The following is a 55,257-nucleotide window of genomic DNA, read 5'->3' on the forward strand; positions in this document are numbered from 1 at the left end:
CACCACCAAGGCTTTTCTCGATCATTTCAACTTGAAGAACCTCGACGACTTGCCGCCGCTGGCCGAATTGCGTGAGCTGGAACCCGAGCCGATGCTGGAATTCGACGATGCTCCAGTGCCCCAGGGCCTGCAGGAATTGGCCGATGCCAGTGCCGAGCCGGAGGAACCGAAGGAAGAGACCAGTTTCCATTCGTTGCTCCTGGAACTGGACAGCATGGAGGAGGGCCTTAAGACCGACTTCGACGACCTGCTGCGTGAAGGTCCGGCCCCTGAGGAGGAGACGGATGAACCGACGCCGCTGTTGAGTGAAACCGAGCACGCGCCGCAGCCAGAGCCCCAAGGGGACATTCTCGGCGTTGCCGAGGCCCGGGAAAAACTGCTGGCCGCCGTCGCCGCCCTTGCGCCGCCGGAACCCGAACTGAGCGAGGAGGAGGCCGAAGCCCGCGCCCTGGCTGAAGCGATCGAAAACGAACGGCGTCAGTTTGAGGATTGAATCTATCGACTGACACACCGCTGTCCCCTTGTGGGAGCGATGAAACTCCACCAACCTGCGCACCACCGATCAGCGGAAAAAACGCTACGTGCATTCAGATCAGCTAGTCTCTGATGCGCAATCACCTCAACGAGCGTATGATTCGCGACCCTTTGGCGATCCCTTCGCCGAACGACCTGTTTTCAAGTGCCAGGCCAAGCCTGGCTCGACCACACCGGGAGGTGCCCAGAAATGAACGACCAAGACCAGAACGACAGCCAGGAAATCGGCCCAGCAGGCGAAAAGCTGCAGAAGGTCCTTGCCCGCATCGGCGTCGGTTCGCGCCGTGACGTGGAAGCGTGGATCACCCAGGGCCGCATCAAGGTCAATGGCAAAGACGCCACCTTGGGCCTGCGCGTCGACATGCACGACGCCATCACCATCGATGGCAAGGTGATCAAGCGTGAAGAGGCCGCCGAAACGGTGCGCCGCGTGATCATGTACAACAAACCCGACGGCGAAATCTGCACCCGTGACGACCCGGAAGGCCGTCCGACCGTGTTCGACAAGATGCCGCGCCCCAAAGAAGGCCGCTGGATCAACATCGGCCGCCTGGACATCAACACCACCGGTTTGCTGATGTTCACTACTGACGGTGAGCTGGCGAACCGTCTGATGCACCCTTCCTACGAAATGGACCGCGAATACGCCGTGCGTGTGCGTGGCGAAGTCGACGACGAGATGATCGAGCGCCTCAAGGCCGGCGTCGTGCTGGAAGACGGTCCCGCGCGTTTCACCGACATCAAGCAGGCGCCGGGCGGTGAAGGTTTCAACCATTGGTACCACTGCGTGGTGATGGAAGGTCGCAACCGTGAGGTGCGGCGGCTGTGGGAATCCCAGGGACTGGTGGTCAGCCGCCTGAAGCGCGTGCGTTTCGGCCCGGTGTTCCTCAACTCCGACCTGCCGATGGGTCGCTGGCGTGAAATGACCCAACAGGAAGTCGACATCCTGGCGGCCGAAGTGGGGCTCAAGCCTGTGGCGATGCCGCAGATGACCGCCAAGAGCAAGGATAAGCTGGAGCGGATGCAGCGCAAATCCTCGCGTCCGATGGGCAAGACCGAGCGCGTGCGTACGCTGCGCCCGGCGGCCGACGGCGTAGCGACCGGCCCGCGTCCTTCCCGCGAGCCGCAGATCGAAGGCGAGCGCCCGGCGCGCAAGCCAGCACCTCGCCAGGACGGCGAGCGTGGTCCTCGCGCACCGCGTCCGGCCAACGGTCGTACCGAGCGTGGCGAAGGCCGCGCCCCGGCTGGCCGTGGTACGCCCGTCGCGGATCGCCCGGCCGACACCAAGCGTCCGGCCAAGCCTGCGCCGAAAAAGCGTCCGGGCATCATCCTGGCCGATCGCGATGCACCGTCGGGCAAGCGTCGTGGTGCGCCGGCGGGTTCGGGACAGCGTCCGGGGTTTGGGCGTCGTAAGCCGGAGTAAAACAGCTGCGGGCTTCTGGCTTTTAGCTGCAAGGAAAAACGCCAACCGTTGGGTTGGCGTTTTTTTGCCTGGCTTTTAGTGATGTGATGCCTTTGAGTCAGCCTTCGCGAGCAGGCTCGCTCCCACAAGGACCGCGTCGAGCACAGCCCCATGGTTCACTGATGATCAACTGTGGGAGCAAGCTTGCTCGCGATGGCGCCAGCAGCCCCCACGATCAATTTCAGCCTAAAGCACAAACCGCCCGTCGAACATCGGCTCGTTATCCAGCGCCAGCACACCGCCTTCGAAAATCAGATCCAGATGATGGCTGCCCTTGGCCCCGCCACCGAGGCCCAGGTGCAAGCCGCAATGGCGCTCCTCGAAACCGGCATTGCGGGCATACAGGCTCTTGACCCCTTCGTTGGTGCCGATCCCCAGTTCCTCGATGCGCCGGTTGGAAGGATTGGCGTCCAGGTACCGGTTGAAATCGTGTTCCAGGCCTGGGACATCGGTGGCGATTTTCTGGATCGTGGAATCTTCGATCCACAGCTCCAATGGCGATTGCAGCACGCCGTATTTGCGGGCGAATGGGATCGTGCTGAGGAAGGTCCCGACGAACTTCACACGGCCATTGATGGTGTCGCTGTGGGTGGCGATTTCACCAGGCGCAAGGTCGTAGTTGCCGACGCCGTTGATGTCCGTCCACTTCTTGACACTGTTCAGTGGGGTGTCGAAATACGATCCGTGGTGGTCCTCGAAGCTCAACGTGGTGGCCTGGGACATGCGGCGGATCAGGTGGCTGTTGAGCCCGGCGATGCGCTGGGGAATAACGCTGAAGGTGTCATGGAAGTACTCGCCGTAGTCCTTGAACAGCAGCGATTTCTTCCAGTTGTCCGCCATCACTCCCTGCAATGCGCGGACGAAGTCCGGGCCATCGGGGCGCGGGTTGGGAAGGGTGGATGAGTCGTAGAAGAAAATGTACAGATCGCTGTCGGCAATGGCTTGGGACAGCCGCTCGGTGGTTTCAAGATCCAGGCGCATGGTGCTGAACCGGAACGGCGAGGCGCCGGCCTGTTCGGAGATGCTGGCGACCAGCGCTTCGTAGTCTGCGGTGTGGCCGAGCAAGACCTTGGCGGACTGGATACCGGCCAGGGCGGGATGATGTTCGAGGTAGTAAAGGAAATGTGAGATGGCTCGTTGTGTGTCCATGCTTATTCTTCCCTGACGATTGATTTGGCGTCCTGACAGCAAGTGGCGGAGCCGACCGGCCGGATCAGCTCCGCCGGGTATCGCTTACAGAGGCCACATCGCCGTGCCGAACGGAACGACGGCATCGGCTTGCATCATTTCAACGGCGGCTTCATGGGTCGGTGCCTCGAACCATTCGTCCAGTTGCAGTTCGGTTTCCAAGTCTTTGTCCAGTGCTTGCATAGTGAATCTCCTAGATGACTTTTGCGGAAAACGCGGGCCGATCCGGCGAGCCATGCCCGGCGGAATCGGCACCGCAAAAACTCGCCGGCAAGATGCCTTGGCAAGTGGCTGAAAACCTAGTCGACGGTTTTTTGGAATGCAAAAAATTATTTTATTTTTTTCGTTTGAACTTTTTGTTCCATTTTCTGCGACCCGGTTTACCCCTTTCAAAACAGCCGACTGGCATTCCTTTTTGGTTAGGCAGCTATCTACCGTCAATTTGCAGTCAGCTTCCGAAAACCTCCCGAACGGAAAGTTTGCGTTACGGCTTGTAAAGAAATGCTTACGGAGATTGCCCGTCTCGCTGGCAATGCCCGGCGCTTCTCCCAGCTGTAAGAAAAAACTTCCGCGCCGGCTTGGCGTTCTTATTTCGAAAGGCGCCGGGCCGCTTGTTTCACGGGCGCTTCAAGGGTGAGATGCGTCCCATGCCTGTCGTGCAGGCGAATAACAACAAGGAGGCGCAATGAACGCCGTAGCTCCGTTTCCATTCTTCTGTGGTGACGCTTTTTGCATCGCTCACATCAACGGCTCGCAAGAGTCCGGACATCTTTTCGCAGCCGCCCGACACGTTCGAGGCGGCCCCGTGCGATCCCGGCAAACGACACGCTGATCCGGTGATGTCTGGCAGCAGGGGGTCAGCGGTGTACAATGCGCCGCGTTTTACTGTGACCCTTCGCGTACCCACGCATTTTCAAGGTTATCCGCCTTGTTCATTCCGCCACGCCACAAGCGTGTCGGGTTCGATTTCGTCACAGATAAAAACAAACAGGTGACGCATGACCGTTGTAAAAACGCTGAATTCCTGGTGCCTGCGCTGGGGTTTGATCGGCGCTGCTTGAGATCCGATTCGAGCGGCAACGTCTAACGAACATCATCAAACCTTGCGTGAGACCCTTTTCATGAGTGGACAAAACTCGCATTCGGGCGAGCTGAAACGCGGCCTGAAAAATCGCCACATTCAACTGATCGCCCTTGGTGGCGCGATCGGCACCGGCTTGTTCCTCGGCTCGGCGGGGGTGCTGAAATCAGCCGGCCCGTCGATGATCCTCGGTTATGCCATTTGCGGCTTCATCGCCTTCATGATCATGCGCCAGTTGGGCGAAATGATCGTCGAAGAGCCGGTGGCCGGCTCCTTCAGCCATTTCGCCCACAAGTACTGGGGCGGTTTCGCCGGGTTCCTGTCGGGTTGGAATTGCTGGATTCTGTATATCCTGGTGGGCATGTCCGAGCTGACCGCGGTCGGCAAGTACATCCATTATTGGGCCCCCGATATCCCGACCTGGGCGTCGGCGGCGGCGTTTTTCATCCTGATCAATGCGATCAACCTGGCCAACGTCAAGGTCTTCGGCGAGGCCGAGTTCTGGTTCGCGATCATCAAGGTCGTGGCGATTGTCGGCATGATTGCCCTGGGTAGCTATCTGCTGGTGAGCGGTGACGGCGGCCCGCAAGCGTCGGTGACCAACCTCTGGTCCCACGGAGGGTTCTTCCCCAATGGCGTGAGCGGGCTGGTCATGGCGATGGCGATCATCATGTTCTCCTTCGGCGGCCTGGAGATGCTCGGGTTCACCGCGGCTGAAGCCGACAAGCCGAGAACCGTGATCCCCAAGGCCATCAACCAGGTGATCTACAGGATCCTGATCTTCTACATCGGTGCCTTGGTGGTGCTGTTGTCCCTGACGCCATGGGACAGCCTGCTGACCACGCTCAACGCCTCGGGCGACGCCTACAGCGGCAGCCCGTTCGTGCAGGTGTTCTCGATGCTGGGCAGCGACACCGCGGCGCACATCCTCAACTTCGTGGTGCTGACCGCTGCACTGTCGGTGTACAACAGCGGCACCTACTGCAACAGCCGCATGTTGCTGGGCATGGCCGAGCAGGGCGATGCGCCCAAGGCGCTGGCGAAAATCGACAAGCGGGGCGTGCCGGTGCGTTCGATCCTGGCTTCGGCGGCGATCACGCTGGTGGCGGTTCTGCTGAACTACCTGATCCCGCAGCATGCGCTGGAGTTGTTGATGTCGTTGGTGGTCGCCACGCTGGTGATCAACTGGGCAATGATCAGCTACTCGCACTTCAAGTTCCGTCAGCACATGAACCAGACTGGCCAGGCGCCTTTGTTCAAGGCGTTGTGGTATCCGTATGGCAACTACGTCTGCCTGGCTTTCGTGGTGTTCATCCTCGGCGTGATGTTGCTTATCCCCGGCATTCAGATCTCGGTCTACGCGATTCCGGTGTGGGTGGTGTTCATGTGGGTGTGCTATGTGATCAAGAACAAGCGCGAGGCTCGGCATGAGCTCGCTGTGGCGGCTGCCGCCAAGTAAGCACTGCTGAAAGAAGACAAACCCGGCCGAGTGCCGGGTTTGTTGTATCTGGCAGGGATCAGGTGTTGCCTTGGGAATTCGCGGTATCCTGTGGGCCCTGACACCGGACACTTTCCATGCTTGTCATCTCCAATACCGTGCACATCCCGGACGCCGAGATCGAGCTGACGGCCATTCGCGCCCAGGGCGCCGGTGGGCAGAACGTCAACAAGGTTTCCAGCGCCGTGCACCTGCGGTTCGATATTCCGGCCTCGTCGTTGCCCGAGTTCTACAAGGAACGGCTGCTGGCCCTGCGCGACAGTCGCATTACCAGCGACGGGGTGTTGATCATCAAGGCCCAGCAGTACCGCACGCAGGAACAGAACCGGGCGGACGCACTGGAGCGCCTTGTCGAACTGATCCTCAGCGCTACCAAGATCGAAAAGAAACGCCGTCCGACCAAACCGACCCTGGGCTCGAAAAAGCGTCGCCTCGAATCCAAGACCAAACGCGGCTCGATCAAGGCCGGACGCGGCAAGGTGGATTTCTAGTTCTTCTCCCGCTCTTCGCGGTAGCGAGGGGCCTGCCGGTACAGGTAGACGCTCAGGCCCAGCCCACCCAGGGCCGCCAGCGCAGCGAACAGGAAAATCGAGGCAAAGCCGAAACCGGCGGCGATTGCCCCGGCCAGTGGTCCGGTGATGCCCAGCGACAAATCGATGAACAGCGAATAAGCCCCCACCGCGGCTCCACGGCTGGAGGCCGGCACCAAGTTGACCGCTTCCACGCCCAACGCCGGGAACACCAGGGAAAAGCCGAAACCGCTCAACGCCGCGCCTGCCAGGGCCCACTGCGCATCCGGCGCCAGCCACAACAGCAACAAGCCCAGGGTTTCCACCGACAGGCAGGCGATCGCGACCCTGAACCCGCCGAGGCGGTTGATCAAATTGCCGAACAGCAGGCGCGCACCAATGAAGCAGGCACCGAACAGGCTCAGGCACAGCACCGCGTTGTCCCAATGCTGCGTGGCGTAATACAGGGTAATGAAGGTGGCGATGGTGCCGAAACCGATGGAGCCCAGGGCCAGGCCGCAGCCGTGGGGTAATACTCGCCCCAGCACATGCATGAACGGAAGGCGTTCGCCGACGACGATGGGGGCCGCGGTTTTTGGCCAGGCCAACGCCAGCCCGAGCACGGCCAGCAGGAGGATGCTGACGCCCATGCTCCAAAGCCCCAGGGATTTCACCAGCCAAACCCCCAACGGCGCGCCGATCGCCAGCGCGCCGTAGCTGGCGATGCCGTTCCACGAGATGACCTTGGCGGTATTCGCCGCGCCGACCCGGCCGATGCCCCAGCCAATCGAGCCCGAGCCCACCAGGCTTTCCGCGCTGCCCAGCACCAGGCGACCGATCAACAGGCTGGTCAGGCTCAGGACCGGCATGCCGGCGGTCCAGGCAGAAACCAGCATGAACACGCCGCTCAAACCACACCCGGCCAGGCCGAACATGACCGCGCGCTTGCTGCCGAGGTTGTCGATGATGCGTCCCGCATAAGGACGGCTGAGCAGAGTAGCCAAATACTGGACGCTGATCACCAGTCCGGCGATCACCGCGCCGAATCCCAGCTCACCGTGGACGAATCCGGGCAACACGGCCAAGGGAATGCCGATGTTCAGATAGCCGATGAAGGTAAACAGGACAATGGAAACGACTTGCAGCGTGACCGCCATGGGGCGCTGGGAATCTGGCATGGGGGAAGGTCCACGGGGCAGCAGGATAGATAGGCTGCTTATGATAACGGCGACCGACAGGATGGAGCGTGGAAAAGTAAAACTATTTGCCGGACGGAGATTCAGGTGTGGTCTTGCCAGCGACCAGGTGCGTGGTGACCAGTGCGGCCAAGGCATTTTCCTGCGTGCCGAACCGCGCCAGCAGGGCGGCCTGTTTCTCGGGAGAGAGGCGGGTCCAGATCTCGACCATTTTTTCGGCTGTGCCGATCAACACGCTGGCCTGGGCCGGGCTGAAGGAGGAAGTTTCGTCGGTCATGGTGGGGCTCGGATTCAGGCGGTGTGGAAAGCGCATCTTAGCGCTTTCCACACAGTCTGGTGGTGCGGGTGGATCAGTCTTCGCTGTCGGCCTGACGGCGTTCAGTGGCTTGCTGCGGCTCGGTTTGCTGGGAGGCGGGTTGCCCTCCGGCTTGTAGCGGGGTCGTCTGCTCAGGTTCGTGCAGGCTAGGGAAGGGGAGATTAGGAATCTCGTGCATATCGCGCTCCTCGCAAAGTCTGTTGGATAGATCTGGTAGATCCGCGCTTTTAAAAAGCCTGGGCAGGATACCCCAGTAGAAATGACAAAAAGACTTTTAAATTCAGATGGAGCGACCGATGGGCTTGTCTGGACAGGTCATGTCCAGCCAGCGAAAGCAAGCTTGCTACCGGTGGTCGGCGAGGCTCAAGAACAAGGCATTCAAGCCGATCTCGTCTAGGAATTCTGCACATGCAGTTGCGAGAGCAGCCCCAGGACATGGACGTCCTTTTATTCGAAGAGATCGATTCCATGTTTGTACAAAAATCCCTGAGAGCCCAGATTCTGGCTCTCCTGAGCGGCAGCCTGCTGGCGATGCTGTTGATCGCCCTGGCGTCCTTTCACTTTCTTTCCGATGGCATCCACAATTATCGAAACCTCATCGATGGCCCTTTGCGCGCCTCGCAGTTGATCGACGAGGCCAACCTGCAATTCAAGGTGCAGGTCCAGGAGTGGAAAAACGTTCTGTTGCGCGGCAAGCAGCCGGCAGAGTTGGAAAAATACTGGAAGGAGTTCGACGATCGCCAGCGCGATGTCCAGAACCTTTTGGGTGAGTTGATCAAGCATGACGGTGTTCCGGCACCGATCAGGACACGCATCGAACGTCTGCAAAGCGAGCACGCACAACTGGGCGCCGCCTATCAAAAAGGCCGTGATGCGTTTGTCGCCTCTGGCGCAGACGCCGCGGCGGGGGATGCGGCGGTCAAGGGCTTCGACCGTGCCGCCAGTGACCAGATGAGCGAGTTGGTGGTGGAGCTGCATAAATTGGGCAATGAGCAATCGGCGCTGATCAGTGCCGGTGCTGATCGCACGATCCTGCTGGGCACCGTGATCATGCTGGTCTCGGCTTTGCTGGTCGGCATGCTGAGTCTCTGGCTGGTCAACCGCAACCTGGTGCAGCCAATCCGTAACCTCATCGAATACGTGACTCAACTGAGCCGTGGGCGTTTCGCCGAGCGTGTATCGAGCACGCGTCAAGATGAACTGGGCGACCTGGCCCTCGCGGCAAATACGCTGCGTGACTTCCTCGCTGAAACCTTCAACCGCCTGCAACGCAGCGCCACGGAGCTGGACAGCGCCAGCGGCGAGCTCAACGCCATCGCCAGCCTGATGAGCCAGGGCACCAGCGAGCAATTCGAACGCACCGATCAAGTGGCGACCGCGATGAATGAAATGTCCGCTACCGCCCAGGAAGTCGCCCGCCATGCCGCCGACGCGGCGCGGGCGGCCGATGATGCCGATCACTCGGCACAGTTGGGCGAGAAGGTCATGCACGGCACCATCCACACCATCACCCAGATGCGCGGCGAGATTGCGAACACCGCCACGGTGATCCGTCGCCTGGAAACCGACAGCGGGCGCATCGGCAAGGTGCTGGAAGTGATTCGCGGGATCGCCGAACAGACCAACCTGCTGGCCCTCAACGCCGCCATCGAAGCGGCCCGGGCCGGTGAAGCCGGGCGCGGTTTTGCGGTGGTGGCCGATGAGGTGCGCAGCCTGGCCCAGCGTACGGCGGCGTCCATCATCGAGATCAACCAGATCATCCAGACGGTACAAACCGGTGCGGTGGACGCGGCCCAGGCCATTGAAAGCGGGCAGTCGCGCAGCGAGGAAAGTGTCGAGCAAGTGACCCAGGCCGGCGAAATGCTCGAACGCATTACCCAGGCCGTCGAAGCGATTCGCGACATGAACCGCCAGATTGCCACGGCGGCCGAAGAGCAGACCTCCGTGGCTGAGGACATCTCGCGCAACCTGACTGAAATCACCTGTATCGCCAGCACCAACCTGGATAACGTCCAGCGTACCGAAGCGGCCAGTCGGGATTTGCAAGGGTTGTCGGGCCAACTGAACGAAGTGACGGCGCGGCTGAGTGCCTGATGGCATTGATCTGTTTTGAATAGGGCTTGGTAACACCCGTGGCGAGGGAGCTTGCTCCCGCTGGGCTGCGCAGCTGCCCCAAAGCCATTCAGCGCGGTGCGACAGCTTTTACGACTGCTGCGCAGCCGAGCGGGAGCAAGCTCCCTCGCCACAAGGTTCCATGCAAACTTGAAGTGAACCAGTTCAATAATCGCGCCGCTTGCGAAACGCCCAGCGGCCGGCGAACAGTGTGAAGGTGGCGACCAGCGCCACCAGGATCCAGAAACCCTCGGGATCGCTCGCCAGCGGCACGCCACCGACATTCATGCCGAAGAAACCGGCGATGATGTTGATCGGCAGTGCCAGCACCGTGACCACCGTCAGGGTGAACAGTGTGCGGTTGCTTTGTTCGTTGAGGTTGGCGGCGATTTCTTCCTGCAACAGCTTGATCCGCTCGCCCAACGCGGTGAGGTCGTTGATGATCAGGGCGAACTCCTCGGTGGATTTGCGCAGCTCCTTGACGTCTTCTTTCTGCAACCATTGCGGCGGGCGATTGAGCAGTCGCAGCAACGACCCCGGTTCCAGCGCCAACAGGCGTTGCAGGCGCACCAGCACCCGGCGTTGGCTGCCCAGTTCGGCGCGGTTGGTCGAGACCCGCGAAGACAGCAACTGGTCCTCGATCTGGTCGACGCTGAGGCTGGTCTTGCGCACGATCTGGGTCAGTACCTCGCCCTGGTCGCGCAGCAAATGCACGAGCAATTCCAGTGGCGAGCGAAAGCTTTCCCCGGCCTTGACCGATGAGCGCAGCTTGTCGACCGAGTGCAAGGGCTGCAACCGTGCGCTGACGATCAGCCGACTGCTCACGCAAACCCATAACGTGGACACATCCGAAGACACCATGTTGCTGAGGTTGAATACGACGTCGTTCACCACCGCGAGCAAGGCCGAATCCACGTGCTCGATGCGGGTCGAGCGCGAGCCTTCGTGCAAGGCTTCGAAGAACTCTTGGGGCAAGGCCAGGTGATTTTTCATCCAGCGCTCGCACGCGGCGTGGGCGAGGTTCAAGTGCAACCAGAGGAATTCATCAGGATCCTGGGGTTGCTGCAGGCTTTGCAGGGCCTGGGCCGAACCGATCTCTCGCCCGCGCTCGCCGGGGCGGAAGCTGAATCCGTAGAGCAGGCCGAACAGATCCGGGTCGCGATGGCTTTGGTCGATGCTGTGGTTCATTGAGGCTCGCTGGCGGGGAGTGCCTGTCGCGGCGACAGGTTCACTTGAGCGGCATCATTGCAGGGATTTTTGAAGGTTTTGTGACGGTTGGGCTGTGGCGTCCCGGCCTGGCACAGCTTTACATACGTACGTGAAAAAGCCGCGCAACTTGAAAGTTGGGCGGCTCATTTCGCGACTGATTAATTATCTTGCTTGTTGCTCAGAACTTTACCAGTGGTGGCGTCAAAGTCTACATCCCATTCTTGACCTTTGGCGTCGCGCAGTTCCACTTCATATTCGTAGCCGTTGAAGTGATTATCCAAATCGGTATCGGTGATGGTCGCGCCCGGGTGCAACTTCAGGGCTTCGGCATTCATCGATTCCAGGGATTTGATCTTGCCTTCCTTTACCAATTGAGGAATCTGGTCGACGCGAACATCAGCCTGGGCAAGGCCAGCGGTGAGGGTCAGGGCAGCAGCGGTGAACAGGGCAGTCAAAGTTTTCATGTTGTATTTCCTTGGTGTCGTCAAAGGGTGAGTCGTTTAAGTGGGTTCAGATTATCTCTGGCAACTTAATTCATCCTTAATTCGAAAAACTTTGTTAAATGCCCTGATCCAGCACTCGCTCAGTAACCGTTCTTCTTCAGTAGTTGCGCCACGGTTCCTGTTTCGGGACGCTTGAAGTACTTGAGCAACTCACTGGCCCGATTGGTGAAAATGCCATCCACGCCGGCATCCATCACTTTCTTGAAGTCCACCGGCTCATCCACGGTGTAGACATGTACCAGCAAACCCTGGTCGTGGGTGTACTGGTTCATCCACGGTTTCACCAGGTCCGCATAGCTCTGGCTCCCGCCATGGGTCAACGCCGCCGAAGGGCCGGTGCCGATGGCGCCGTGGGTCTTGGCGTACTGGACCCATTGCTCGAACTCGCCCTTGTCCTTGGGCTCTTGCTTGGCGTAGTACACGGCTTTGTCGGTTTCACCGGACTCGGCGAACGTCACTTTGGATTTAGGCTCGATGTTGCCTTCGCCCACCCACAGCAGCAGGATTTTCGGAACCTTCGGCATTTCCTTGTGCAGCAGTTCCAGGCTGCTTTTCTCGAAGGTCTGCAAGACCACTTTGCCTTTGCCCTGGCCCACGCCGAGGGCGCGCTTGGCCAGCTTGGAGCCGGATGGGCTCAGCCAGCCTCGGTCCTGCAATTTATCCTTCAGGTCGCGCTCGATGCCGGGAAACAGCTTGGGCTCCTTGGTCTCGATGTACAGCCCTGGCTTTTGCTGAGGGTTGCCCTCGGCGATGTTGATGACTTCGTCCAGCGTAAGGATTTTCAAGCCAACGAAGGAAGGCCGCGCACGGTCCGGGTAGGCCGCGTTGAACCAGCTGCCGGCGTCCAGCGTCTTGAGTTCGGCCATGGTGAAGGCGTTGGCGGTGCTGTCCTTGCGTTCTGGAAACTTGGTCGCGACATCGGTAGTGCGCAGCAGGCTGTCGTCGTGCAAGACGAACAGAACGCCGTCCTTGCTGCGTTGCAGGTCGAGCTCAAGGTAGTCGGCACCCAGGTCGCGGGCCAACTTGTAGGCGGCGGCGGTGGATTCCGGTGCGTCGAACGATGCGCCGCGATGGGCGATGACCGCTGGATGTGGAATGCCCTGACGGTTCGCCAGGGCTTTGGGTTGCGGCGCCTCGGCGGCATGTGTCGGACCGAGTCCGAGCAACAGGCTCAACATCAGGGCGCTACGAGTAAAGGTGAGGGGCATGCTCGAGATCCTTTCGCAGGTTTCTGTAAACCTCTCTTTTAACAACTGAACGCTGCGGACGCTATCGCCATACCGACATTGATCTGCGTAAAGCAGATTTTTCCCACGCCACTAGCTCACAATAGCGGTCGATCAGCCAGCATCATGTGACTGACACACCGCTATCGCGAGCAGGCTCGCTCCCACAAGGAATTGGTGCTGACCAATGACTGCGTGCACCCCGGGGAATAGTGTGGGAGCGAGCTTGCTCGCGATAGCGGTGGACCAGCTAGCATCATCGTGACCCGGCACGCCGCCATCGCGAGCAAGCTCGCTCCCACTAGGAATTGGTACTGACCAATGACTGCGTGCACCCCGGGGAATAGTGTGGGAGCGAGCCTGCTCGCGATAGCGGTGGACCAGCCAGCATCATCGTGACCCGGTCCACCGCCATCGCGAGCAGACTCGCTCCCACAAGGAATTGGTGCTCAACAACGAAGGTGTGACCACCGGGGAATAGTGTGGGAGCGAGCTTGCTCGCGATAGCGGTGGATCAGCCAGCATCATCGTGACTGACACACCGCCATCGCAAGCTCGCCCACACTGGTTTTGAGGCCGATATCAAGTCTGGCGTTGGAAGGCATAGTCCCGTTCGACTTTGCACACCCTCGTCTGGCAATGGGCATACCAGGTGGCGCGGCCTCGCTCACGGATCGCGCTGTGTTCGGGATGCTGCTTCCACGCCAGGATTGCAGCTTCATCGCGCCAATAGGACACGGTAATTCCCAGGCCGTCGTCGCCACGGGCTGATTCGATGCCGAGAAATCCGGGTTGCTCCTGGACAAGGTTCAACATGTGCTCGGCGGCTTCGGCGTAGCCTTGGTCTCCGGCGGTACGCAGGGAAGTGAAAATCACGGCGTAATAATGGGCGCTCATGGCGTTTGCTCCGCGCAGGCTTCGACAAACGCGCTTACCAGCGGCGGCACGCGGCCTTCCAATGCTGCGCGTTCAGGCTGGAACAGCGTCGCGACAAAAAACGGATGGCCTTGAAGTTCAACCGCTCGCAGGCCGCCGGCCGAATCCCGGGCAACGGCGTGCAGCCGCTGATTCAACAAATCCTTTTCCAAATCCGGGTTGACGCCGAAACGGCAATGGTAGCCCTCCGATACCGTCCGACGGCCGTAAGCCTTGGCAATCAACGACTCCGCATCGAGTTGAAGGCTGTCGATGGTTTCCACCAGCGCACAGCTCAGCGGCGTCAACAGTGCCCGTTCAGCTTCGGGAGAAGTTTCGCCGTGGACGGCGTCGGCCCAGCCCATCACGTTGCGGGCGTAGTCCAGCACCGCATGTTGAAAACCGCCGCAGGTGCCGAGGAAAGGCCGATGCTGTTCGCGGGCAAAACGAATGGCCCGTAAGGCCCCTTCTTCATGTTGGTACGGGCTGCCGGGTACGCACCAGACACCGTCGAAATCCTCCAGCACGGCGGTGTTGGTGATGTGCGACGTTCCCAGCCATTGAAACCGGATTTCATGGCTGGTTTGCTTGCCCGCGAGCTCGAGTGCGAGGGGGATCGCCCGGTGAGCGGTGATTTGAGGGTCGTGATCGCCGATCAGGGCGATGTTTAAAGGACGTTGTTTATCCATGGGAGGCTCGCCGCTTGTTGATTCCTGGTGGCCACTATAGATTGGCGTTCACGCAATCAATATTGGCGTTCACCCAAGTGATCAATGCAGCGGCGCACTATCGTCTGGACTACCCCGATCTATCCCTGATCCTCGCGCTGGTCCGTGGCGGCTCGCTGTCCCGGGCCGCTCGCCTCCTGCAGGTGGACGTGTCCACGGTGTTTCGTTCGGTACGTCGGCTGGAGGCGGCCTTGGGCCTGCCCTTGTTTGAAAAAAGCCGCTCTGGATATTTGCCCACGAGCCTGGCCCAGGCGTTGGCCGAACAAGCCGAGCGCGCCGAGCAGGCGTTGGAGGCGGCGCGAGTGGGCGTGGAGCAGGGCGGTGAGGTGATTAGCGGGACGGTACGCCTGACCTGCAGCGACTCAGTCCTGCAAACGTTGTTGCTGCCGGCGCTGGCGCGTTTCATGCCCGCTTATCCGGCGTTGAGTCTTGAGTTGAGCACTTCGAACGACTTCGCCAACCTCAGCCGCCGCGATGCCGACATTGCGTTGCGACTGACCCGTACACCGCCGGAACACCTGGTCGGTCGCAACCTGGGCCATGTGGCTTACCGGGTATGCGCCGGCGCTACGTATCTTCGCGCGGCGTATGCGGATGACCTGGCCGCCATGACCTGGATCGCACCGGACGATTTCCTCCCCGACCACCCCACGGTGGCCTGGCGTCGCCAGCATCTACCCGGCGTAGTGCCTGCCTATCGCTGCAACAGCATGCTGTCGGTCACCGAACTGGTGAGGGCAGGTCTGGGGGTTGCGGCGCTGCCTGACTTTCTGATCAATGAAGATAAAGGACTGATCCCACTTGGCGAACCGTTGAAGGGCTATGACACGGCTTTGTGGCTTCTGACCCGACCGGACTGCCGGGCCCTGCGCTCGGTGGTGACCTTGTTCGATGAATTGGGGCGCAATTTGCGGTGGGGCTGAGGTTCAGGCTTGGTACCGATTCAGGAACATGTCGAGGGCCGATTCGATCACGTGGGTTTGTTCCTCCTTGGTCAGGCTCGGTTGCCCCATCGACACCTGTGGCCAGAACGCAAACGTCTTGAGCAACCCGTGCATCTGTTGGGCGGCAAATGCCGGCTCCACGGGTTTCAAGCGGCCATCGGCCTGGGCTTGGCGAATCCAGGCAGTCAGGCCTTCCTCGCGCTGCCCCATGCGCGACACCATGTCCTGGGCTCGCTCCGGGGAATGAATGGTTGCGGCGATGGCGATGCGCGCCAGGTCGAGAAAATTCTGTTTCGCCAGCAATTGCAGTTTGGCTTGCAGCAACGTTTGAAGCTGCTCCCGTAGCGGCGTTTGCGGGCTGTAGGGCATGTCCTGTTCTGCGGTGATGCTGTTCCATAACCGATTCAGGATTTCGGCAAACAGTTCTTCCTTGCTTGGGAAGTGGTTGTACACCGTGCGCTTCGACACGCCTGCCGTCGCCGCGATCTTGTCCATGCTGGTGATTTCGAAACCGCTGTTGCGGAATTCAGCAATCGCGGCCTGGAGAATGGCTTCGCGTTTTCGCTCGGTAAGGCGCTGCGGTGCGGTCATGGGCAGTTCGTCGGCAAAGGAAAATTACACTCGGTAGTTTACTTGCTCTTTCGATTCATGCAATCTGGAAACTACACCGAGTGGTGTAGTTTTGAATAAGGCGGCTGAGGGTACATGCAACGGCCATTCAGCGTCCCGCAACGGCGAAGCGCATACGTGCGGACGCCTTTGGAGTTATCGCACCATGACCCATCCCTCTTGTTCGACCAACCATCCTCCTGCCCATGAGTCCTCGCGGCAAGACCAGGGCAAATATCGCAACCATGCCTTCACGCCGCGTGAAGGATTTGGCACGACCCTGCGCATCATCTGGAACATGATTTTCCACAAGCCCCGCTCCACCCGTCCTGCGGGCGCCATCGATGTACAACCGTTGACTCGAGCCGCGCTGCTGGCCGCGCCGAACCACAGCGCCTTCCGCCTCGGTCATTCCACGGTGCTGCTCAAGCTGCGGGACAAGTTCTGGCTGACCGACCCGGTGTTCTCCGAGCGTGCTTCACCCGTGCAATGGGCCGGCCCGAAGCGTTTTCATCAACCACCCATCAGCCTGGAAGAATTGCCGCCGATCGAAGCGGTGATTCTGTCCCACGATCATTACGACCACCTCGACCATCAAGCCATTCTCAAGCTGGCGGCCAAGACCCGTCACTTCCTGGCGCCCCTGGGCGTGGGCGACACTCTGGTCAAATGGGGCGTCGACGCCGGCAAGGTGCGCCAGTTGGACTGGTGGCAGGGCACCGAGGTGGACGGTATCGATTTCATCGCCACGCCTTCCCAACATTTTTCCGGTCGAGGCCTGTTCGACAGCAACAGCACCTTGTGGGCCTCATGGGTAATGATCGATGGTGACACGCGAATCTTCTTCAGCGGCGACACCGGTTACTTCGAAGGTTTCAAGCGCATCGGCGAGCAATACGGCCCTTTTGACCTGACGCTGATGGAAACCGGCGCCTATAACGTGGATTGGCCCCATGTCCATATGCAGCCGGAGCAGACCTTGCAGGCCCATATCGATCTCAAGGGCCGTTGGCTACTGCCAATCCACAACGGCACATTCGACCTGGCGATGCATGCCTGGTATGAGCCTTTCAATCGCATCCTGGCCCTGGCCGCGGAACGCAACGTTTGTATCACCACGCCGCAAATGGGCGAAGCCTTCACCCTGACGCAACCGCAACGTGGCCGCGCCTGGTGGCTGGATGTGGAACCCTCGGCGTACCAGGACCAAGCGGGTATCGCCTAGCACTTGCACAAACGGTGTTATTCGATCATCGCGTAATCAGGCCGCCCCATCGGGTCCGGCGTCGCACCCTTGATGTTCATGCCGCGCCCCGGTGCGAAGCCGGGGAAGAACACCAGGCCCTCGGCCTCCAGGCGAAAGGCCAGGGCCAAGCGGGTCACATCGAGCAACTCGCCACCAGCCTCGAAGCGGCGGATGGCCTGGACCGATACACCGGATTGCCGGGACAGCTCCTCGACGCTCCAGCCCAGCATGGCTCGGGCCTGCGCACTGTGGGCGGGGGTGAATTGATAGACAGCGATGCGTTCCAGGGTGGTTTTGATTGCGAGAGAGGCCATGGGGTGCTCCAAAGCTGTGGGATTCGAAAATACTGTGTTTTTGTACAGTTGTTTTGAGTCCCGATCAATCTCATTTTTTTGATCAATGACCGGCGGTCATCTCCAGCCAGATGCTCGGAGCATGGCCGAGCGTCCGGCGAAACATGGTGGAAAACGCCGCTGGGCTGTCATAGCCCAGGTCCAGGGCAATGGGTTTACGCAGGCTCGTACGGGCCTTCAGCCGGATCAGTCTTCAGCCAACCCCGGCGCCTCCCGAATAATGAAGTGATCCAGGTTCTCGATATTGGCACTGAACACCCCGAACGTTTCTTCGGGGTTCTTCTTGCTCGGCACCTGCCTCAACTCCGGCGTGACGCCATAAAAGAAGCAATACAACGGCGCATCACTGTCGATGGCGTGCTTGATCTCTGCCAGGAACGCCTTGCGCTTGCGGTAGTTATCGATCAGCTTCTTGCTCAGGTAAACGTTGACCGAGTAAGGTTTTTTCTTCGCCTCGTCCGGCTGCTTGAACCAGACCTTTGCTTCGAAGTCGATGCGAAAGCTCAGGGTGTAATCCTTTATCTCCTTGATCTTGCCCCAGTAAATCAAGCCCTTATTGTCCTGCAAATACTCGATCTTCTTGAAGAACGATCCGTAGGGCGCAGTGTGCTCGCCAATCTTCAACGGCATGCGCTTGAGCAGGTCCTTGTTATCGAAATTCGAAACGAAACATTCCACCGGGTGGGCGAAGACACTGGTTTTGTCCGGTGTTGAATCCTGCGCGGAATGAGCGTTATCACCGTGGGAAGATACGGATGAGAGCGTAGGCCGATTCGCTTCAACGTTGTCAGACGGGGCGGACGGCTTGCGCACGTACTGACGCCGAGTCAGTAACAACTCCGACGGAAAATGCTCCTCGCGGTCGTCATCTGCTTCAACGCTTTGCGCATCAAGCCCTGGCGTTTTCGGACTGACATAAGGGCAGCCTTCGATATGCTGGGTCGTCGGCTGATTCTTGAAATGCGGCGTGCGGATGTAATTGACGTTCTTGGCATTGAACGTCGTCAGCCGATTCCCCTCATCAAACGCCGCCCGACAGGCATCGTTGGGGCACTGAAAGCGCTCCTTGGCCGAATCGAAGGCCATGGTCTCGTCGAAATTCAGGTCCCGAACGTCATAGATCGAAAGCTTGGCATCGAGGCTGAGGCAATAGGCGGTGTCGAATTTCATCGGGGCTCGGGTCCGTGAGAGGAAGTGTATTAATACCGAAGGACGTGGCGGGCTGCACCCAAAGTTTCAACCCACCAAAGAACTCCTGTGGGAGCGAGCCTGCTCGCGATTCCCAAACCCAACCCAACCATCAAGCCTGCCGCCCACCTGTGCCCTGACATCAACACGTGGCGAGGGAGCTTGCTCCCGCTGGGCTGCGAAGCGGCCCCTTTTCCGGTCCCAGATTGACGTAATCGGTATCATAATACCGGTTATGGCCTGACCTTCCGGATAACCGGCATTATATTGCCGAAACAACAAATAGAATTGCGATGAAAGAGAACACGGGTGAACGACGCAGGGCGATCATTGACGACATCGTCATGCAACATGTGACAGGGACCCAAACCCTGGGAACCTCTATTCGCCGGCTGAGACTTGAGGTTACTGGTCTCGACCAAGAGACGTTCGCAGTTATGTGCAAGATGTCGACAAAGGCTCTCTACCAGATCGAAAAGGACAAGGGTAATCCGAGCATCAGCACCCTCGACGCGATCCTGAGAAAGTTTGGACTGCGCTTGGGGTTGATGGCTGCTGTACCTCTTTACACGCCGCCACCCCGACCGCAAAAACCGGACCCCAAAGCGCCCGCTCGCGGCGCCAACCCTAAACGAAAGTCCACAGAGCAGCCCGGTAGAGTTGCTACTCTCAGAGCCACTAAAAAGGTAAAGGGTGGCGAGAATGGCCCAGGCGAATGAGCGAAGACGGTGTATGAGCGAACAGGTTCAAGTAACCCTGCACGAAGCGAGGTCCCAGCTCTTACAACTGGGTGCGCGTGCATGGCAGGGCGACAGAGTGGTGATCACCAAGGCCGGCAAGCCTTATCTGGATCTGCTGCCTCATGTCGATACACCGCAGGCGCGCAAGCCTGGGCGGTTAAAGGGGCAGATTCGGATGCCGGCGGATTTCGACCGCACCCCTGAGGACATCCTCAAGGGTTGAGTGCCGGCTCTGACTGTAGGTAAATCCTCTTGATCTGAGATTTCAGCAGATACCTCAGCCATGCACGCCTCGTCGAACTCTCGCATGGTGACCTCGTTGATAGCGCCGATTTTCAGCAGCGCTTCGGCCGAGCTGTGAATCGACTCGAAGGCCTCACTTCTTATCTTTTTCGTCATTACATATCCCCATCAATTCTTTTCTATCAACAGACGCTGAAGCTCTCAGAGCCTACACCCGTGGCGAGGGAGCTTGCTCCCGCTGGGCTGCGCAGCAGCCCCAATTCAATATTCCCAACAAAAAAACCGCCGCCCGAACACGGACGGCAGCTAATGATTGAATACTCAAAACCCTCGCAAAATCCGAGAAGCTTTTGGCCACCAAGACTCATGCTGACTAAACGGATCATCCACCAGCACCGCCGGCATATCCCGCAAGCGAATCCATGGCTCATCCTGCCAGTGCAGCATGCAGAGCGACATCCTCGGCCAATCCAACACGCTCAATTTAGGCCGTTCCACCTTATGGGAGTAGCGTTCATCCCGCAGGGTTGGCACCACCTGATGCGTGACCCACTCACGCAGCAACCGATACTCAGGGCAGTAGTGATAAACCAGTAACGCTAGACGCCCGACTCGCTCAGCATCAGATGCTCTTCGGTCAAGCCGTGGACATGCACGAGCATGATCCGGCGCTGGACAGGATCAAGCTTTCGGGTCATGCGCTCATCGAGGTGCTTGCTCATCAAGCGCCCCAAATCGGAGGCGCTGAACCAAGCCTGGTTTTGAATGTAAAAAACCCCGCTTTCACGGGGTTTTCAGTGACGCATGCAGCCTAGGATTTTCCTTTCGAATCAATCCCAGCTCAAAGCCCCACCCGTCTGATACTCAATCACCCGAGTCTCAAAGAAGTTCTTCTCTTTCTTCAAGTCCATGATCTCGCTCATCCAAGGGAACGGGTTGGTCGTTCCTGGATACTCTTCCTTCAAGCCAATCTGCGACAGACGACGGTTAGCGATGAACTTGAGGTAGTCCTCCATCATCGCCGCGTTCATGCCCAGCACGCCGCGAGGCATGGTGTCGCGGGCGTATTCGATTTCCAGTTGGGTCCCTTGCAGGATCATCTGGGTCGCTTCTTCCTTCATCTCGGCGTCCCACAGGTGTGGGTTTTCGATTTTGATCTGGTTGATCACGTCGATGCCGAAGTTCAGGTGCATGGATTCGTCGCGCAGGATGTACTGGAACTGCTCGGCGACGCCGGTCATTTTGTTGCGGCGGCCCATGGACAGGATCTGGGTGAAGCCGCAGTAGAAGAAGATGCCTTCCAGAACGCAGTAGTAGGCGATCAGGTTGCGCAGCAGCTCTTTGTCGGTTTCCGGGGTGCCGGTTTCGAACTTCGGATCGGAGATCGAACGGGTGTATTTCAGGCCCCAGGCGGCTTTCTTCGCGACCGATGGGATCTCGTGGTACATGTTGAAGATTTCGCCTTCATCCATGGCCAGCGATTCGATGCAGTACTGGTAGGCGTGGGTGTGGATCGCCTCTTCGAACGCCTGGCGCAGGATGTACTGGCGGCATTCCGGGTTGGTGATCAGGCGGTACACGGCCAGGACCAGGTTGTTGGCAACCAGGGAGTCGGCGGTAGAGAAGAAGCCCAGGTTGCGCATTACGATGCGGCGTTCGTCGTCGGTCAGGCCTTCCGGGTTTTTCCAGAGGGCGATGTCGGCGGTCATGTTGACTTCTTGCGGCATCCAGTGGTTTGCGCAGCCGTCCAGGTACTTCTGCCAGGCCCAGTCGTATTTGAATGGCACGAGCTGGTTGAGGTCGGCGCGGCAGTTGATCATGCGCTTTTCATCGACGGCGACACGGGCGGAGGCGCCTTCGAGTTCGGCGAGGCCTTCGGCGACGTCGAGTTTGTCGAGGGCCGCCTTGGCGCGAATGATCGCGGCCGAGTCGCTGGCCGTCACGGCGCGGGCTTCGAGGGCGGCGGCACCGCCGGCGCTGTCGAGGCGGTCCATGTTGGCTTCAGAAGCGTGGCCGGCGTTGGCGCCTTTTACGGCAACTTCGCCGTCTTCTTTGTCGAATTCGTCCCAGCTCAGCATGACGTGTCGTCTCCTGCGTGAGGGCCAGATGCCCGATAAGGCCTACTGGCCGCGGTGGATCTTGAAAAATCGTTTGTTGCAGCAGCTGACGCAGGCAATAAACAGAAAAATGTACGGGTCATTCCGGAGCGGCGGTAGAGCGGGAAGGCGATTGCCCCCTGCGTTGGCTCCAGGCTGGCGTGATCCCTGTAAGGGAATATTGCAGGCCCGTTTAAGGCGGCATTATAAGGACTTTTTTGCCTACGTGGTGCGGCGAAATAGCTCACGGGAGGGGTGGTGAGGGGCGTATCCGCATGGGAGCGCGGGTTTACAAGGCTTTGACCGCTGAAGTTTTTTTTCGCATGGATAGGGTGACGACTTTTTTTGATCACAAAATGATCGATTTTTGCCGTTTTGCACTACATGTTGTGTTTTCTGGCGCTTTTTGGTGGCTCCAGACACAACCAGGCCCGATCGGTATCGGGCCGTGGGATTGCTGGTTGTGATCAGCTGTCGGAACAACCGTTGCCCAGGACGCGGTAGCGCAGGATGTGGCGTTGGCCCTTGGAGTCTTCGTATTCCATTGTTGCCGGGACCACTTCGCAAACGTTCGGGATCGTGCTCATGGAAAGGACCTTGGCAATGTCCAAGTGGCTGGAGTAGGTGTACTCCTCGATAGCCGGTTTTTGCTGCGCGAGATCGGTCGGGGTTTCGTCAGCCATCGCGGTGGTGCAGAGGCTGCCGAGGACCAGAACCCATAAAGCTTTCATCTGTATTTCACCTTTGTTGAGGTCGAGTGGGGGCACGCAGCCTTTTTGGGGCTGCGTGTGGAGCGAGTTTTGGAAGTTGGATCAACGGCCTTCGTGGGGGCTGTGTTGCGTCAATCGTGTTTGCCGGTTGGCGAGGTGGATTTTAGAAGTTGGGGGCGGGGGCAAACAGACTCGGTTTTGATAAACACTGTTGGTTGATCTGGTAACAATCGGCTGACTTTTCGTTGGATCGATGATGGCTGACCCAGCGCCTTCGCGAGCAGGCTTGCTCGCCACATGAAGATATCTTCAAGTGCGTTTGCCAGTTAGTACCGACATTTTGTAGGGACTTGTTACTACCATCGTCGAATGGTTCTATAGGCCCGCCCCGGGCTACAACGGGATCATACAAAAACAACTATTGTCACCGAGGTAAGAAAGATGAGTGCGGCTTCTGTGTATCCCGTTCGTCCCGAGGTAGCGGCCAATACGCTGACTGACGAGGCGACCTACAAGGCCATGTACCAGCAGTCGGTCGTCAACCCGGACGGCTTCTGGCGCGAGCAGGCCAAGCGCCTCGATTGGATCAAGCCTTTCACCACGGTGAAGCAGACTTCTTTCGACGACCACCATGTCGACATCAAGTGGTTTGCCGATGGCACCTTGAACGTTTCCTATAACTGCCTCGACCGACACCTGGCCGAGCGCGGCGATCAAGTCGCGATCATCTGGGAAGGCGACGATCCTTCCGAGAGCCGCAATATCACCTATCGCGAGCTGCACGAAGAAGTCTGCAAGTTCGCCAACGCCTTGCGCGGGCAGGACGTGCATCGTGGCGACGTGGTGACCATCTACATGCCGATGATCCCTGAAGCCGTGGTTGCGATGCTGGCCTGTACCCGCATCGGCGCGATTCACTCGGTGGTATTCGGTGGCTTCTCTCCCGAGGCCCTGGCCGGTCGGATCATCGACTGCAAATCCAAAGTGGTGATCACCGCCGACGAAGGCATTCGTGCTGGCAAGAAAATCCCGCTCAAGGCGAACGTTGACGATGCGCTGACCAACCCGGAAACCAGCAGCATCCAGAAAGTCATCGTGTGCAAGCGCACGGCGGGCAACATCAAGTGGAACCAGCACCGCGACATCTGGTACGAGGACCTGATGAAGGTCGCCGGCACCGTATGCGCGCCGAAGGAAATGGGCGCCGAAGAGGCCCTGTTCATCCTCTACACCTCCGGTTCCACCGGCAAGCCCAAGGGCGTGCAGCACACCACGGCTGGCTACTTGTTGTACGCCGCGCTGACCCATGAGCGGGTGTTCGACTACAAGCCAGGCGAGATCTACTGGTGCACCGCCGACGTGGGCTGGGTCACCGGCCACAGCTACATCGTCTATGGCCCGCTGGCCAACGGCGCGACCACGGTGCTGTTCGAGGGCGTGCCGAACTACCCTGACATCACCCGGGTGGCCAAGGTGATCGACAAGCACAAGGTCAATATTCTCTACACCGCGCCTACCGCTATTCGCGCGATGATGGCCTCTGGCACCGCCGCCGTCGAAGGCGCCGATGGCAGCAGCCTGCGCCTGCTGGGTTCGGTGGGTGAGCCAATCAACCCGGAAGCGTGGGATTGGTACCACAAGAATGTCGGCAAGGAGCGTTGCCCGATCGTCGATACATGGTGGCAGACCGAAACGGGCGGTGTGCTGATCAGCCCGTTGCCAGGCGCTACGGCGCTGAAGCCAGGTTCCGCTACTCGGCCGTTCTTCGGTGTGGTGCCGGCACTGGTGGACAACCTCGGCAACCTGGTCGAAGGCGCTGCCGAAGGCAACCTGGTGATCCTCGATTCGTGGCCAGGCCAGGCGCGTACCCTGTACGGCGACCATGACCGTTTTGTCGATACCTATTTCAAGACCTTCAGCGGCATGTATTTCACCGGCGACGGTGCGCGTCGCGACGAGGACGGCTACTACTGGATCACCGGCCGGGTGGATGACGTACTCAACGTGTCGGGTCACCGCATGGGCACCGCCGAGATCGAGAGCGCAATGGTCGCCCACCCGAAAGTCGCCGAAGCGGCGGTCGTGGGTGTGCCGCATGACATCAAGGGGCAGGGCATTTATGTCTACGTCACCCTCAATGCCGGCGAAGAAACCAGCGAGGCCCTGCGTCTGGAACTGAAGAACTGGGTGCGCAAGGAGATCGGTCCGATTGCTTCGCCGGACGTGATCCAATGGGCACCGGGACTGCCGAAGACCCGTTCCGGCAAGATCATGCGCCGCATCCTGCGCAAGATTGCCACGGCGGAATACGACGGTTTGGGTGATATTTCCACCCTGGCCGATCCGGGTGTGGTGGCGCACCTGATCGAGACGCACAAGACCATGAACGTCGCCTGACGGTCGCATGTAGCACCAAAAAGCCCCGCCCGGTATTTGCCAGGCGGGGTTTTTTATGGGCGCGCTGGGAGGGCTTGAAGTGTGGTGCCTTTGTGGCGAGGGAGCTTGCTCCCGCTCGGCTGCGCAGCAGTCGTAAACCGGTCAATGCGGTATGCCTGAACAAACGCGGTGCCTGGCTTTTGGGGCTGCTGCGCAGCCCAGCGGGAGCAAGCTCCCTCGCCACGGGTTTGGTGGATGAATAAATATCGGCGTTCAATGTAAGAAGCGTCGGAACGTTACCGACGTTTCGAAATGTGTAACCAAAGGCGCCACAACGGGGCGATGTGAAACGCCAAGCCCCGTCGCAGGGCGTTTTCACGCATCTCGAAAAACAAGCCGACACGCTGTGCTTGCCGGATTAGAAGGGTTTGCCAATAATGGGCCCGCTATTTGCAGCATGGATCGGTTCCCTTTCCTTTGCTCTTGCATGTATTTGCGGGGCTGTCAATGTGCTCGAACAGCTTTCTCGGTGCTTCTGTAATTTGTTGTCGCATTGAAGAAATATCGGCTTCGGGCCTGTCGTTAGAATGCCGATCACTCGCTCGTCGTGGCCTGCGTTGAATAAAATGCGCGCTTGTCGGACGCAGCACCAAAGTTCGTTCCACCCATTCGCATATTGGGCTGTTGCTCACTCTGCCGTTTTCGCCCTTTACCGATGGAGTCCCAAGATGAAGAAACTTGTGCTGCTTGGCGCCCTGGCACTGTCCGTGCTGTCCCTGCCGACCTTCGCTGATGAGAAGCCCCTGAAAATCGGTATCGAAGCCGCTTACCCTCCGTTTGCCTCCAAGGCTCCGGACGGCAGCATCGTCGGCTTCGACTACGACATCGGCAATGCGCTGTGTGAAGAGATGAAGGTCAAGTGCGTGTGGGTCGAGCAAGAGTTCGACGGCCTGATTCCGGCGCTCAAGGTACGCAAGATCGACGCGATCCTGTCGTCGATGTCGATCACTGAAGATCGCAAGAAATCCGTTGATTTCACCAACAAGTACTACAACACCCCGGCCCGTCTGGTGATGAAGGCCGGCACCCAGGTCAGCGACGGCCTGGCCGAGCTCAAGGGCAAGAACATTGGCGTGCAGCGCGGTTCGATTCACGAGCGTTTCGCACGTGAAGTCCTGGCCCCGCTGGGTGCCGAGATCAAGCCGTACGGTTCGCAGAACGAGATCTACCTGGACGTCTCCGCCGGTCGCCTCGACGGCACCGTGGCCGACGCCACGCTGTTGGATGACGGTTTCCTGAAGACTGACGCGGGCAAAGGCTTTGCGTTTGTTGGCCCGGCCTTCACCGATGTCAAATACTTCGGTGACGGCGTGGGTATCGCGGTTCGCAAAGGTGACGCGTTGAAAGACAAGATCAACACTGCAATCGCTGCCATTCGCGAGAACGGCAAGTACAAGCAGATCCAGGATAAATACTTCGCCTTCGACATCTACGGCAAGTAACACGTCCCGCCACTGCGGCGAAATGGCGCAAGCAACAGGATTTCTGCGGTTTGCGCCATTTTTTCATCCCACTTTCGAGGACCTGAATCATGTTGAAAGGCTACGGGGCTGTCATCCTCGATGGCGCATGGTTGACGCTTCAGCTCGCCTTGTCGTCCATGGCCCTGGCCATCGTCCTGGGGTTGATTGGTGTCGCGCTGCGCCTCTCGCCGGTCCGTTGGCTGGCGTGGCTGGGCGACCTGTATTCGACGGTAATCCGCGGCATTCCGGACCTGGTGTTGATCCTGCTGATTTTCTACGGCGGCCAGGACTTGCTCAACCGTGTGGCGCCGATGCTTGGCTATGACGACTACATCGACCTGAATCCGCTGGCGGCCGGTATCGGCACCCTGGGTTTCATCTTCGGCGCGTACCTGTCGGAAACCTTCCGCGGCGCGTTCATGGCCATCCCCAAGGGCCAGGCGGAGGCGGGCATGGCGTACGGCATGAGTGGGTTCCAGGTGTTTTTCCGGGTGATGGTGCCGCAGATGATCCGACTGGCGATCCCGGGCTTCACCAACAACTGGTTGGTACTGACCAAGGCCACCGCGCTGATTTCCGTGGTGGGCCTGCAAGACATGATGTTCAAGGCCAAGCAGGCGGCGGATGCCACCCGCGAGCCTTTCACCTTCTTCCTCGCAGTGGCGGCGATGTACCTGGTGATCACCAGCGTTTCGTTGCTGGCATTGCGTCACCTTGAGAAGCGCTACTCGGTAGGCGTAAGGGCGGCTGATCTATGATCTTCGACTACAACGTCATCATTGAAGCCTTGCCGCTGTACTTCAACGGCTTGCTGACCACCCTGAAGCTGTTGGCCTTGTCGCTGTTCTTCGGCCTGTTGGCGGCGCTGCCCCTGGGGCTGATGCGGGTGTCCAAGCAGCCGGTCGTCAACATGACGGCGTGGCTCTACACCTATGTGATTCGCGGCACGCCGATGCTGGTGCAGTTGTTCCTGATCTATTACGGGCTGGCGCAGTTCGCCGTCGTGCGCGAAAGCTTCCTCTGGCCGTGGCTGTCCAGCGCGACGTTCTGTGCGTGCCTGGCGTTCGCCATCAATACCAGCGCCTACACCGCCGAAATCATCGCCGGCAGCCTGCGGGCCACGCCCAACGGTGAGATCGAGGCGGCCAAGGCGATGGGTATGTCGCGCTACAAGCTGTATCGCCGGATCCTGCTGCCCTCGGCCCTGCGCCGGGCGCTGCCGCAATACAGCAACGAAGTGATCATGATGCTGCAGACCACCAGTCTCGCGTCCATCGTCACCTTGATCGACATCACTGGTGCCGCGCGCACGGTGAATGCGCAGTACTACTTGCCGTTCGAGGCCTACATCACGGCCGGCGTGTTCTACCTGTGCCTGACCTTCATCCTGGTGCGCCTGTTCAAGCTGGCCGAGCGCCGCTGGCTGGGTTACCTGGCCCCGCGCAAGCACTGATAACGCATCGATCCGATCGACTGCTCAACGATTGACGTTTTGTGAGAACCGACCGCATGTACAAGCTTGAAGTCCAAGACCTGCATAAACGCTATGGCAGTCACGAAGTGCTCAAGGGCGTGTCCTTGAAAGCCGCCGCCGGCGATGTGATCAGCATCATCGGCTCCAGTGGCTCCGGCAAGAGTACCTTCCTGCGTTGCATCAACCTGCTTGAGCAACCCCATGCCGGCAAGATCTTGCTCAACAACGAAGAGTTGAAGCTCGTAGCAGGCAAGGACGGCGCCATGAAGGCCGCGGACCCAAAGCAACTGCAGCGCATGCGTTCGCGGTTGTCGATGGTGTTCCAGCACTTCAACTTGTGGTCCCACATGACCGCCCTGGAAAACATCATGGAAGCGCCGGTGCATGTATTGGGCGTGGCCAAGGCCGAAGCGCGGGAGAAGGCCGAGCACTACCTGAACAAGGTCGGCGTGGCCCATCGCAAGGACGCCTACCCAGGCCACATGTCCGGCGGCGAGCAGCAGCGCGTGGCGATCGCCCGGGCGCTGGCGATGGAGCCGGAGGTGATGCTGTTCGATGAGCCGACTTCGGCCCTCGACCCTGAATTGGTGGGCGACGTGCTCAAAGTGATGCAGGCGTTGGCGCAGGAAGGCCGGACCATGGTGGTGGTGACTCATGAAATGGGCTTTGCCCGCGAAGTGTCGAACCAGTTGGTATTCCTGCACAAAGGCATCGTTGAAGAAAGCGGCAACCCACGGGAAGTGCTGGTCAACCCGCAATCGGAGCGCCTGCAACAATTTCTGTCGGGCAGCCTCAAGTAATCGCTCCCGTTACGCACCGGATTGGATCATGCTGCGCGCCATGCGCCAGATGGTCTAGTTTGGTTGCAGCCGCTTTCGGCTTTAACACTGTTTTCGCTTCGGATTGCCCGCCATGACTGCCCATCGAATAGGTTTCCTGATTTGGCCCAGCACTAAAGCCTTGACGCTGGCGCTGGCCGAGGAGGCCTTGCGTGTCGCCCAGCGCGTGCATCCGGACGTGGTCTACGAATTGTCGTTCCTGCAAGCCGAGCCACCGGCCGAGGGCGCTTGGCAGTTACCCGGTGAATCCTGGGTCGGCAAGCTCGAAGGTCTTCAGAAACTGTTTCTGGTGGCCGACGAGCCACCAACGACGCTGGCCTCGCCGCTGAGCAGCGCCCTCAAGCAATTGGTGCGCGCGGGTTGCGTCATCGGCGGTTTGTCCGCTGGCGTCTATCCGCTGGCGCAGTTGGGTTTGCTCGATGGCTATCGAGCTGCCGTTCACTGGCGCTGGCAAGATGACTTCTCCGAGCGCTTCCCCAAGGTCATCGCCACCAGCCATTTGTTTGATTGGGACCGTGATCGCCTGAGCGCTTGCGGCGGCATGTCGGTGCTTGATCTGCTGTTGGCGGTGCTGGCCCGGGACCACGGCGCCGAACTGGCTGGCGCGGTGTCGGAAGAACTGGTGGTCGAGCGCATCCGTGAAGGCGGCGAGCGCCAGCGTATTCCGTTGCAGAACCGCTTGGGTTCCAGTCATCCGAAGCTCACCCAGGCCGTGCTGTTGATGGAAGCCAACATCGAAGAGCCGTTGACCACCGACGAGATCGCCCAACATGTGTGCGTGTCCCGCCGGCAGCTGGAGCGGATCTTCAAGCAGTACCTCAATCGCGTGCCGAGCCAGTATTACCTGGAGCTGCGCCTGAACAAGGCCCGGCAGATGTTGATGCAGACCAGCAAATCCATCATCCAGATCGGCCTGTCCTGTGGTTTCTCCTCGGGGCCACACTTCTCCAGCGCCTACCGCAACTTCTTCGGCGCGACACCGCGGGAAGATCGCAACCAGCGGCGTAGCAGCAGCCCGTTCGAATTGTCCTCGGTGCCGTCCGAGCGCGGCTAAATGGTAAGACTGCGGATAGAGCGGTCAACACAAAAACTGTGGGAGCGAGCTTGCTCGCGATGACGGAGTGTCAGTCAATGCTGAAGGTGACTGACACTGCGCCATCGCGAGCAAGCTCGCTCCCACAGGTGTTTTGTGCCTGGCAGCGGAAATGTGGATGCAGGTGCCTCAAATACAACCGCAACGTTTAAACTGCGCCATTGCGACGCTATTTGTCGCATTGCCGTAAACCCGCGCAAAACGTGGGTTGGCGCTATAAGAAGTTGTCGCTTGGCGGCAAGGCCGGGCTGAAAACTGTCCTTACAATCCTTACCAAGCTCGCCAGTTCCAGGCGGGTGTTCCTCTTCAGGAGACTCCGATGTCCGTTGAGCAAGCCGCGGTACAACGCGCCGATTTCGACCAGGTGATGGTTCCCAACTATGCACCTGCAGCCTTCATTCCTGTGCGTGGTGCCGGTTCGCGCGTGTGGGACCAGTCCGGTCGCGAGCTGATCGACTTTGCGGGCGGTATCGCGGTCAACGTACTGGGCCATGCCCACCCGGCGCTGGTCGGTGCACTGACCGAGCAGGCCAATAAGCTGTGGCACGTATCGAACGTGTTCACCAACGAGCCAGCCCTGCGCCTGGCGCATAAACTGGTCGATGCGACCTTCGCCGAGCGCGCATTCTTCTGCAACTCCGGCGCCGAAGCCAACGAGGCCGCTTTCAAGCTGGCCCGCCGGGTCGGGTTCGATCGGTTCGGCAGCGAAAAATATGAAATCATCGCCGCGCTCAACAGTTTCCACGGCCGGACGCTGTTCACCGTCAACGTAGGCGGACAGTCGAAGTACTCCGATGGTTTCGGCCCTAAAATCACGGGCATCACCCACGTACCTTACAACGACCTGGCGGCTCTGAAAGCGGCGGTCTCGGACAAGACCTGCGCTGTGGTGCTGGAACCCATCCAAGGCGAGGGCGGTGTGTTGCCGGCCGAGTTGGCCTACCTGCAGGGCGCCCGTGAACTGTGCGATGCACACAACGCACTGCTGGTTTTCGACGAAGTGCAGACCGGCATGGGCCGTAGCGGCGAGCTGTTCGCCTACATGCATTACGGCGTGGTCCCGGACATCCTCACCAGCGCCAAGAGCCTGGGCGGCGGTTTCCCGATCGCGGCGATGCTCACCACCGAAGCGCTGGCCAAGCACCTTGTCGTCGGCACCCACGGCACCACCTACGGCGGCAACCCGCTGGCCTGCGCGGTGGCCGAAGCGGTAATCGATGTGGTCAATACCCCTGAAGTGCTCAATGGCGTCAAGGCCAAGCACGACAAATTCAAGACCCGGCTGTTGCAGATCGGCGAGAAGTACGGCCTGTTCACCCAAGTGCGTGGCCTGGGTCTGCTGATCGGTTGCGTGCTGAACGACGCCTGGAAGGGCAAGGCCAAGGACATCTTCAACGCCGCCGAACAGGAAGGCCTGATGATCCTGCAAGCCGGCCCGGACGTGATCCGCTTCGCTCCGAGCCTGGTGGTGGAAGACGCCGACATCGACGCCGGCCTGGACCGCTTCGAGCGGGCCGCGGTGAAGTTGACCCAAGGCTGAGTTCAGACTTGTCCGGCTCCATTGGGGCCGGCTTTTGTGGGAGCGAGCCTGCTCGCGATTGCGGCCGCCTCGGTCCGCCAGGCAGATCGAGCCGTCGGCATCGCGAGCAGGCTCGCTCCCACAGGAGATCCACTGCAATGTCTGGGTTAATGTCCGGTTTTATTTTCTGTGTATCGATCTTACGGTCGAACCCTTTATTTCAAGTTAAGGAGTGACACCATGCTGGTGATGCGCCCCGCGCAAATGGCTGATCTGGGCGAGGTACAGCGTCTGGCTGCGGACAGTCCGATCGGTGTCACTTCCTTGCCGGATGACGTGGAACGCTTGAGCGACAAGATCGCCGCAAGCGAGGCCTCGTTTGCCGCCGAAGTCAGCTTCAATGGTGAAGAAAGTTATTTCTTCGTTCTCGAAGACACCGCCACCGGCAGATTGGCCGGCTGTTCGGCCATTGTCGCTTCGGCGGGTTATTCCGAACCGTTCTACAGCTTCCGCAACGAGACCTTCGTCCACGCTTCCCGTGAGCTGAAGATCCACAACAAGATCCACGTACTCTCCCAGTGCCACGACCTGACCGGCAATAGCTTGCTGACCAGCTTCTACGTGGTCCCGGAACTGGTGGGTTCGCCGTGGTCGGAGCTGAACTCGCGCGGGCGTCTGCTGTTTGTCGCCAGCCACCCGGAGCGTTTCGCCGATTCGGTGGTGACCGAGATCGTCGGCTATAGCGACGAAAACGGCGACTCGCCATTCTGGGACGCCATCGGTCGCAACTTCTTCGACCTCAACTATGCCGCAGCCGAGCGCCTGTGCGGGTTGAAAAGCCGGACCTTCCTCGCCGAGCTGATGCCGCATTACCCGATCTACGTGCCGCTGTTACCGGATGCCGCCCAGGAAGCCATGGGCCAGGTCCACCCGCGCGCGCAGATCACCTTCGACATCCTGATGCGCGAGGGTTTCGAGACCGATCACTACATCGACATCTTTGACGGCGGCCCGACCCTGCACGCTCGCGTCTCGGGGATCCGCTCGATCGCCCAGAGCCGCGTGGTGCCGGTGAAGATCGGCGAAACCGTCAAGGGCGCCGGGCGGCAGTACCTGGTGGCCAATGCCCAACTCCAGGATTACCGCGCCGTGTTGCTCGACCTCGACTACGCGCCAGGCAAACCTGTGACGCTGGACATGGAAGCAGCCGAAGCCCTGGGTGTTGGCGAAGGCGCCAGCGTGCGCCTGGTAGCGGTTTAAACAGCAGTTTTCGCGGGTGGCATGAGCGGCCCGTTCGAGGAGATAGCATGATCGTTCGTCCCGTACGCAGCAGCGATTTACCTGCTCTGATCGCCCTGGCCCGCAGCACCGGCACCGGCCTGACCACCTTGCCGGCCAATGAAGAGCGTCTGGCCCATCGGGTTGGCTGGGCCGAAAAGACCTTTCGCGGCGAAGCTGGGCGTGGCGACGCGGACTACCTGTTCGTGCTCGAAGACGATGACGGTCGCGTGGTGGGTATTTCCGCCATCGCAGGCGCCGTGGGGTTGCGTGAGCCTTGGTACAACTTCCGGGTTGGCCTGACAGTCAGTGCTTCCCAAGAGCTGAACATCTATCGGGAGATCCCGACGTTGTTCCTGGCCAACGACCTGACGGGCAATTCCGAGCTGTGCTCGCTGTTCCTCCACGCGGACTACCGCAATGGCCTCAATGGCCGGATGCTGGCGAAGGCGCGGCTGCTGTTCATCGCCGAATTCCCACAACTGTTCGGCAACAAGATCATCGCCGAGATGCGCGGCATGTCCGACGACAACGGGCGCTCGCCGTTCTGGGAAAGCCTGGGCCGGCACTTCTTCAAGATGGAGTTCAGCCAGGCCGACTACCTGACCGGGGTCGGTAACAAAGCGTTCATCGCCGAGCTGATGCCCAAGTTCCCGCTGTACACCTGCTTCTTGTCCGAGGACGCCCGGGCCGTGATCGGCCAGGTCCATCCCGACACCGAGCCGGCGCTGTCGATGCTCAAGAGCGAAGGATTCAGTTACCAGGGCTACGTCGACATCTTCGACGCTGGCCCGGCCATCGAGTGCGAGACCGGCAAGATCCGCGCGATCCGCGACAGCCAGGCGCTGGTTCTGGCCGTTGGCACGCCCGGCGATGACGCCACGCCATTTCTCATTCATAACCGCAAATGCCAGGACTGCCGCATCACGGCGGCGCCGGCGCGTTTCGCCGCGGGCACCCTGGTGGTCGATCCACTGACCGCCAAACGTCTTCAACTCAACGCTGGCGACCAGGTGCGTGCCGTGGCGTTGTCTGCCGCTCGGGAGTCGAAATAATGAAATCGTTGTACATCGCTGGAAGTTGGCTGGAAGGCCAGGGCGACGTCTTTGAGTCGTTGAACCCGGTGACCCAGCAAGTGCTGTGGTCTGGAAAAGGCGCGACGGCGGCGCAGGTGGAGTCCGCCGTGCAGGCGGCGCGCCAGGCATTCCCGGACTGGGCGCGACGCTCGCTGGATGAGCGCATCCAGGTGTTGGAAGCGTTCGCCGACACCCTGAAGACGCACGCTGACGAATTGGCCCGTTGCATTGGTGAGGAAACCGGCAAGCCCTTGTGGGAAGCCGCCACCGAAGTCACCAGCATGATCAACAAAGTCGCCATCTCAGTGCAGAGCTACCGCGAGCGCACCGGCGAGAAAAGCGGCCCTCTGGGCGACGCTACCGCCGTGCTGCGCCACAAGCCCCACGGTGTGGTGGCGGTGTTCGGTCCTTACAACTTCCCTGGTCACTTGCCCAACGGGCACATTGTGCCTGCGCTGCTGGCGGGCAATTGCGTGTTGTTCAAGCCCAGTGAGCTGACGCCGAAAGTCGCCGAGTTGACGGTCAAGTGCTGGGCGGAGGCGGGCCTGCCGGCAGGCGTGTTGAACCTGCTGCAAGGCGCGCGGGAAACCGGTATTGCCCTGGCGGCGGAACCAGGGATCGACGGGCTGTTCTTCACCGGGTCCAGCCGTACCGGCAATCTTCTGCACCAACAGTTCTCCGGTCGCCCGGACAAGATCCTCGCCCTGGAAATGGGTGGCAACAATCCGTTGGTGGTCGATGAGGTGGCCGACGTCGATGCGGCGGTGTACACCATCATCCAGTCCGCATTCATTTCCGCCGGCCAGCGCTGCACCTGCGCGCGCCGCTTGCTGGTGCCGGAAGGCGCCTGGGGCGATGCCTTGCTGGCGCGCCTGGTGCAGGTCAGCTCGACCCTCGACGTCGGGGCCTTCGACCAGCAACCGGCGCCGTTCATGGGCTCGGTGGTTTCCCTTGCCGCCGCGAAGGCTCTGATGGATGCGCAAAACCATTTACTGGGCAAGGGCGCCGTGCCGCTGTTGGCCATGACCCAGCCGCAACCCCAGGCTGCGTTGTTGACGCCAGGGATCCTCGATGTCACTGCCGTGGCCGAGCGCCCCGACGAGGAATTGTTCGGGCCGTTGCTGCAGGTCATTCGCTTCAAGGATTTCGCGGGCGCGATCAGCGAAGCCAACAATACTCAATATGGCCTGGCCGCCGGCTTGCTTTCGGATTCCCAGGAGCGCTACGAGCAGTTCTGGCTGCAAAGCCGCGCCGGTATCGTCAACTGGAACAAACAACTGACCGGCGCCGCCAGCAGCGCGCCGTTCGGCGGTGTCGGTGCCTCGGGCAACCACCGCGCCAGCGCTTATTACGCGGCGGATTATTGCGCGTATCCGGTGGCTTCCCTGGAAACGCCGAGCCTGGTCATGCCGGCGAGCCTGACGCCTGGCGTAAAAATGGTGTAGTCCGTTTCGCGAGCAGGCTCGCTCTCACAGGGATTGCACAATCCATTGTGGGAGCGAGCCTGCTCCGGGCGGCGATCCGACGAAGCCCGCACTGCGGTCTTTACTGATGCCTATAAAAACAGATTCTCGTGGAGCCTCGCTGATGAAATCCTATGAAGTCAACTTTGACGGTCTGGTGGGGCCGACCCATAACTACGGCGGGCTTTCCTACGGCAACGTCGCCTCCCAGAGCAACAGCCAGCAATCTTCCAACCCCAAGGAAGCGGCATTGCAAGGCCTGGCGAAAATGAAAGCGCTGATGGACATGGGGTTCCAGCAAGGGGTGCTGGCGCCGCAGGAGCGCCCGGACGTAGCGGCTTTGCGCCGGCTGGGCTTTGCCGGCAGCGATGCCCAGGTCATCCAGCAGGCCGCCAAAGAAGCCATGCCGTTGCTCGTTGCCAGTTGCTCGGCCTCGAGCATGTGGGTAGCCAACGCCGCCACCGTCAGCCCGAGCGCCGACACGGCTGACGGTCGCGTGCATTTCACCGCCGCCAACCTCAACTGCAAATACCACCGCAGCATCGAACACCCGACCACCAGTCGCGTGCTGGGGGCGATGTTTGCCAACGCGCAACACTTCGCCCACCACGCCGCATTGCCGGCGGTGGCACAGTTCGGCGACGAAGGCGCGGCCAACCACACGCGTTTCTGTCGCGCCTATGGCGAAGCCGGTGTCGAGTTCTTCGTGTTCGGTCGCAGTGCATTCGACAGCCGTTTCCCTTCGCCACAGAAATACCCGGCGCGCCAGACCCTCGAAGCGTCCCGCGCCGTTGCCCGCCTGCACGGCTTGAGCGAAGAGGGCGTGGTCTACGCCCAGCAGAACCCGGCGGTGATCGACCAGGGGGTTTTCCACAACGACGTGATCGCAGTGGGCAATGGCGAGGTGTTGTTCTATCACGAGGATGCGTTCCTCGAGACCGACAAGATGCTGGCCGAGCTGAGCAGCAAACTCGCCAAGGTTGGTGGGAAATTTCAGTCGGTGTGTGTACCGCGTTCGGCGGTCACCGTGGATGACGCGGTGCGTTCCTACTTGTTCAACAGCCAATTGCTGTCGCGTCCCGATGGCTCGATGCTGTTGATCGTGCCGGAAGAGTGCCGCAGCAACGAACGCGTCTGGCAGTACCTGCAAGGCCTGACGGGTTCTGGCGGTGTCATCCGGGAAGTGAAGGTCTTCGACCTCAAGCAAAGCATGCAGAACGGTGGCGGCCCGGCGTGCCTGCGGTTGCGCGTGGCGTTGAACGAAACCGAGCTGGCCGCCGTCAACCCAGGGGTTATCATGACCGCGCCGCTGTACGATTCGCTGACCCAGTGGATCGAGCGCCACTACCGCGACCGCATGGCCGAAAACGACCTGGCGGACCCGCAGTTGCTGCTTGAATGCCGGTCGGCCCTGGATGAGCTGACACAAATCCTTAAACTTGGCTCGGTCTATCCTTTCCAGATCAATTGAAAGCGCGCGCGACCTGACTACAGTCAAAGCAGGGCGCGTTGCCTTATCCCCAGACGAGAATGTAAAAACATGAGCGATACCCTGCAGCTGATTCTTGAAGACACCGACGGCACGCAACTGGAAACCTCCTGCACCCGCGTCGCGGTGATGTGGCAGGGCAAGGAACTGTGGATCCAGCAGGACGGCCGTGGTCAGTTGCTGATCGGCGTCGACGTGGAGGAAGGAGACGAGGAATACGCCAACCTGCTGTTGCGTCCGTTGGCGACCAACCTGGTCAGCCTGCAACTGGAAATGGAACCGGCGGACGTCGGCGACGATGACCATGTCCATGGCCCGGATTGCGGCCACGACCATTAAGGAAACCGCATTATGCTCGCCCTCGGCAAACTGCTTGAACTGACCCTCGCCGGCCGTGAACCGGCGGAGAAGACTCAACTGACTGTCGAAGGCGTACGGATGCGCTGGCTGAGCGAGGGCGCGCTGGAGGTCAAGCCGCCCGAAGCCCGGGATAATGGCCTGGACCTGCTGCTGTCGGCGGGTATCCACGGCAACGAAACCGCGCCGATCGAATTGCTTGACCGGCTGTTGCATGACATTGCCCGTGGCGACCTGAAGCCCCGGGCGCGCATTCTGTTCCTGTTCGGCAATCCCGAGGCAATCCGTCGCGGCGAGCGCTTTGTCGAGCAGGACGTCAACCGGCTGTTCAATGGTCGCCATGAGTTGAGTGGCGGGCCCGAGGCGTTGCGCGCCTGTGAGCTGGAGCGCTTGGCCGCAAGTTTTTTCAGCGTGCCGGACCGCAGCCGTCTGCACTACGACCTGCACACCGCCATTCGCGGCTCGAAGATCGAGCAGTTCGCCCTGTACCCCTGGAAAGAAGGCCGCCAGCACTCACGCCGTGAACTGGCGCGCCTGCGCGCGGCGGGCATGGAAGCAGTGTTGCTGCAGAACAAGCCCTCCGTCGTATTCAGCGCCTACACCTACGACCAGCTCGGTGCCGAGTCCTTCACCCTGGAACTGGGCAAGGCCCGGCCGTTCGGGCAAAACGACGGCGTCAACGTCAACTTGCTGGAAACCCGTCTGCAGCAGATCATCGAAGGCAATGAGCCCGAGCTGGAGGACAGCCTGGACGGCCTGCAACTGTTCAGCGTGGCGCGGGAAATCATCAAGCACAGCGACAGCTTCCGCCTGAATCTGCCCGCGGACATCGAGAATTTCTCGGAGCTGGATAAAGGCTATGTGCTGGCCGAAGACATCGCCCAGACCCGCTGGGTGATCGAAGAAGAGGGCGCCCGGATCATCTTCCCGAACCCCAAGGTGAAGAATGGTTTGCGGGCCGGCATCCTGATCGTGCCAGCGACTGACGAAAACTTGGCCTGACCCGAATCTCAGGCTTGATACATGCCTCTGTGGGAGCGAGCCTGCTCGCGATAGCTGAGTGTCAGCCACAAGGATGTCGGCTGGAGCACCGCTATCGCGAGCAAGCTCGCTCCCACAGGTTTTTTAGCGGCTTTTAAACCGCTACCGCCCGCTGCTCACTGCGACGCAACGCCCGAGTCTTATGCAGCGTATCGGCACACGTCTTCGCCGCTTCCTGACCCTTGTGTACGAAGTGCTCGAAGAAAAACTTCTGGTGTTCTTCGCCTGCATGGAAGTGATGCGGCGTCAGCACGACCGAGAACACCGGTACCTCGGTTTCCAACTGGACCTGCATCAGGCCGGTGATGACCGATTGGGCGACAAACTCGTGGCGGTAGATCCCGCCATCCACCACCAGGCCGGCAGCGACGATACCGGCGTAACGGCCGGATTTGGCCAGCAACTTGGCGTGAAGCGGGATTTCAAAGGCACCGCCGACTTCGAAGAAGTCGATGTCGCTTTCCTGGTAGCCCTGGCTGATCATTTCGGCGACGAAGCCTTTGCGGCTCTGGTCGACGATTTCCTTGTGCCAGCAGGCCTGGATGAACGCGACGCGCTCGCCCGGATGGGTTTTGGTCTTGCTGTCGATTGCGGTGGGTTGCATGTTCTGGTTCCTGTTTGTGTAAAAAACAGGGCGTCATGAATCGAAGGGGATTCGAGGGTACGCCGCGCACAGAGTCGCAGTCGGCCCTTGGGTGTCGATCCCGTTCTCTCTTCATCCGGACTATGACCGTCGGCCCCGGGATCACACCGGGTCTGCTGACCTTGCCGCTGCACCGCGAAAGCCGTGAAGTGCCAAGCGCTCGCGGGCTATGCGCATTGCGCGCAATTACCGCCGGTGGGGAATCGCACCCCGCCCTGAGAACGTTTTGCCGGCACATTTTGTGACGGCGGAGGATTTTTAACACATAAGCCCCTGTGGGAGCGAGCTTGCTCGCGATAGCGGTGGTTCAGCTTGCATCGATGTGGACGTACTGCCGCCATCGCGAGCAAGCTCGCTACCACAGGTGATTTGGATGGTTCGTGTGGTCCTGGGCTTGATTATTCCGCGCCATGCCCGCAGTAATTGCCCTTAGAAAGGGAATTTTCCCCACCAGAACCCGAGGCCAGATTCATGAGTGTTATCGATCTTCGCAGCGACACGGTCACCCAACCCTCCGCCGGCATGCTGGATGCCATGGCCAGCGCGCCGACCGGCGACGATGTGTATGGCGAAGACCCGACTGTCAACCGTCTCGAAGCCGAGCTCGCCGAGCGCTTGGGTTTTGCCGCGGCACTGTTCGTGCCCTCAGGCACCATGAGCAATCTGCTGGGGTTGATGGCCCATTGCGAGCGCGGCGACGAATATATCGTCGGCCAGCAAGCCCACACCTACAAATACGAGGGCGGCGGCGCGGCGGTGCTTGGTTCGATCCAGCCGCAACCTCTCGAAGTGCAGGCGGATGGCTCGTTAGACCTGGCGCACGTCGCGGCGGCGATCAAGCCCGACGATTTCCACTTTGCCCGCACACGACTGCTAGCCCTGGAAAACACCATGCAGGGCAAGGTGCTGCCGCTGGATTACCTGGCCCGAGCCCGGCGCTTTACCCAGGAGCATGGGCTTGCCCTTCATCTGGACGGGGCACGGTTGTACAACGCCGCCGTCAAGCTGAATGTCGATGCCCGGGAAATCACCCAACATTTCGATTCGGTGTCGGTGTGCCTGTCCAAGGGGCTGGGTGCTCCGGTGGGCTCGGTCCTGTGTGGCACGGTCGAGTTGATCGGCAAGGCCCGCCGGCTGCGCAAAATGGTTGGCGGGGGGATGCGCCAGGCCGGAATCCTCGCTGCGGCGGGGCTGTATGCCCTGGACCATAACGTCCAGCGCCTGGCTGATGACCACGCCAATGCTCAGAGGCTCGCCGAAGGCATACGCGCGGCGGGCTACGAGGTCGAGCCGGTGAATACCAACATGGTCTACGTGCAAATGGGTGAGCGGGCCGAGGCGATCAAGGCGTTTGCCGATGAGCGGGGCGTCAAGCTCAGCGCGGCTTCACGGCTGCGAATGGTGACGCACATGGACGTGAGCGCGGCGCAAATCGATCACGTGATCACCACTTTCGTCGAATTTTCCCGCCAATGACCCGGGAACCGGGGTAATTGATAGTTTCTATCGCATAAACACGCTGTACCCCACGCGAAGGGCCGATATAATGCGGCCCTTTGCCGTTGCTCCGTCTGTTGACGTTTTGCACAGGCCTTTGGCCGCAGCCTCCGTGGAAGAACCTAATGAAAAGCGCAGAAATCCGTGAAGCCTTCCTTCGCTTCTTCGAAGAGCAAGGCCACACCCGAGTAGCCTCCAGCTCTTTGATTCCGGGCAACGACCCGACCCTGCTGTTCACCAACGCGGGGATGAACCAGTTCAAGGACTGCTTCCTGGGCCAGGAAAAACGTGCCTACACCCGTGCGGTGAGCAGCCAGAAGTGCGTGCGCGCCGGCGGCAAGCACAACGACCTGGAAAACGTCGGCTATACCGCTCGTCACCACACGTTCTTCGAGATGCTGGGCAACTTCAGCTTCGGTGATTATTTCAAGCGTGACGCCATTACTTTTGCCTGGACGTTCCTCACGTCTGACAAATGGCTGAACCTGCCCAAGGAAAAACTTTGGGTAACGGTCTATGCCACCGACGACGAAGCCTATGACATCTGGACCAAGGACGTCGGTGTCCCGGCTGAGCGCATGGTGCGCATCGGCGACAACAAGGGTGCGCCCTACGCGTCGGATAACTTCTGGACCATGGGTGACACCGGCCCATGCGGCCCTTGCACCGAGATCTTCTACGATCACGGCGCCGACATCTGGGGTGGCCCACCGGGCTCGCCGGAAGAAGACGGTGACCGCTATATCGAAATCTGGAACAACGTCTTCATGCAATTCAACCGCACCGCCGATGGCGTGTTGCATCCGCTGCCAGCACCGTCGGTGGACACCGGCATGGGCCTGGAGCGGATCAGCGCGGTGCTGCAGCACGTTCACTCCAACTACGAAATCGACCTGTTCCAGAGCCTGCTGAGCGCGTCGGCCAAGGCCATCGGCTGCACCAACGACAACCAGGCTTCGCTGAAAGTAGTCGCTGACCACATCCGTTCCTGCGGCTTCCTGATTGCCGACGGTGTACTGCCTTCCAACGAAGGCCGCGGTTATGTGCTGCGCCGGATCATCCGCCGCGCCTGCCGCCACGGCAACAAGCTGGGCGCCAAGGGTAGTTTTTTCTATCAGATCGTCGGGGCGCTGGTGGCCGAGATGGGCGAAGCCTTCCCGGAACTCAAGACCCAGCAGGCGCATATCGAGCGCGTGCTCAAGGGCGAAGAAGAGCAGTTCGCCAAGACCCTGGAGCAAGGCCTGAAGATCCTCGAGCAGGACCTGGCCGAACTCAAGGGTAACGTGGTCCCGGGCGATGTGGTGTTCAAACTGTACGACACCTACGGCTTCCCGATGGACCTGACTGGCGACATCGCCCGCGAACGCAACCTGACCCTCGACGAGGAAGGTTTCGAGCGCGAGATGGAAGCCCAGCGTGTGCGTGCGCGCTCCGCGAGCTCCTTCGGCATGGACTACAACAGCGTGGTCAAGGTTGACGTGGCGACCGAGTTCACTGGCTACGCCGCGACCACCGGTTCGGCCAAGATCGTCGCCATCTATAAGGATGGGCAGTCGGTCGACATCCTGAGCGAAGGCCAGGAAGGCGTGATCGTGCTGGACAAGACACCGTTCTACGCCGAATCCGGCGGCCAGATCGGCGACAGCGGTTACCTGCAGGCGGGCAATTCGCGCTTCGATGTACGCGATACCACCAAGACCGGCGGTGCCTTCCTGCACCACGGCGTGCTGGCTTCCGGCAGCCTGATGATCGCCGCCCCAGTGGCCGCTCATGTCGATGCCGAGGTTCGCCACGCGACTTCCCTGAACCACTCCGCCACGCACTTGCTGCACGCAGCGTTGCGCCAGGTGCTGGGCGAGCATGTCCAGCAGAAAGGCTCCTTGGTGGACAGCCAGCGCCTGCGCTTCGACTTCAGCCACTTCGAAGCCATCAAGCCTGAGCAGATCAAGGCGCTGGAAGACATTGTCAACGCGCAGATCCGCAAGAACTCACCGGTAGAAACCGAAGAAACCGATATCGAGACCGCCAAGCGCAAGGGCGCGATGGCGCTGTTCGGCGAGAAGTATGGCGACAGTGTCCGTGTACTGAGCATGGGCGACTTCTCCGTTGAGCTGTGCGGTGGCATCCATGCCAATCGCACCGGCGACATCGGCCTGCTGAAGATCATCAGCGAAGGCGGCGTGGCCTCCGGCGTGCGACGTATCGAGGCCGTCACTGGCGCAGCGGCGCTGGCGTACCTCAACGCGGCGGAAGAACAACTCAAGGAAGCGGCCAGCCTGATCAAGGGCAGTCGCGACAACCTGATCGACAAGCTGTCGGCTGTGCTGGAGCGCAACCGCGCGCTGGAAAAGCAACTCGAGCAGTTGCAGGCCAAGGCCGCCAGCGCCGCGGGCGACGATCTGTCAGCCCAGGCCGTGGACGTCAAGGGCGTGAAAGTGCTGGCCGCGCGTCTCGACGGCCAAGACGGCAAGGCCTTGTTGGCGCTGGTCGATCAACTGAAAAACAAACTCGGCCGCGCAGTGATCCTGCTCGGCGGTGTCCATGAGGAAAAGGTCGTTCTCGTCGCAGGCGTGACCAAAGACCTGACTGGCCAACTCAAAGCCGGTGATTTGATGAAGCAGGCCGCTGCGGCAGTGGGCGGGAAGGGCGGTGGTCGTCCAGACATGGCGCAAGGCGGCGGTACCGATGCCGGCGCCCTGGACGCGGCATTGACCCAGACCGTTGCATTTGTAGAGCAGGGTATTTAAGGCGGCGCCCCGGGTTCGCCAAGGCGGACCCGGCCGCTGTTGAGTGATTATTTGGGCGCCCTTCACGGGCAGAGGCGGCTTTGAAATGGCTTTGATCGTACAGAAATTTGGAGGCACCTCGGTCGGCACCGTCGAGAGAATCGAACAAGTCGCCGACAAGGTTAAGAAATTCCGTGACGCTGGCGATGACCTGGTGGTCGTGCTGTCGGCAATGAGCGGCGAGACCAACCGTCTGATCGATCTGGCCAAGCAAATCAGCGGCGACCAGCAACCGGTCCCCCGCGAGCTGGATGTGATCGTTTCCACTGGTGAGCAGGTGACCATCGCCTTGCTGGCCATGGCGCTGATCAAGCGTGGCGTGCCGGCGGTGTCCTACACCGGTAACCAAGTCCGTATCCTGACGGACAGCGCGCATAACAAAGCGCGTATCCTGCAGATCGACGATCAGAAAATTCGTGGTGACCTGAAGGCCGGTCGTGTCGTGGTTGTCGCCGGTTTCCAGGGTGTGGATGAGCACGGCAACATCACCACCCTTGGTCGTGGCGGTTCCGATACCACTGGTGTCGCGCTGGCAGCAGCCCTCAAGGCTGACGAGTGCCAGATCTACACCGATGTGGATGGCGTCTATACCACCGACCCACGGGTTGTGCCCGTGGCTCAGCGCCTGGACAAGATTACCTTCGAAGAGATGCTGGAAATGGCCAGCCTCGGTTCCAAGGTATTGCAGATCCGCGCGGTTGAATTCGCCGGCAAGTACAACGTTCCGCTGCGCGTCCTGCACAGCTTCAAGGAGGGTCCGGGCACCCTCATTACTATTGATGAAGAGGAATCCATGGAACAGCCGATCATTTCCGGCATCGCTTTCAACCGCGATGAAGCCAAGCTGACCATCCGTGGCGTGCCAGACACTCCCGGCGTGGCCTTCAAGATTCTGGGGCCGATCAGTGCCGCCAACATTGAAGTCGACATGATCGTGCAGAACGTTGCGCACGATAACACCACCGACTTCACCTTTACCGTGCACCGCAACGACTACCAGTCCGCCGAAGCCGTGCTCAAGAAGACGGCCGACGAGATTGGCGCCCGGGAAGTGGTGGGCGATACCAAGATTGCCAAGGTCTCGATCGTTGGTGTTGGCATGCGCTCCCACGCGGGCGTGGCGAGCCGCATGTTCGAGTCCCTGGCCAAGGAAAGCATCAATATCCAAATGATCTCCACCTCGGAAATCAAGGTTTCCGTGGTGATCGAGGAGAAGTACCTGGAACTCGCCGTGCGCGCCCTGCACACGGCTTTTGAACTCGACGCCGCAGCCCGACAGGGCGAGTAAGGCGTTGCCTGAGGGCGCGGCTTCGACCGCGCCCTTTGTTTTTCTGAATGGCATGTTCCAAAACTGTTCTTTTGCACCCGCTGGTCAATACTAGGCCTGTGGGCCGCGAGCGTTTCGGTTGTAGGACCCATGCCCTTTTTTTGCAGACTGTTGTTCCTGAACTGAATCGCGTGAGGAGAAACGTATGCTGATTCTGACCCGTCGGTGCGCAGAGAGCCTGATTATTGGCGATGGCGAAATCACCGTGACCGTGCTCGGCGTCAAAGGAAACCAAGTGCGTATCGGCGTCAATGCGCCGAAGGAGGTCGCTGTGCACCGGGAGGAAATCTACCTGCGTATCAAGAAAGAGAAGGACGACGAACCAAGCCATTAATTTTTATCGATTTTTATGTTTGCAAACGGGGATGAAGGTGGTTAATATACGCCCCGTGTTGCGGAGAGCTGGCCGAGTGGCCGAAGGCGCTCCCCTGCTAAGGGAGTACACCTCAAAAGGGTGTCGGGGGTTCGAATCCCCCGTTCTCCGCCATTATTCGTTTAGTGCGCTGTTATCTTGCTTGATCGGTAAGTGATTGAAATTACTGAAAAAAGCGCTTTACAAAAAGATTCGGCGACCTATAATGCGCGGCAACAAATGCACTCGTAGCTCAGCTGGATAGAGTACTCGGCTACGAACCGAGCGGTCACAGGTTCGAATCCTGTCGAGTGCACCATTTAAGAGTTGCTTGCAGCAATGCAAATAACTTGGCTTCAACCAGTTGTGATCTGGTATAAAACCACAACTTGCACTCGTAGCTCAGCTGGATAGAGTACTCGGCTACGAACCGAGCGGTCACAGGTTCGAATCCTGTCGAGTGCACCATACACCAAAAAGCCCGCGTTTAACGCGGGCTTTTTGCTGTCTACGATTTGCCTTTCACGCATCCCTTCTCGTCGAACACGACCTCTGCGCTCCGACCTTTCTGCGTCTTGTAGGTGTACCGAGTGCTCGAATTTCGAACCTTGATCGTATCCGGTTTGCCAAGCGCGCTGACGACGTCTTGTTCGCTCATGCCTACAACGATTCGTCGCTTCAGGATGGCTTCGCGGCGCTGGTTGGTGTTGATCTGGTTTCCACAGCTGTCCTCGAGTTGGCCAACAATGGTCGGTTCCTTGCGTCTGGTTTTGTTGCTGGATGTTTGCCGACCTTCGGCTTCGGGCAGCATCGGCTCGATAGGGGGCGGGCTGTATGTATGAACCTGCTGCATTGTCAGGGTTTCTCCCGGTTCGCAACTGAGGGTTGTGAACGTGATTTTCCCAGCACTGTTTTCGCAGCGGTGCACAACGTGATCGGCAGCCCAGAGAGGCAGGCAGGGCAGGGTGGCGAGCAGAAACAGATAGCGGCTTACGGGCATGCTGCCGTCCTCCTTGACGGTAAATAAAAAAGGATAGCTGTGACATTTCTCCCTGGGGCTGTGTTTTCTTTTCAGGATAAGTCGTCGTAGAAACAGACGTTCAGCCTGTGTTCAGGTTTGTCTCGCAAGCACTTGTTCTTGCCATGATTTTTTAACGTGTTACGGCGCCAAGCGGTGTATGATTGCGCCCGTCAGCCCCGCCGGGGCTTTGGAATATCTTCATGGACTTACCCAGTAGTTACTCAATATCTCTTTTTGCCGATCATGAATTAACTGATTGATCCTTCCGGCGTGCTCCACTGCTGGGAGTGGAGTTCGCCTATGACTGAAATAGAAGTAAAAAAAACGCAGGAAAGCCTTCAGGATCGCCTCGCTCAAGTCGTTGAGCTGTTGCATCGCCAGCGCGTCGTGGAAGACCTCACGCATCGCCAGGAAGGTCCGCATTCCGATCGGGTCGAGAACCTGGTACATCGGCAGAATCTCGTCGAGTTGCAACGTAAGCTCGATGATCTGCACTCGGCCGACGTTGCCTACATCCTTGAAGCCTTGCCGCTGGAAGAGCGTCTGACCGTCTGGCAATTGGTCCAGGCCGATCGCGACGGCGACATCCTGCTCGAAGTGTCCGACTCGGTTCGTGAAACCCTGATCGCAGACATGGATGACCATGAGCTTCTCGCAGCGGCCAAGGAGATGGACGCCGACGAGCTCGCCGACCTTGCTCCCGAATTGCCACGCGACGTTGTCCATGAGCTGATGGAAGCTCTTGATGGTCAACAGCGCGAGCGTGTGCGTTCGGCATTGTCCTATGACGAGGAGCAGGTCGGTGCGCTGATGGACTTCGAGATGGTGACGATCCGCGAGGACGTCAGCCTTGAAGTGGTTTTGCGTTATCTGCGGCGACTCAAGGAATTGCCGGGCCATACCGACAAACTCTTCGTGGTCGATTATGACGGCGTGCTCAAAGGCGTTCTGCCTATCAAGCGTCTTTTGGTCAACGATCCGGAGAAGCAAGTGGCCGAGGTAATGGCCAGCGACCCTGTGAGCTTCCATCCTGACGAAAACGCCTACGATGCGGCCCAGGCATTCGAACGTTACGACCTGATTTCTGCGCCGGTGGTGGACAAGAACGGCAAGCTGATCGGCCGTCTCACCATCGACGAAATGGTGGACTTGATCCGTGAGGAAAGCGAAAGCGAAGTCCTCAGCATGGCGGGTCTGCGGGAAGAAGAGGACATTTTCGCCTCGGTCTGGAAGTCCCTGCGTAACCGTTGGGCCTGGCTGGCGATCAATCTGATCACGGCTTTTGTCGCGTCCCGCGTCATCGGCCTGTTCGAAGGCTCCATCGAAAAGCTGGTCGCACTGGCGGCGTTGATGCCCATCGTTGCCGGTATCGGTGGTAACTCCGGCAACCAGACCATCACCATGATTGTCCGCGCCATGGCATTGGACCAGGTCAGTACCGGCAATACATCGCGTTTGATGCGCAAGGAACTGGCCGTTGCGTTGATCAATGGCGTCATCTGGGGAGGGGTGATCGGGGTCGTGGCGTACTTGCTGTATGGCAGCTGGTCGCTGGGCGTGGTCATGACTGCGGCGATGACGCTCAATCTGCTGTTGGCCGCGCTGATGGGCGTCTTGATCCCTATGACCCTGGCGCGCCTGGGGCGCGACCCAGCAATGGGTGCGAGCGTGATGATCACCGCCATGACGGACAGCGGCGGGTTTTTCATCTTCCTGGGCTTGGCGACGATTTTCCTGCTCTGAGTGGCTTATCAAGAAGCCCGCCTGACTGGCGGGTTTTTTTCTGGGTGATGGTTTCCCCGCCCCCCAGGTCGCCAAACGCCGGGCGAAAAAAAGCCAGCGTTAAGCTGGCTTTATTACCCTGGACACGATCAGGACGCGTCAGCGGCCATTTCGGCATCATGAGCAATCAGCGAAACGAGGGCGTTCTGCTGGCGATGGGAGAGTTGTCGGAAGCGTTGAAGCAACTCGCGCTCATGCAGCGACAGCTCCGGGCTGTCCAGGCGCATGCTCAATTCTTCACCCAACGCACCTTCCTGAATCAGGCTTTGCTCAAGGCGCGCGATGATTTCAGAGTTCATGCTGCGGTGATGATTACGAGCCACCTCGGCAATGCGTTCCCGCATTCCGTCTGGCAGACGCACGACGAACTTGTCAGCCGTACGGCTGGAATAAATTGCCTGTTTCAATGGGCGCATATTTATTTAACCGGTTAGTTCAGGGGAGCGGTTCTGGGGATTGGCCGCAGGATGTCGATAGGACAAGGCCCGTTGCCAAATGTTCAACCTGAATGTTAAGAGGCCGCATCATGCCTCAAAATTGCCAGATCATTGGCGCCAATTCTGTGACAAATTCTGATCCGGGTAAAGGCGTTATGCCAGTACTCTTCTCAAAAAATGCGGACTGGTTTGAAAAACACACAGGTTCCGCATTTTGTGACCACTGCATCGTGTCGTTGTGCCATACCGTTGGGCGGATAACCGATACGCAACTAAACGTCTGCCTTTCTAGTTACGTATAGGATAGTGGCAAAAGGCCGATTTACTAGGCCCGGAGGCTGTGGATAGATGAATGGCGCCATATTTGGGCGGCCTTCCCTTGGCGTGGCGTAAGGGTCGTACTATTTGCCTACACTTAATAGGCAGCGACGACATGACAAACGCGAGAGTGGCCGTTAACATGCTCGCCGTCCAACGCACCGCGTTTCTCGTGGTCGACCCGTGTCTCAGTAGCTCAATTGGATAGAGCATCCCCCTCCTAAGGGGAAGGTTGGCAGTTCGAACCTGCCCTGGGACACCATTATTATCCCGCAGCCCTGCAAGTCCCCACGATCTTCTAACGGAACCCCGTTTGCGGCCGATAACCCGATGAGTCTCCTTTCCTGACGTCCCGGCGTCCTGGAACGGCTCGCGGTATGCGTCGCGGCTGTCTATCATCTGCGCGCTTTGCCGGCCGTGAGGCGGTGTTTCGTTTGTTTTGCCATTGAGTTCATTTTCTTATTTGCCTGGACATCCTCGATGCTGGCGTACCACCAAAAAAGTTTTCTGATCGTCGATGATTTCTCGGATTTCCGCAGCTCCGTCCGGTCGATGTTGCGGGAGTTGGGCGTCAAGGACGTGGACACCGCCGATACCGGTGAAGTGGCGCTGCGCATGTGTTCGCAGAAGCGTTATGACTTCATCTTGCAGGATTATCACCTGGGCGACGGGCGCAAGAACGGCCAGCAGGTGCTGGAAGACCTGATGGTCGAGAAGTTGATCAGCCATGAGAGCGTATTTCTCATGGTGACCGCCGAGACCAGCCAGGCCATGGTGCTCAGTGCCCTGGAACATGAGCCGGATGCGTACCTGACCAAACCATTCAATCGCTCCGGCCTGGCCCAGCGGTTGGAGCGCCTGGAGCAGCGCAAAACGTTGCTCAAACCGATCCTGCAGGCGCTCGATCGTGGCAAGCCGATGGAAGTGCTCAATGCTTGCATCGCCCTGTGCAAGCAGGACCCGCGCTACGGCCCACTGTGCCTGCGTTATCGGGCCGATGCGCTGCGCGACCTGAATCAGAACGAGGCCCTTGAGCGGTTGTACAACTCCATCATCGCGGATCGCCCGTTGCCGTGGGCGTACGCGGGGTTGGGAAAGTTGTTGTTCAAGCGCGGGCAGATAGGCGAAGCCAAGGCTGTCTATGAAAAAGCCCTGAAAGTCTTTCCGATGATGCCGGCCCTGTACGACGGCATGGCCGACGTGTTGGTGGCTGAAGGCGACACGAAGCAGGCCCAGAACGTATTGGAGGAAGCGGTGCGGTTATCGCCGTTGGCGGTGCGTCGGCAGTCGCTGCTGGGCAAGCTGGCGATGACCAACGAGGATTACGAGACCGCGTCGAAAGCCTATCGCCAGGCGGTCGGGCAGGGCGCGCAATCGCGATTCAAGGATCCGGAGAGCAACCTTGGCCTGGCCCATGCCTTGATCAGCAAGGGCAGCGAGAAGGGCCTGGACACCCGGACGAGGCTGGAAATCAACACCACGCTTAGCGCGGTGGCGAAAGATAACCCCAGCGATCCGGGCCTGCAGGTCCGGGCGCGGCTGATGAAAGCAACGAGCCTGTTGCTCAATGATGCCGAAACCGCCGAAAAGCTCACCGAGCAAGCCTTGCAGCGTCTCGACGGCATGGAACAGTTCATGAGTGCCGAAGCCGCGCTGCTGGTGGCCAAGCAGCTACAGATGCTCGGCCAGACCAGCGCCGGCGAATCGATGCTCAAGAACTGCGCGGAGATCTATGGCGATGATCCGACCGTGATGCAGGGCATTGCCAAGCTCACCGACGACCCGAATATCCTTAACCAGGGCAACGCCGCCGCCGAGCTGAACCGCGAAGGCGTGCGTGTCTACAAGACCGGCGCGTTACCCGAGGCGCGGGAATTGTTCCGGCGTGCACTGAAGCTGCAGCCGAAGAACATCAGTATTGCCCTGAACATGGCGCAATCCCTGCTGCACGGCACCGATACCAGTGTTGAATCGCAGCTGCTGCAGGAATGCCGTGCCTGCCTGAAACTGGTGGGCATGATGCCCGACACCGATGCGCGTTTTGCGCGTTATCAGAAACTGCGAAGCAAGGCATTTGGCGATGAATGACAGCGAACAAGCTCTCGATTTCTCCACGGTGATCGCGTCTACCGTGCATGACATGAAAAACTCCCTGACCCTGCTCATGCAGGCTCATACGCAATGGCTCGAGCGCCTGCCGGAACCTTCGCGGCAGACCTCGGAGCAGGGCGTGATGGAGTTCGAGTTTGCCCATCTCAATGGGCTGCTGGTGCAGTTGCTCGGGTTATACAAGCTGGGCGTGAATCAATTGCCGCTGCATCCGGCCTACCACGAACTGGATGACTTCATCGAAGCGCAGTTGGCCGGCCATCAGGACGTGTTCCGCAGTCGCGGGATCATGGCCACCTATGAGGTCGATCCGCTGAGCCCGCTGGGTTTCTTCGACCGTGAGCTGATCGCGTCGGTGCTCGACAACATGATCAACAATGCCATTCGCCACGCGCGCCAGGCGTTGTTGATCAGCGTGAGCGACGAGGCTGGGCAATTGGTGCTGACCATCAATGACGACGGCGAAGGCTACCCGGCCGAAATGATTGAACGCCAGGCCGAGTATGTGCAGGGCATCAACCACAGCAGCGGCAGCACCGGCCTTGGCCTGTATTTCGCCGCTAGGATCGCCGGGTTGCATCAGCGTGGCGGCTTGAGCGGGCATACCGAGATTGCCAATGGCGGTGTGCTGGGCGGTGGGGTGTTCAGGCTTTACCTGCCCTGAGCTGTCCATATCCCCGTCAGATGTTTATTGTCTCGGGATGCTTGATATTCCGAACAGCCGGAGCCTATTTTGTACGGGTTGCCGTTCGCGGCTCGCACATAACAAGGATTGCGTCATGACGACCGATGGCCAGTGTTCACTCGCACAGCGATTGACGGGCATTGATGAGATTGAATGTGTCACGCCGGATTTGAATGGCGTACCCAGGGGCAAGGTAATGAGCGCCGAGGGCTTCCTTGAAGGCCGGCGGTTGCAGATGGCGCGCGGTGTGCTGCTGCAATGCATCATGGGCGGATATCCGCCAGCGCGCTTTTACGGCAGTGACGACGGCGACCTGGCGTTGGTGGCCGATCCACAGCAGATCCACCGGCTGCCGTGGAGCCATCCGCCGCGCGCCTTGGCGATCTGCGACGCCGATGAGCTCAGCGGCGAAAGCTCACCTTTGTCGACGCGCGGTCAGCTCAAGGCCGTGATCGCTCGATATGCGGCGCTCGGGCTAGCGCCGGTAGTGGCGACGGAGCTGGAGTTTTTTGTGTTCGCGCCCAATCCGGATCCTTCCCAGCCATTCCTACCTCCGATGGGCCTGGATGGTCGTCGCGAAGATGGCCAATCGGCGTTCAGCATCAGTTCCAACAACGGCCTGCGACCGTTCTTCACCGAAGTCTATGAATGCATGGCGGCGCTAGGCCTGCCGCGCGACACGTTCATGCATGAAATGGGCGTCAGCCAGTTTGAAATCAATCTGCTCCACGGCGATGCTCTGCTGTTGGCCGACCAGACGTTCCTGTTCAAGCATTTGCTCAAGGAGGTGGCCCTCAAGCATGGCCTGACGGTGGTCTGCATGGCCAAGCCGCTGGCGCGAACGCCGGGCAGTTCGATGCACATTCACCAGAGCGTCGTCGAGCTGGGCAGCGGTCGCAATGTATTCAGCGACGATGCGGGCGAGCCGACCGCGACGTTCCGGCACTTCATTGGCGGGCAGCAGGCCGGCATGGCGGATTTCACCGCGCTGTTCGCGCCAAACGTGAATTCCTACCACCGCCTCTGCCATCCATTCGCGTCGCCAAACAATGCCTGTTGGTCCCATGACAATCGTTCGGCCGGGCTGCGCATTCCTGCGAGTGCGCCGGTAGCCCGGCGGGTCGAGAACCGCTTGCCGGGAGCCGATGCCAACCCTTACCTGGCGATTGCCGCCAGTCTGGCGGCGGGGCTCCATGGCATCGAGAATCGCCTGGAACCGGGTGCCGCGATCCAGGGCGAGTTCGAGGTGCCGGAGAATCTGTCTTTGCCATGTACCTTGCATGCAGCGCTTGAACGTCTCAAGCGTAGCCACTTGGCGAAGGAACTGTTCGGTAGCGAGTTCATCGAAGGTTACGTTGCCTCGAAAACCCTGGAACTGACCAGTTTCTTTGACGAAATCACGCCCTGGGAGCGGCGCGTTTTGGCGGCCCAGGCATAACGAACCGTCGCATTCGGGCTATCTTCCAAAGATAGCCCTTACTTACCTCAAGGAGCCGCTCGGAACGCCGATGCGCCAAATCTGGAAACCTTTTCGAGCGCTTTATTTCGCCTCGCTGATGATGCTCATTGGCTCAGGCCTTCTGAGTACTTACCTGGCCCTGCGCCTGGCCGCCGACAATGTGGACAGCCTGTGGGTCGGTGCGCTGATGGCGGCGAACTATTTCGGCCTGGTGCTGGGCGGCAAGATCGGCCACCGGCTGATTGGCCGCGTCGGGCATATCCGCGCCTATTCGGCTTGCGCCGGGATCGTCGGTGCGGCGGTATTGGGCCATGGCCTGGTGAACTGGCTGCCGGCCTGGATCGTGCTGCGGATGATTGTCGGCCTGGGCATGATGTGCCAGTACATGGTTATCGAAAGCTGGCTCAACGAGCAGGCCGATGCCAAGCAACGCGGGGTAGTGTTCAGCGGCTATATGATTGCTTCTTACCTGGGGCTGGTGCTGGGCCAACTGATCCTGGTCATGCATCCGGCCCTGGGCCTTGAATTGCTGATGTTGGTGGCGTTGTGTTTCGCCCTGTGCCTGGTGCCGGTGGCATTGACCCGGCGGATTCACCCGGCGCCGTTGCATCCGGCTCCGATGGAGCCGCGCTTCTTTATCAAGCGCGTACCGCAATCGTTGACCACGGTGTTGGGCTCCGGGCTGATCGTCGGCTCCTTCTACGGCCTGGCACCGCTGTACGCCTCCCAGCAGGGCCTGAGTACCGAGCAGGTCGGCTTGTTCATGGGCTGCTGCATCTTTGCCGGCCTGCTGGTGCAATGGCCGCTGGGTTGGCTGTCGGATCGTTACGATCGGGCCCTGTTGATCCGCTGCTTCGCACTGGCCCTGGTGGTGTGTGCCTTGCCGCTGGCCATCCTGTCGAAGGCGCCGCTGGAAGTATTGTTCATCGCCGGTTTCTGCTGTTCGTTGGTGCAGTTTTGCCTGTACCCGCTGGCGGTCGCGTTTTCCAATGACCACGTCGAGGGTGATCGCCGGGTGTCGCTCACCGCGATGCTGCTAGTGACCTACGGCGTGGGCGCCAGCATCGGCCCGTTGGTGGCCGGGGTGCTGATGAAGCTGTACGGCAGCCAGATGCTCTATGGCTTTTTTGCCCTGTTTGCGTTGCTGCTGGTATGGCGGATCCGGCCGAAAGCGGTCACCAACCTGCACCAGGTCGACGACGCGCCGCTGCATCACGTGGCCATGCCGGACAACATGACCAGTTCACCCTTGGTGGCGTGCCTCGATCCGCGGGTCGACGAGCAAGTGGTGCAGGAGCAGATGCAGGCCTCGCCCAATCCGGACGTCGAGCCCGAGCCTCAACCTGAATTGGAGCCGGTCACCGAAGGCGCCGACGACGAACTGCCACCGTCCGATTTCACCCAGGCCAGGCCCTGAGACCGGCATAAAAAAAAACGGGCAATCCTTGCAAAGGGATTGCCCGTTTTTTTATAGCGCGCCGGAAATCAGAAGTCGTCTTTATCGAACCGACGGGCTTCACGCTGCAATTGATACACGAAGCGTTCCACCTGGCGTTGTACCAGGCCGCTGATGTTATGGAAGCGCACGCCTGCGAACGTGGTGTTGATCCGCTCTTCGAAATGCAGGTAGCGCAGCTCCACCGGCGCGGTCATGCTGCCAAACGGTAGGGCGGCGATGAAGCGTTCGTAAACCTGGCCCAGCTGCAGCCGTTCAGTGATATCGCCATCGAAGCGCAGCTTGCAGCCGGTTGCGGAAATATCCAGCAGCTTGCCATTCACCGGTGATTTGAGCTTGTCGCCACCCAACTCCACGTTCACCAGTTGCGCCAGTTTCAATGCGGCCCGGAAGGCGTTGCGGCGCTGGTGATAAACCACTTCTTCAGGCAAGGCGCCGCGATAGCAGCGGCCATCGCTCGATTCCTGAATGGTCAATGGGCCGTTGCCCTCCCACGCGATGCGCACGCCGTCATGGAAACCCTCGACGCGAAACGGCTCGCCGGCCAGTAAGAAACGTTCACCGTCCCGAGGAATCATTTCGTCCAGGGCGATGGTGTTGGTTTCGCGATCGACATCCACCAGGTAACTTTGGAACCGCTGGCTGCGCTCGTGGAAGGTGATGATCAGCGGGTCGTGACTGTCTTGCAGCATCCGCAGACTGCCGGAGATTTCCAGAGGGGTGGCGAGGACCTTGGGCGGCTGCGGAGCATCATCCGCGTTTGAGGCATTGAACACGGTGGGTCAATCTCCAGGCAAAATACGACTACAAAGAGCCAGCATTTTGCCAGCATGTATCGCGCGTTGATAGTGCTCCGGCATCGTTCGCTTCATGCCTGGCTGAGCGGGCGGTGCTTGACCATTTTCGCGGTCGAGCCGCGAGCGTCATAGAGCGTCGGGATTTCGCCGCCATTGAGAATACGCAACTGATTGGCGGTGGCGGCCTGTTGCATCAGGATAGACTGGCCGTTTCGAGCATTGGCGGCCTGGCACTGGTTGAGCAGGTCGTTGAGCACGGCGCTTTGCGACAACAGCTGATCGCCGATCGACGATTGGCTGGCCAATTGCTCAAGGCCACTGTTATCGGCGGGCAGGTTGAGGCTGGCGAGGATTTCGCTGCGCTTGCGGCCATGCTGGTCGAGCAAAATGATCAATGCCTGCTTTTGCGCCAGAATATTTTCCAGCAGGGGCATGTCCCGCCCGTGCAATGCCA

52 protein-coding genes, 4 tRNA genes, 3 pseudogenes and 1 riboswitch (2 of these 60 running past the window's edge) are annotated in these 55,257 nt (G+C 59.8%); of the genes and pseudogenes, 37 read left to right on the forward strand and 22 right to left on the reverse strand.

Features of this window, described 5'->3' with window-relative positions; translation table 11 throughout:
- Together scpB and rluB are read left to right on the forward strand one after the other, a co-directional pair.
- Positions 1-493, forward strand: partial view of an SMC-Scp complex subunit ScpB gene (gene scpB / locus J3Q04_RS06330; protein ID WP_420765189.1) — the 3' portion only. It extends 455 nt beyond the left edge of the window; 493 of the gene's 948 nt are visible here — the last part of the coding sequence; the start codon falls outside the window, past its left edge; the stop codon is at positions 491-493.
- A 231-nt stretch (positions 494-724) separates the two neighbouring features.
- Positions 725-1,957 carry a 23S rRNA pseudouridine(2605) synthase RluB gene (gene rluB / locus J3Q04_RS06335; protein WP_420765188.1) on the forward strand — a complete coding sequence of 411 codons (1,233 nt, stop codon included), beginning with the start codon at positions 725-727 and terminating at the stop codon, positions 1,955-1,957.
- Between the two features lie 225 nt (positions 1,958-2,182).
- On the opposite strand, the gene J3Q04_RS06340 is transcribed toward rluB, so the two are convergent.
- Both J3Q04_RS06340 and J3Q04_RS06345 read right to left on the reverse strand, forming a co-directional pair.
- Positions 2,183-3,145: a leucyl aminopeptidase gene (locus tag J3Q04_RS06340; protein WP_434607375.1), complete on the reverse strand. Its 963-nt coding sequence runs from the start codon at positions 3,143-3,145 to the stop codon at positions 2,183-2,185.
- An 84-nt stretch (positions 3,146-3,229) separates the two neighbouring features.
- A complete protein-coding gene (locus tag J3Q04_RS06345) occupies positions 3,230-3,367 on the reverse strand; it encodes a hypothetical protein (RefSeq protein WP_003178782.1) in 138 nt (45 codons plus the stop codon).
- 14 nt (positions 3,368-3,381) lie between these two features.
- Here J3Q04_RS06345 and J3Q04_RS06350 point away from each other — a divergent pair, with 14 nt between their 5' ends.
- From J3Q04_RS06350 to arfB, 3 genes are all read left to right on the forward strand, one after another.
- On the forward strand, positions 3,382-3,681 hold the full coding sequence (locus J3Q04_RS06350) for a hypothetical protein (protein WP_434607373.1): 300 nt from the start codon (positions 3,382-3,384) through the stop codon (positions 3,679-3,681).
- Between the two features lie 624 nt (positions 3,682-4,305).
- The gene (locus tag J3Q04_RS06355) at positions 4,306-5,724 is read left to right on the forward strand and encodes an amino acid permease (protein ID WP_420765185.1); all 1,419 of its coding nucleotides are present in this window, start codon (positions 4,306-4,308) and stop codon (positions 5,722-5,724) included.
- Between the two features lie 116 nt (positions 5,725-5,840).
- Positions 5,841-6,254, forward strand: coding sequence for an alternative ribosome rescue aminoacyl-tRNA hydrolase ArfB (gene arfB, locus J3Q04_RS06360; RefSeq protein WP_420765184.1), 414 nt, complete (start codon positions 5,841-5,843; stop codon positions 6,252-6,254).
- Here the strand turns inward: arfB and J3Q04_RS06365 are convergent.
- From J3Q04_RS06365 to J3Q04_RS06375, 3 genes are all read right to left on the reverse strand, one after another.
- On the reverse strand, positions 6,251-7,450 hold the full coding sequence (locus J3Q04_RS06365; RefSeq protein WP_434560261.1) for an MFS transporter: 1,200 nt from the start codon (positions 7,448-7,450) through the stop codon (positions 6,251-6,253). The genes arfB and J3Q04_RS06365 overlap by 4 nt on opposite strands.
- Positions 7,451-7,532: 82 nt before the next feature.
- Positions 7,533-7,781, reverse strand: a complete 249-nt coding sequence (locus J3Q04_RS06370) for a hypothetical protein (RefSeq protein WP_434560259.1) — start codon at positions 7,779-7,781, stop codon at positions 7,533-7,535.
- 37 nt (positions 7,782-7,818) lie between these two features.
- Positions 7,819-7,962, reverse strand: a complete 144-nt coding sequence (locus J3Q04_RS06375; protein WP_420765181.1) for a hypothetical protein — start codon at positions 7,960-7,962, stop codon at positions 7,819-7,821.
- A gap of 899 nt (positions 7,963-8,861) precedes the next feature.
- Here J3Q04_RS06375 and J3Q04_RS06380 point away from each other — a divergent pair.
- A pseudogene (locus tag J3Q04_RS06380) lies at positions 8,862-8,945 on the forward strand (hypothetical protein); the annotation flags it as partial.
- Between the two features lie 228 nt (positions 8,946-9,173).
- On the forward strand, positions 9,174-9,878 hold the full coding sequence (locus tag J3Q04_RS06385; RefSeq protein WP_434635632.1) for a methyl-accepting chemotaxis protein: 705 nt from the start codon (positions 9,174-9,176) through the stop codon (positions 9,876-9,878).
- Between the two features lie 183 nt (positions 9,879-10,061).
- On the opposite strand, the gene J3Q04_RS06390 is transcribed toward J3Q04_RS06385, so the two are convergent.
- The 5 genes from J3Q04_RS06390 to J3Q04_RS06410 form a co-directional block, all read right to left on the reverse strand.
- On the reverse strand, positions 10,062-11,084 hold the full coding sequence (locus tag J3Q04_RS06390) for a transporter (RefSeq protein ID WP_420765180.1): 1,023 nt from the start codon (positions 11,082-11,084) through the stop codon (positions 10,062-10,064).
- A gap of 179 nt (positions 11,085-11,263) precedes the next feature.
- Complete coding sequence (locus J3Q04_RS06395) at positions 11,264-11,569, reverse strand: PepSY domain-containing protein (protein WP_420765179.1); 306 nt, start codon at positions 11,567-11,569, stop codon at positions 11,264-11,266.
- 119 nt (positions 11,570-11,688) lie between these two features.
- Positions 11,689-12,816 (reverse strand): glycerophosphodiester phosphodiesterase, encoded by a 1,128-nt coding sequence (locus tag J3Q04_RS06400; protein WP_434607370.1) that lies wholly within the window; start codon positions 12,814-12,816, stop codon positions 11,689-11,691.
- Positions 12,817-13,416: 600 nt separating this feature from the next.
- Positions 13,417-13,731, reverse strand: coding sequence for an antibiotic biosynthesis monooxygenase family protein (locus J3Q04_RS06405; protein ID WP_434607368.1), 315 nt, complete (start codon positions 13,729-13,731; stop codon positions 13,417-13,419).
- The gene (locus J3Q04_RS06410) at positions 13,728-14,438 is read right to left on the reverse strand and encodes a CTP synthase C-terminal region-related (seleno)protein (protein WP_434607366.1); all 711 of its coding nucleotides are present in this window, start codon (positions 14,436-14,438) and stop codon (positions 13,728-13,730) included. Before J3Q04_RS06410 ends, J3Q04_RS06405 begins: the two co-directional genes overlap by 4 nt.
- A 14-nt stretch (positions 14,439-14,452) precedes the next feature.
- Between J3Q04_RS06410 and J3Q04_RS06415 the strand changes: the two genes are divergently transcribed.
- Positions 14,453-15,400, forward strand: a complete 948-nt coding sequence (locus tag J3Q04_RS06415) for a LysR family transcriptional regulator (RefSeq protein WP_434607364.1) — start codon at positions 14,453-14,455, stop codon at positions 15,398-15,400.
- Between the two features lie 3 nt (positions 15,401-15,403).
- Here the strand turns inward: J3Q04_RS06415 and J3Q04_RS06420 are convergent, their stop codons facing one another.
- Positions 15,404-16,012: a TetR/AcrR family transcriptional regulator gene (locus tag J3Q04_RS06420; RefSeq protein ID WP_434607362.1), complete on the reverse strand. Its 609-nt coding sequence runs from the start codon at positions 16,010-16,012 to the stop codon at positions 15,404-15,406.
- Between the two features lie 184 nt (positions 16,013-16,196).
- On the opposite strand from J3Q04_RS06420, the gene J3Q04_RS06425 reads away from it, so the two are divergent.
- Entirely contained in the window at positions 16,197-17,255 is a 1,059-nt protein-coding gene (locus tag J3Q04_RS06425) for an MBL fold metallo-hydrolase (RefSeq protein WP_434607360.1), read from the forward strand.
- 17 nt (positions 17,256-17,272) lie between these two features.
- On the opposite strand, the gene J3Q04_RS06430 is transcribed toward J3Q04_RS06425, so the two are convergent.
- The 3 genes and pseudogenes from J3Q04_RS06430 to J3Q04_RS06440 form a co-directional block, all read right to left on the reverse strand.
- Positions 17,273-17,590, reverse strand: coding sequence for a helix-turn-helix domain-containing protein (locus tag J3Q04_RS06430; RefSeq protein WP_060740988.1), 318 nt, complete (start codon positions 17,588-17,590; stop codon positions 17,273-17,275).
- Between the two features lie 82 nt (positions 17,591-17,672).
- Positions 17,673-17,780: pseudogene (locus tag J3Q04_RS06435) on the reverse strand (AraC family transcriptional regulator); the annotation flags it as partial.
- Positions 17,781-17,815: 35 nt separating this feature from the next.
- Entirely contained in the window at positions 17,816-18,799 is a 984-nt protein-coding gene (locus tag J3Q04_RS06440; RefSeq protein ID WP_434607358.1) for a hypothetical protein, read from the reverse strand.
- 311 nt (positions 18,800-19,110) lie between these two features.
- On the opposite strand from J3Q04_RS06440, the gene J3Q04_RS06445 reads away from it, so the two are divergent.
- Positions 19,111-19,536 carry a helix-turn-helix transcriptional regulator gene (locus tag J3Q04_RS06445; RefSeq protein WP_434560243.1) on the forward strand — a complete coding sequence of 142 codons (426 nt, stop codon included), beginning with the start codon at positions 19,111-19,113 and terminating at the stop codon, positions 19,534-19,536.
- Positions 19,537-19,549: 13 nt separating this feature from the next.
- The gene (locus J3Q04_RS06450; RefSeq protein WP_434607356.1) at positions 19,550-19,780 is read left to right on the forward strand and encodes a type II toxin-antitoxin system Phd/YefM family antitoxin; all 231 of its coding nucleotides are present in this window, start codon (positions 19,550-19,552) and stop codon (positions 19,778-19,780) included.
- Between the two features lie 341 nt (positions 19,781-20,121).
- On the opposite strand, the pseudogene J3Q04_RS06455 reads toward J3Q04_RS06450, so the two are convergent.
- The 3 genes and pseudogenes from J3Q04_RS06455 to J3Q04_RS06465 form a co-directional block, all read right to left on the reverse strand.
- Positions 20,122-20,567 (reverse strand): annotated as a pseudogene (locus J3Q04_RS06455) (BRO-N domain-containing protein); the annotation flags it as partial.
- Between the two features lie 63 nt (positions 20,568-20,630).
- Positions 20,631-21,878, reverse strand: a complete 1,248-nt coding sequence (locus J3Q04_RS06460; protein WP_024776511.1) for a ribonucleotide-diphosphate reductase subunit beta — start codon at positions 21,876-21,878, stop codon at positions 20,631-20,633.
- A gap of 485 nt (positions 21,879-22,363) precedes the next feature.
- Entirely contained in the window at positions 22,364-22,627 is a 264-nt protein-coding gene (locus tag J3Q04_RS06465) for a DUF2790 domain-containing protein (protein WP_420767509.1), read from the reverse strand.
- Positions 22,628-23,047: 420 nt separating this feature from the next.
- Here J3Q04_RS06465 and acs point away from each other — a divergent pair, with 420 nt between their 5' ends.
- The 13 genes from acs (at position 23,048) to astE (ending at position 38,095) form a co-directional block, all read left to right on the forward strand.
- Complete coding sequence (acs, locus tag J3Q04_RS06470) at positions 23,048-25,003, forward strand: acetate--CoA ligase (protein ID WP_420767508.1); 1,956 nt, start codon at positions 23,048-23,050, stop codon at positions 25,001-25,003.
- A gap of 707 nt (positions 25,004-25,710) precedes the next feature.
- Entirely contained in the window at positions 25,711-26,484 is a 774-nt protein-coding gene (locus J3Q04_RS06475) for an ABC transporter substrate-binding protein (RefSeq protein ID WP_420767507.1), read from the forward strand.
- Between the two features lie 89 nt (positions 26,485-26,573).
- Positions 26,574-27,263, forward strand: a complete 690-nt coding sequence (locus J3Q04_RS06480) for an ABC transporter permease (RefSeq protein ID WP_420767506.1) — start codon at positions 26,574-26,576, stop codon at positions 27,261-27,263.
- Positions 27,260-27,958 (forward strand): ABC transporter permease, encoded by a 699-nt coding sequence (locus J3Q04_RS06485; RefSeq protein WP_420767505.1) that lies wholly within the window; start codon positions 27,260-27,262, stop codon positions 27,956-27,958. Before J3Q04_RS06480 ends, J3Q04_RS06485 begins: the two co-directional genes overlap by 4 nt.
- 56 nt (positions 27,959-28,014) lie before the next feature.
- Positions 28,015-28,779: an ABC transporter ATP-binding protein gene (locus J3Q04_RS06490; RefSeq protein ID WP_434560239.1), complete on the forward strand. Its 765-nt coding sequence runs from the start codon at positions 28,015-28,017 to the stop codon at positions 28,777-28,779.
- 112 nt (positions 28,780-28,891) lie between these two features.
- Positions 28,892-29,872, forward strand: a complete 981-nt coding sequence (argR, locus tag J3Q04_RS06495; RefSeq protein WP_420767503.1) for a transcriptional regulator ArgR — start codon at positions 28,892-28,894, stop codon at positions 29,870-29,872.
- A 358-nt stretch (positions 29,873-30,230) separates the two neighbouring features.
- Entirely contained in the window at positions 30,231-31,451 is a 1,221-nt protein-coding gene (locus J3Q04_RS06500; protein ID WP_420767502.1) for an aspartate aminotransferase family protein, read from the forward strand.
- Between the two features lie 219 nt (positions 31,452-31,670).
- Positions 31,671-32,690, forward strand: a complete 1,020-nt coding sequence (aruF, locus tag J3Q04_RS06505; protein ID WP_420767501.1) for an arginine/ornithine succinyltransferase subunit alpha — start codon at positions 31,671-31,673, stop codon at positions 32,688-32,690.
- A gap of 47 nt (positions 32,691-32,737) precedes the next feature.
- The gene (gene astA, locus J3Q04_RS06510; protein ID WP_420767500.1) at positions 32,738-33,763 is read left to right on the forward strand and encodes an arginine N-succinyltransferase; all 1,026 of its coding nucleotides are present in this window, start codon (positions 32,738-32,740) and stop codon (positions 33,761-33,763) included.
- On the forward strand, positions 33,760-35,229 hold the full coding sequence (gene astD / locus J3Q04_RS06515; protein WP_434611648.1) for a succinylglutamate-semialdehyde dehydrogenase: 1,470 nt from the start codon (positions 33,760-33,762) through the stop codon (positions 35,227-35,229). The genes astA and astD overlap by 4 nt, the downstream gene beginning before the upstream one ends.
- Positions 35,230-35,371: 142 nt before the next feature.
- Positions 35,372-36,718, forward strand: a complete 1,347-nt coding sequence (astB, locus tag J3Q04_RS06520) for an N-succinylarginine dihydrolase (RefSeq protein ID WP_434607350.1) — start codon at positions 35,372-35,374, stop codon at positions 36,716-36,718.
- Positions 36,719-36,787: 69 nt separating this feature from the next.
- Positions 36,788-37,075, forward strand: coding sequence for a hypothetical protein (locus J3Q04_RS06525; RefSeq protein ID WP_003178862.1), 288 nt, complete (start codon positions 36,788-36,790; stop codon positions 37,073-37,075).
- A gap of 12 nt (positions 37,076-37,087) precedes the next feature.
- Complete coding sequence (gene astE / locus J3Q04_RS06530) at positions 37,088-38,095, forward strand: succinylglutamate desuccinylase (protein WP_434607348.1); 1,008 nt, start codon at positions 37,088-37,090, stop codon at positions 38,093-38,095.
- A gap of 133 nt (positions 38,096-38,228) precedes the next feature.
- Here astE and J3Q04_RS06535 read toward each other — a convergent pair whose 3' ends face one another.
- The gene (locus tag J3Q04_RS06535) at positions 38,229-38,738 is read right to left on the reverse strand and encodes a 6,7-dimethyl-8-ribityllumazine synthase (RefSeq protein WP_434607346.1); all 510 of its coding nucleotides are present in this window, start codon (positions 38,736-38,738) and stop codon (positions 38,229-38,231) included.
- A gap of 98 nt (positions 38,739-38,836) precedes the next feature.
- A riboswitch (FMN riboswitch) is annotated at positions 38,837-39,004 on the reverse strand.
- Positions 39,005-39,248: 244 nt separating this feature from the next.
- Here J3Q04_RS06535 and ltaE point away from each other — a divergent pair.
- The 7 genes from ltaE (at position 39,249) to J3Q04_RS06570 (ending at position 45,207) form a co-directional block, all read left to right on the forward strand.
- Complete coding sequence (gene ltaE / locus J3Q04_RS06540; RefSeq protein WP_434607344.1) at positions 39,249-40,253, forward strand: low-specificity L-threonine aldolase; 1,005 nt, start codon at positions 39,249-39,251, stop codon at positions 40,251-40,253.
- A 146-nt stretch (positions 40,254-40,399) separates the two neighbouring features.
- Complete coding sequence (gene alaS, locus J3Q04_RS06545; RefSeq protein WP_434607342.1) at positions 40,400-43,021, forward strand: alanine--tRNA ligase; 2,622 nt, start codon at positions 40,400-40,402, stop codon at positions 43,019-43,021.
- Between the two features lie 85 nt (positions 43,022-43,106).
- On the forward strand, positions 43,107-44,348 hold the full coding sequence (locus tag J3Q04_RS06550; protein ID WP_039591870.1) for an aspartate kinase: 1,242 nt from the start codon (positions 43,107-43,109) through the stop codon (positions 44,346-44,348).
- A 184-nt stretch (positions 44,349-44,532) separates the two neighbouring features.
- Positions 44,533-44,721, forward strand: a complete 189-nt coding sequence (gene csrA / locus J3Q04_RS06555; protein ID WP_003178872.1) for a carbon storage regulator CsrA — start codon at positions 44,533-44,535, stop codon at positions 44,719-44,721.
- Positions 44,722-44,783: 62 nt separating this feature from the next.
- Positions 44,784-44,874 (forward strand) — tRNA-Ser (locus J3Q04_RS06560).
- A gap of 107 nt (positions 44,875-44,981) precedes the next feature.
- Positions 44,982-45,058, forward strand: a tRNA-Arg gene (locus J3Q04_RS06565).
- A 72-nt stretch (positions 45,059-45,130) separates the two neighbouring features.
- Positions 45,131-45,207: transfer RNA gene (locus J3Q04_RS06570), tRNA-Arg, on the forward strand.
- A gap of 40 nt (positions 45,208-45,247) precedes the next feature.
- Here J3Q04_RS06570 and J3Q04_RS06575 read toward each other — a convergent pair.
- Positions 45,248-45,739, reverse strand: a complete 492-nt coding sequence (locus tag J3Q04_RS06575) for a cell envelope protein SmpA (protein ID WP_434560227.1) — start codon at positions 45,737-45,739, stop codon at positions 45,248-45,250.
- 321 nt (positions 45,740-46,060) lie between these two features.
- On the opposite strand from J3Q04_RS06575, the gene mgtE reads away from it, so the two are divergent.
- Complete coding sequence (gene mgtE, locus J3Q04_RS06580) at positions 46,061-47,503, forward strand: magnesium transporter (RefSeq protein ID WP_420767492.1); 1,443 nt, start codon at positions 46,061-46,063, stop codon at positions 47,501-47,503.
- A 128-nt stretch (positions 47,504-47,631) separates the two neighbouring features.
- On the opposite strand, the gene J3Q04_RS06585 is transcribed toward mgtE, so the two are convergent.
- Entirely contained in the window at positions 47,632-47,958 is a 327-nt protein-coding gene (locus J3Q04_RS06585; RefSeq protein ID WP_003178899.1) for an Arc family DNA-binding protein, read from the reverse strand.
- A gap of 524 nt (positions 47,959-48,482) precedes the next feature.
- Between J3Q04_RS06585 and J3Q04_RS06590 the strand changes: the two genes are divergently transcribed.
- From J3Q04_RS06590 to J3Q04_RS06610, 5 genes are all read left to right on the forward strand, one after another.
- Positions 48,483-48,559: transfer RNA gene (locus tag J3Q04_RS06590), tRNA-Arg, on the forward strand.
- 218 nt (positions 48,560-48,777) lie between these two features.
- Positions 48,778-50,385 carry a response regulator gene (locus tag J3Q04_RS06595; RefSeq protein ID WP_420767491.1) on the forward strand — a complete coding sequence of 536 codons (1,608 nt, stop codon included), beginning with the start codon at positions 48,778-48,780 and terminating at the stop codon, positions 50,383-50,385.
- The gene (locus J3Q04_RS06600; protein WP_434607338.1) at positions 50,378-51,070 is read left to right on the forward strand and encodes a sensor histidine kinase; all 693 of its coding nucleotides are present in this window, start codon (positions 50,378-50,380) and stop codon (positions 51,068-51,070) included. Before J3Q04_RS06595 ends, J3Q04_RS06600 begins: the two co-directional genes overlap by 8 nt.
- Positions 51,071-51,287: 217 nt before the next feature.
- Complete coding sequence (locus J3Q04_RS06605) at positions 51,288-52,529, forward strand: glutamine synthetase family protein (protein ID WP_434611646.1); 1,242 nt, start codon at positions 51,288-51,290, stop codon at positions 52,527-52,529.
- A gap of 70 nt (positions 52,530-52,599) precedes the next feature.
- Entirely contained in the window at positions 52,600-53,967 is a 1,368-nt protein-coding gene (locus J3Q04_RS06610) for an MFS transporter (RefSeq protein ID WP_420767489.1), read from the forward strand.
- A gap of 68 nt (positions 53,968-54,035) precedes the next feature.
- Here J3Q04_RS06610 and J3Q04_RS06615 read toward each other — a convergent pair whose 3' ends face one another.
- Both J3Q04_RS06615 and J3Q04_RS06620 read right to left on the reverse strand, forming a co-directional pair.
- On the reverse strand, positions 54,036-54,782 hold the full coding sequence (locus tag J3Q04_RS06615; protein WP_434607335.1) for a flagellar brake protein: 747 nt from the start codon (positions 54,780-54,782) through the stop codon (positions 54,036-54,038).
- 92 nt (positions 54,783-54,874) lie between these two features.
- On the reverse strand, positions 54,875-55,257 hold the 3' portion of the coding sequence (locus tag J3Q04_RS06620; RefSeq protein ID WP_420767487.1) for a flagella synthesis protein FlgN. 85 nt of this gene lie beyond the right edge of the window; 383 of the gene's 468 nt are visible here — the last part of the coding sequence; its start codon lies beyond the right edge, outside the window; it ends in the stop codon at positions 54,875-54,877.

The organism is Pseudomonas sp. D4-21, assembly GCF_051132125.1.
Classification (GTDB): Bacteria; Pseudomonadota; Gammaproteobacteria; order Pseudomonadales; family Pseudomonadaceae; genus Aquipseudomonas.

What these genes read in the sequence shown, in the direction of transcription:
- J3Q04_RS06405 (WP_434607368.1), bottom strand. Translation starts at nt 13,731, where the DNA reads ATGAGCGCCCATTATTACGCCGTGATTTTCACTTCCCTGCGTACCGCC.
- ltaE (WP_434607344.1), top strand. Translation starts at nt 39,249, where the DNA reads ATGAGTGTTATCGATCTTCGCAGCGACACGGTCACCCAACCCTCCGCC.
- J3Q04_RS06340 (WP_434607375.1), bottom strand. Translation starts at nt 3,145, where the DNA reads ATGGACACACAACGAGCCATCTCACATTTCCTTTACTACCTCGAACAT.
- csrA (WP_003178872.1), top strand. Translation starts at nt 44,533, where the DNA reads ATGCTGATTCTGACCCGTCGGTGCGCAGAGAGCCTGATTATTGGCGAT.
- J3Q04_RS06400 (WP_434607370.1), bottom strand. Translation starts at nt 12,816, where the DNA reads ATGCCCCTCACCTTTACTCGTAGCGCCCTGATGTTGAGCCTGTTGCTC.
- J3Q04_RS06460 (WP_024776511.1), bottom strand. Translation starts at nt 21,878, where the DNA reads ATGCTGAGCTGGGACGAATTCGACAAAGAAGACGGCGAAGTTGCCGTA.
- J3Q04_RS06450 (WP_434607356.1), top strand. Translation starts at nt 19,550, where the DNA reads ATGAGCGAACAGGTTCAAGTAACCCTGCACGAAGCGAGGTCCCAGCTC.
- J3Q04_RS06480 (WP_420767506.1), top strand. Translation starts at nt 26,574, where the DNA reads ATGTTGAAAGGCTACGGGGCTGTCATCCTCGATGGCGCATGGTTGACG.
- J3Q04_RS06575 (WP_434560227.1), bottom strand. Translation starts at nt 45,739, where the DNA reads ATGCCCGTAAGCCGCTATCTGTTTCTGCTCGCCACCCTGCCCTGCCTG.
- J3Q04_RS06475 (WP_420767507.1), top strand. Translation starts at nt 25,711, where the DNA reads ATGAAGAAACTTGTGCTGCTTGGCGCCCTGGCACTGTCCGTGCTGTCC.
- astE (WP_434607348.1), top strand. Translation starts at nt 37,088, where the DNA reads ATGCTCGCCCTCGGCAAACTGCTTGAACTGACCCTCGCCGGCCGTGAA.
- J3Q04_RS06370 (WP_434560259.1), bottom strand. Translation starts at nt 7,781, where the DNA reads ATGCGCTTTCCACACCGCCTGAATCCGAGCCCCACCATGACCGACGAA.
- J3Q04_RS06550 (WP_039591870.1), top strand. Translation starts at nt 43,107, where the DNA reads ATGGCTTTGATCGTACAGAAATTTGGAGGCACCTCGGTCGGCACCGTC.
- J3Q04_RS06385 (WP_434635632.1), top strand. Translation starts at nt 9,174, where the DNA reads ATGTCCGCTACCGCCCAGGAAGTCGCCCGCCATGCCGCCGACGCGGCG.
- J3Q04_RS06485 (WP_420767505.1), top strand. Translation starts at nt 27,260, where the DNA reads ATGATCTTCGACTACAACGTCATCATTGAAGCCTTGCCGCTGTACTTC.
- J3Q04_RS06390 (WP_420765180.1), bottom strand. Translation starts at nt 11,084, where the DNA reads ATGAACCACAGCATCGACCAAAGCCATCGCGACCCGGATCTGTTCGGC.
- astA (WP_420767500.1), top strand. Translation starts at nt 32,738, where the DNA reads ATGATCGTTCGTCCCGTACGCAGCAGCGATTTACCTGCTCTGATCGCC.
- J3Q04_RS06600 (WP_434607338.1), top strand. Translation starts at nt 50,378, where the DNA reads ATGAATGACAGCGAACAAGCTCTCGATTTCTCCACGGTGATCGCGTCT.
- J3Q04_RS06605 (WP_434611646.1), top strand. Translation starts at nt 51,288, where the DNA reads ATGAGCGCCGAGGGCTTCCTTGAAGGCCGGCGGTTGCAGATGGCGCGC.
- J3Q04_RS06365 (WP_434560261.1), bottom strand. Translation starts at nt 7,450, where the DNA reads ATGCCAGATTCCCAGCGCCCCATGGCGGTCACGCTGCAAGTCGTTTCC.
- J3Q04_RS06350 (WP_434607373.1), top strand. Translation starts at nt 3,382, where the DNA reads ATGACTTTTGCGGAAAACGCGGGCCGATCCGGCGAGCCATGCCCGGCG.
- J3Q04_RS06525 (WP_003178862.1), top strand. Translation starts at nt 36,788, where the DNA reads ATGAGCGATACCCTGCAGCTGATTCTTGAAGACACCGACGGCACGCAA.
- J3Q04_RS06430 (WP_060740988.1), bottom strand. Translation starts at nt 17,590, where the DNA reads ATGGCCTCTCTCGCAATCAAAACCACCCTGGAACGCATCGCTGTCTAT.
- aruF (WP_420767501.1), top strand. Translation starts at nt 31,671, where the DNA reads ATGCTGGTGATGCGCCCCGCGCAAATGGCTGATCTGGGCGAGGTACAG.
- J3Q04_RS06535 (WP_434607346.1), bottom strand. Translation starts at nt 38,738, where the DNA reads ATGCAACCCACCGCAATCGACAGCAAGACCAAAACCCATCCGGGCGAG.
- mgtE (WP_420767492.1), top strand. Translation starts at nt 46,061, where the DNA reads ATGACTGAAATAGAAGTAAAAAAAACGCAGGAAAGCCTTCAGGATCGC.
- acs (WP_420767508.1), top strand. Translation starts at nt 23,048, where the DNA reads ATGAGTGCGGCTTCTGTGTATCCCGTTCGTCCCGAGGTAGCGGCCAAT.
- astB (WP_434607350.1), top strand. Translation starts at nt 35,372, where the DNA reads ATGAAATCCTATGAAGTCAACTTTGACGGTCTGGTGGGGCCGACCCAT.
- J3Q04_RS06420 (WP_434607362.1), bottom strand. Translation starts at nt 16,012, where the DNA reads ATGACCGCACCGCAGCGCCTTACCGAGCGAAAACGCGAAGCCATTCTC.
- J3Q04_RS06610 (WP_420767489.1), top strand. Translation starts at nt 52,600, where the DNA reads ATGCGCCAAATCTGGAAACCTTTTCGAGCGCTTTATTTCGCCTCGCTG.
- rluB (WP_420765188.1), top strand. Translation starts at nt 725, where the DNA reads ATGAACGACCAAGACCAGAACGACAGCCAGGAAATCGGCCCAGCAGGC.
- J3Q04_RS06445 (WP_434560243.1), top strand. Translation starts at nt 19,111, where the DNA reads ATGAAAGAGAACACGGGTGAACGACGCAGGGCGATCATTGACGACATC.
- J3Q04_RS06410 (WP_434607366.1), bottom strand. Translation starts at nt 14,438, where the DNA reads ATGGATAAACAACGTCCTTTAAACATCGCCCTGATCGGCGATCACGAC.
- J3Q04_RS06425 (WP_434607360.1), top strand. Translation starts at nt 16,197, where the DNA reads ATGACCCATCCCTCTTGTTCGACCAACCATCCTCCTGCCCATGAGTCC.
- J3Q04_RS06465 (WP_420767509.1), bottom strand. Translation starts at nt 22,627, where the DNA reads ATGAAAGCTTTATGGGTTCTGGTCCTCGGCAGCCTCTGCACCACCGCG.
- alaS (WP_434607342.1), top strand. Translation starts at nt 40,400, where the DNA reads ATGAAAAGCGCAGAAATCCGTGAAGCCTTCCTTCGCTTCTTCGAAGAG.
- J3Q04_RS06595 (WP_420767491.1), top strand. Translation starts at nt 48,778, where the DNA reads ATGCTGGCGTACCACCAAAAAAGTTTTCTGATCGTCGATGATTTCTCG.
- J3Q04_RS06440 (WP_434607358.1), bottom strand. Translation starts at nt 18,799, where the DNA reads ATGAAATTCGACACCGCCTATTGCCTCAGCCTCGATGCCAAGCTTTCG.
- argR (WP_420767503.1), top strand. Translation starts at nt 28,892, where the DNA reads ATGACTGCCCATCGAATAGGTTTCCTGATTTGGCCCAGCACTAAAGCC.
- J3Q04_RS06395 (WP_420765179.1), bottom strand. Translation starts at nt 11,569, where the DNA reads ATGAAAACTTTGACTGCCCTGTTCACCGCTGCTGCCCTGACCCTCACC.
- J3Q04_RS06375 (WP_420765181.1), bottom strand. Translation starts at nt 7,962, where the DNA reads ATGCACGAGATTCCTAATCTCCCCTTCCCTAGCCTGCACGAACCTGAG.
- J3Q04_RS06490 (WP_434560239.1), top strand. Translation starts at nt 28,015, where the DNA reads ATGTACAAGCTTGAAGTCCAAGACCTGCATAAACGCTATGGCAGTCAC.
- arfB (WP_420765184.1), top strand. Translation starts at nt 5,841, where the DNA reads ATGCTTGTCATCTCCAATACCGTGCACATCCCGGACGCCGAGATCGAG.
- J3Q04_RS06355 (WP_420765185.1), top strand. Translation starts at nt 4,306, where the DNA reads ATGAGTGGACAAAACTCGCATTCGGGCGAGCTGAAACGCGGCCTGAAA.
- J3Q04_RS06345 (WP_003178782.1), bottom strand. Translation starts at nt 3,367, where the DNA reads ATGCAAGCACTGGACAAAGACTTGGAAACCGAACTGCAACTGGACGAA.
- J3Q04_RS06500 (WP_420767502.1), top strand. Translation starts at nt 30,231, where the DNA reads ATGTCCGTTGAGCAAGCCGCGGTACAACGCGCCGATTTCGACCAGGTG.
- J3Q04_RS06585 (WP_003178899.1), bottom strand. Translation starts at nt 47,958, where the DNA reads ATGCGCCCATTGAAACAGGCAATTTATTCCAGCCGTACGGCTGACAAG.